Below are 54,467 nucleotides of genomic sequence, written 5' to 3'. Positions count from 1 at the left end.
CTGTTCTCGCGCCGCTTCCTCGGACCGCAGCCGCTGTATGCCCGCGAGCGCTGGCAGACCCCCGACCAGGACTTCATCGACGTCGACCGGCTGGTCTACGCGCGCGAGGCGCCACCGCCCGAGGCGCCCCTGCTGGTGCTCTTCCATGGCCTGGAGGGCTCTTCGCGCAGCCACTATGCCGAGGCCTTTGCGCACTGGGCCGGCCGGCATCGCTGGCACTATGCGGTGCCGCATTTCCGGGGCTGCTCGGGCGAGCTGAACCTGGCACCCCGCGCCTACCACTCCGGCGACCACGAGGAGATCGGCTGGATGCTGGGACGCCTGCGTGCGGCCCATGCGGGGCCGATGCTCGCGGTGGGCGTCTCGCTTGGCGGCAATGCCTTGCTGCGCTGGGCCGAAGAGGCTGGCGAGAGCGCCGCCGGCGTGGTGAAGGCGGTCTGTGCCGTCAGCTCGCCGATCGACCTCGCCGCTGGCGGCGCGGCCATCGGCCGCGGCTTCAACAAGCTGGTCTACAGCCGCATGTTCCTCAAGAGCATGAAGCCCAAGGCGCTGCGCAAGCTCGCACAGCACCCCGGCCTGTTCGATCGCGAGCGGCTGCTTGCGGCGCGCGACCTCTACGAGTTCGACAACATCTTCACCGCGCCCCTGCATGGCTTCCGCGACACCGACGACTACTGGGCGCGCGCGTCCGCCAAGCCGCTGCTGCACCTGATTCGCGTGCCGGCGCTGGTGCTCAATGCCCGCAACGATCCCTTCGTGCCGGCCGAGAGCCTGCCACGACAGCAGGACGTCGGGCCCTGCGTCACGCTGTGGCAGCCGTCGCATGGCGGCCATGTGGGCTTCCCCTCGGGCCGCTGGCCTGGTCACGTCTTGACACTCCCGGAGCAGGTGCTGAACTGGATGCAGCAACAGCTTTGAGCGACGATGCAGGTTTGACGTGATCGGGGGTGTAACGATGGACGAGATCGTCAGGGCTGCCTTGAAGAAGTGGCCCAACGTGCCGGCCTGCCACGGCTGGCTCGCGCTCGACGCGCGTGGCGACTGGTACATGCGCGATGAACGCATCCAGGCGGCCGGCGCCTTTCCGGCCGTCAAGGGCAGCCGCATCACGCACGACAAGCTCAAGGAATTCATCCACCGCAACTACGCGGCCGACGAGCAGGGTGGCTGGTTCTTCCAGAACGGCCCGCAGCGCGTCTATGTCGAGCTGGAAGCCGCACCCTGGGTGTGGCGCCTGCAGGCCGACCCCGCCGGCCCCGTGCTCATCTGCGCGCACACCGGCGCGCCGGCGCGCTTCGCATCGGCCTGGATCGACGAGCACGACCGGCTCTTCCTGGAGACCGACCTCGGCTTCGGCATCGTGCACAGCCTCGACATGGAGGCCGCCGCCCAGGCCGTCGAGGCCGGCGACTGGACGCCGCAGAAGCAGGCCTTCGCCGAGTTCCCGCGTCGCTTCGGCTACCAGCTGAGCCCGCAGCAAGACCGCCACTGACAGGCTGCCGCCGAGGCGCACGCGCCCGGGCCCCTGCCCTGCCGGCGGCGCACCGGCCTGCCGGCCGCCCAGAAACGACAAAGGCCGGTACGGACCGGCCTTTGTTCAGATCGAAGCGATTCCGCTCACTTCGCAGCGTTCACCATGTAGGTGACAACCGCCTTGATGTCGGCATCGGAAGCGCCGGCGGCACCCCCCTTGGGCGGCATCGCGCCCTTGCCCTTGATGGCGCTGGCGGTCAGGCCGTCCACGCCTTGTGCCAGGCGAGGTGCCCAGGCGGCCTTGTCGCCGACCTTCGGCGCACCGGCCACGCCAGCAGCGTGGCAGACCTGGCAGGCCTGGGTATAGAGCGCCGGCACGGCGGCAGCGGCCTGTGCATCGGCGGCGGCTGCAGGTGCAGAAGCCTCGGCTCCCTTGGCGGCCGCGGCCACCGCGGCGGCGGCATTCTGCGCGGCCTGGTTGTCCTGCGGGCTCGGCTCGGTGGCCGACGCTGCAGCCGCGGCAGCAGGAGCCGCCTTCGGTTCTTCCAGCTTGCCGCCTGCCTGATTGGCCATGTAGACCACGGCCCGGCCGATCTCCAGGTCGCTGAAGTCGCCACCGCCCTGCGGGCCCATGGCGCCCTTGCCCTTCAGTGCGGAGGTCAGCAGCGCGTCATAGCCCTTGCCGACACGCGGGCCCCAGGCCTCGGCATCACCCAGCTTGGGAGCACCGGCAGCACCGGTGGCGTGGCAGGCCGCGCACTGGGCCTTGAAGACGTCGACACCCGCCTTCAGCGTGCTCGGGTCCGACACATCCTTCAGGTCCACCGAGCCGATGGGCTGGATGCGGCGGGCCACCGCCTCTTCGCTGAAGGCGTCGCTGCCGACATTGGGCTTCTTGTCGGCCACCACGAAGGTGACGAGCAGGAAGATGCCGACGATGGGAACCAGGAACGAGAAGATGACCGCAACGATCAATTGCTTGGGCGTCTTGATCGGGCCCTCGTGCGGGCCGTCGTGTTCGTCGTGGGCGTTGTGTTTGTCGCTCATGGGCTCAAATCCTCGACTGCGGGAGCGTATGTTGGTGGGGCGGGCATCCGCGCTGCAAAACCTCGGGATTATACGGGCCGCCCTCTGGCAGCCGGATAGGGTGCACCGCCGTCGCGCCCGTGACACGTCGAGGGCGCCGACTTGCCCGTTGCAACGACAAAGTGCGGTTGCGTCATGCACAAACCACTTTAGCGGTTAAGATATGCGTCTTTGCGCCCGTAGCTCAGTGGATAGAGTATTGGCCTCCGAAGCCAAGGGTCGCTGGTTCGATCCCAGCCGGGCGCGCCACCTTCTTGCCAGACGCCCTCGTCGTCTGCACAACGCCGCCCCTGTCGGTTGATCACAGGCGGCCGGCCTGAACGGTGCCGCTTGCCGCGCCCTTCCGCCTTTCCCGCTGTTCGCACGCTGCGCAGCGCCGGCACACCGTCGCCTTGCGCGGCGACGCCCTCGTGTCAGCGCTTGGCCTACAGCCAGCAGCTTGCGCCGGTGGGACACTGCGCCACCTTTTTTGACCTCCCGGCGCTTTCTCGATGGCTTACACGACTCCCCGCAAACGCCTTTTTGGCCGCTGGCTGACCCTGCAGGCCGGCCGCACTGACGGAGTCGGCGCCCTGGCGCAGTTCGCACGCGAGGACCAGTGGTCGTCGGAAGTCGATGACGGCCTGCAGCACTGGATCTGCCATCTGCAGCTGAGCCGCGCACCGCAACACCTGCAGGAAGCTGCCCGGCTCGCGTGGAGCGAATACAGCCGGCGCGGCGGCCTGGACTGAGGCGCCTGCGCCCGGCTGCATCATCACCCGACCCCGCCCGACGGCCGTGGCGCCCAGCGCGCGCCGGCGTCCCGGCCACAGCACAGGTATGTCACTTGCTTTGGTTGCCGGGAAGCAGGCCCACCCGGCCGCCCGGCGCACCGGGCCCCCTAGCCGGCCCTCCAGAGAACCTCCATGCCAGCGGATGCCAACTCCCCTGTCGACCTGAGCGAAATGCTGACCCGCGTGGGCCGCGACCACCTGTCCAGGGCGCTGTCACGCCAGGTGCAGTTCTTCTTCGACTATGAAGGCGACTGGCCCCAGACCGAGGCGGCCGATGCCGCCCTGGTGCAGCGGGTGGCGCACTACCTGGTGGGCCGGGCGATCGACGCGGCGCGGCAGGGCAGCGTGTTCTTCTCTGTGCAGGGCGATCGCCGCGCGCCAGACCGCTTGCGGCTGCAGCTGCAGGTGGCGGCCGCCGGCTCGGGCCTGCAGGCTGACAGCTCGTTCTTCTCCGCCCTGGCAGCGCCCGGCCAGGCGCCTCAAGGGCCGGCCGAGATCGACGGCCTGTGGCAGGTGCGTGAAGCCTGCGACGCCTTGCAGGGGCACCTGCAGGTCGATCGATTGCCCGGCGAAGGCCTGCTGGTCCGTGCCGACTTCCACCTCGACTGCCAGCCCGGGAATGGCCCGCATGAGCCGCGCGACCCGCCCGACGCCCGGGGCGCGGAGGCCTGGCTCATCGGCCAGCCACCGGTCGTCTATGAATCGCTCGCCCGCCGGCTGCAACGGCTGGGCTGGCATGTGCGCGTGCTCGGCACGGTGGATGACGCCTGCGACGCACTGAACGCACCGCAGCCGGAGCCGGCGCCCGCCCTGGCGCTGGGCTGTCCGATGTTCGGCGTGACGGCGGCGGATTTCACCCGCCTGCGTCGCCACCTGGGCCCCGGCACCGCCATGGTGTTTTCGCCGCTGCAGGAAGACACCGATGCGGCTGCGGCGATGCCGGGCGACGTCCTCACCTTGCCACTGCCGCTCAGCCCCGGTCAGCTGGTGGGGCTGACGCGGCATGCCGCACGGCCGGCAGCGCCGGCGCCCCACGAGCGCGCCGGGAGCGGCTCCGCCGAGAGCCGCCCGCGCCTGCTGGTGGCCGACGACAACGAGGTCAACCAGCACCTGTTCTGCGAGATGCTGAAGGTGCTGGGCTACGAGGTCGAGGTGGTGGATGACGGCCAGGCCGCGGTGGACCGTTGCCAGGCATGTCCCCCGGACGGCGTGTTGATGGACGTGATGATGCCCCGTCTCTCGGGCCTGGATGCGACGCGGGAACTGCGGCGCCGCCAGGCCGCTGGCCAGCTGCGGCACTTCCCCATCATTGCCGCCACCGCGCTCGTGACCGAAGCCGACCAGCAGGCCTGCCGCGATGCCGGGATGGACGCCTACCTGAGCAAGCCGATGGACCTCGCCGCGCTGGCGCGGGAGGTCCATCGCCATGTGCCGCTGCCTGGCAGGGAATCGACGTGCTCACCCCCGGCCAGCGTTTGAGCCGGCAGCACCCCGGCGGCGCAGGCGCAGCACCCGGACGAGGTAGGTGAGCAGCAGGACCGCCAACACCGCCTTGGCCACCGGATCGAGCCAGCCGGCAACCGCCTCGAACTGGCTTTCCAGCAGGTAGCCGGCCGCCGTGAGCAGGCTGGTCCAGAGCAGCGAGCCCAGCAGCGACCAGGCCAGGAAGGCCCGACATGGCAGCGCCGCCAGCCCGGCCGGCACCGCCACCAGCGTGCGCACCCCCGGCACCATGCGCCCCAGCACCAGCACCGCCGCGCCATGGCGCTGAAACCATGCCTCGGCCCGGTCCAGGTCCTCGGCGGACACCGCCAGCCAGCGGCCATGGCGCTCGGCCAGGCGCCGCAGGCGCTCGCTGCCCAGGCGGCGGCCGGCCAGGTACCAGGGCAGCGCCCCCAGCAAAGAGCCGAGCGTGCCACTGGCCACCACCCCCGCCAGGCCGAGGTCGCCGCGGGCAGCGGCAAAGCCGGCGAACGGCATGATCAGCTCGGACGGCAGCGGCGGGAACAGGTTCTCGGCGCACATCAGCAGCAGCACCGCCAAGTAGCCATGTTCGGTGATGACCTGGATGATCCACTCAAGCATCGGCGGTCCTCCGTGGCCACGCGGGGCGGCCGCAAGCAGGGCTGGGCACGGTTGCACTCCTTTCCGTTGTTGACCGCCGGCTTGCAGCAGTTGCCGTTCCCAGGGTGCCGGCGCCCCGGACGGGCACTGCCGCTGCTGGCCGTAAAGAAGGTTGCGGAACGTTCGACGGCCGCCCGCACGCCGCCGGCAGCCTGCCTGGCGCACTGCCTCGCGCCACGCCAGGGCGGCCAGGCGGCAATCGTTCACAAGCGCTGACGCGCTGGCCGGGCGGTGGCTGGAATGCGCTGCGCCGGCTCGTTTACGCTCGCGCCATGTCTGATTCGCCTGTTTTCCCGCCGCGCCGGCTGTGCCGGCTCGCCTCCGCACTGGCGGCGGCCACCCTGCTCGCCCTGGTCGGCTGCGCTTCCGGCCCCGGCCCGTCGAAGCGGCCGGCCAGTGCGCCGGGTGCCGACGGCCCCGGCGACAACGTCCCGCCCGGCCTGGCCAACCTGCCGGATGCCGAGCCCCGCGTCGAGCCGCTGGCCCGCGCCGCGAACCGCCCCTACAGCGTGGCCGGACGCGACTATGTCCCGGTGGTCGAGGACCGGCCCTACCGCGAGCGAGGCATCGCCTCCTGGTACGGCCGCAAGTTCCACGGCCGCCGCACCTCCAGCGGCGAGGTCTACGACATGTACGCGATGTCGGCCGCCCACCCGACCTTGCCGATACCCAGCTATGCGCGGGTGCGGCATGTGGCCTCCGGACGCGAGGTGGTGGTCCGCATCAACGACCGCGGCCCCTTCCACAGCAAGCGCATCATCGATGTCAGCTACGCGGCCGCGCTGAAGCTCGGTTTCCTGAAACGTGGCAGTGCCGAAGTGGAGGTGGAGCGCCTCACGCACGGCGAGATCCGTGCCGGCACCTGGCGCCGCGAGGCCCCGCCGGATGCGACCACGGTCGCCCGCAGCGAGCCGGTCGCGGCCGATCCACCGGCGCCTCCCCCGGCGGAGCCGCCCGCGGCCGCTCCGCCCGTAGCGCCCGCGGCCGCACCGGCCCCCCAGGCTGCGGCCGTGGTGGAGAACGCAACGCCCGCCCCCGTGGTGGCGAGTGCCACCACGACGGGCCCGGGACCGGGCGAAGCCGCGCCGACGGGCTTCTGGGTGCAGCTGGGGGTGTTCCGGCAACGCTCGGGTGCCGAGAGCTTCCATCGCCGCGTCAGCGGCGAACTGGACTGGCTCAAGCCGGTCCTGGGCATCTTCGAGGACACCGCGCTGTTCCGGCTGCAAGCCGGCCCGTACCCGACACGCGCCGAAGCCGCCAGCACCGCCCTGCGGCTGCAGGACGCCTTGAAGCTGGTGCCGATGGTGGTCGAGCGGCGTTGAGGCGTCAGCCGCCCTGGCTCAATCGCCCGCCTGCTGGCGCAGCGCCAGCGCGCGCTCGTAGAGGGCATTGCGCGGCGCGCCGGTGAGTTGCGCCGCCAGCGCCACGGCCTGCTTCAGCGGCAAGGCCTCGACCAGCGCGACCAGCACCGGCTCGGCCTGGGCCAGCGCATCGGCGGCCGGCGCATCCTGCGCATGCAGCACCAGCACGAACTCGCCGCGGCGCCGGTTGGCATCCTCGGCGAGCCAGGCGGGCAGTGCGCTGGCGAGCAGGGTATCGACCTGCTCGAACTGCTTGGTCAGCTCGCGGCACACCGTCAGCCGGCGCTCGCCGCAGGCGGCCGCCAGTGCGCGGGCCAGGGCTTCGATGCGGTGCGGCGCCTCGAACAGCACCTGTGCCTCAACACGCCCCGCCACGGCCTGCAGGGCCTGCTCGAGCTCGCGGGCCTTGCTTGGCAGGAAGCCGACGAAGCAGAAGCCGCCCGGCTGCGGGTCGCCGGCCACGCACAGCGCCGCGGTGGCGCTGCTGACGCCGGGCACCGGCACCGCGCGGTAGCCGCCGGCACGCGCGGCTGCGACCAGGCGCGCGCCGGGGTCCGACACGGCCGGCGTGCCGGCGTCGCTGACGTAGGCCACCCGCTCCCCGGCCGCCAGGCGCGCAAGCACCGCCTGGGCCGCCTCGCGTTCGTTGTGCTCATGCACCGCGAGCAGGGGCCGCTCCAGGCCGTAGTGGCGCAGCAGGGCGGCGGTGTGGCGGGTGTCTTCGCAGGCCACCGCATCACACAGGCCTAGCACATGCAGGGCGCGCAGCGTGATGTCGGCCAGGTTGCCGATCGGGGTGGCGACCACGTAGAGCGCGCCGGAGGGATACTGCTGCGCGCCGGCGGCCTGTGCGGCAGCCTGCAGCAACAAGGACGATGAGGCCTCGATGGTCACGACGGATCAACGCTCGGGTGAGAGGGGGGAGGATCGCGCGCTGGCCTTCTTGCAGCGGGCGGGCTTGACGCTGGTGCAGCGCAATTATCGCGTTGCCGGCGGCCCCGGCCGCCCGGCCGGCGAAGTGGACCTGATCCTGCGCAGCGGCGACGGCACGCTGGTGTTCGTCGAGGTGCGGCAGCGGCGCAATGCCCGCCATGGCGGGGCCGCCGCCAGCGTCGGGCCGGCCAAGCAGCGCCGCCTGGTGCTGGCGGCCCGCCATTTCCTGTTGCGGCTGCCGGCGCCACCGCCCTGCCGCTTCGACGTGGTGGCCATCGACGGCGAGCGGCTCCAGTGGTTGCAGGCCGCCTTCATGGCCGAGTGATCCCGCCGCGCCGGAACCGCCGCGCAGCGCGGGAGTCACTCACGGGTGACTTATCATCGGCAGCCATGCTCGAACAACGCATCCAACAACAGTTTTTCGAAAGCGCCGACCTCAAATACCAGTCGGCCGACCTGCTCGCGCGCCCCATCGCGGACGCGACGCAGGCCGTGCTGGGCTGCCTGACCGCCGGCGGCAAGGTGCTGATTTGCGGCAACGGCGGTTCGGCCAGCGATGCACAGCACTTCGCGGCCGAATTCGTCGGGCGCTTCGAGCGGGAGCGGCCCGGCCTGCCGGCCATCGCGCTGACCACCGACACCTCGATCCTGACGGCGGTCGGCAACGACTATGACTTCGGACAGGTGTTCTCCAAGCAGGTGCAGGCCCTCGGCCAGCCCGGCGACGTGCTGTTCGCGCTGTCGACCAGCGGCAATTCCGCCAACGTGCTGGCCGCCGTGCAGGCGGCGCACGACAAGGAGATGACGGTGGTGGCCCTGACCGGCCGCGGCGGCGGCCGCATGAAGGAATTGCTGGCCGAGACCGACGTGCACATCTGCGTGCCGCACGAGCGCACCGCCCGCATCCAGGAAGTCCACATCCTGGCGCTGCACTGTCTGTGCGACGCCATCGACACCCAATTGCTCGGAGAGCAGGACCACGCATGACGATCGATGTTTTCAAGCGGCCCCTTCTGGTCGGCCTGGCCGCGGCCTCCCTGCTGACCGCCCTGCCCGGCTGCGCCCCCCTGCTGGTCGGCGGTGCGATGGTGGGCGGCGTGATGCTGGCGATCGACCGCCGCACCTCGGGCACCCAGATCGAAGACCAGGCGATCGAGCTGAAGGCGGTCAACCGCATCCGCGAGGCGATGGGCGAGCGTGTCCATATCAACGCCAACAGCTACAACCGCATGGTGCTGCTCACCGGCGAGGCGCCCACCGAGCAGGACCGCCAGGCCATCGAGCAGGCGGTCTCCGGCATCGAGAACGTGCGCTCCATCGTCAACGAGATCGCGGTGACCGCCAAGAGCTCGCTCAGCTCGCGCTCCAGCGACGTGATCCTGGCCGGCAAGGTGAAGGCCACCTTCGTTGACGCGCGCGACCTGCAGGCCAATGCCTTCAAGGTGGTGACCGAGCGCGGCACTGTCTACCTGATGGGCCGCGTCACCGAACGCGAAGCCGCCCGCGCCTCCGACCTGGCACGCAGTGTCGGCGGCGTGATGAAGGTGGTGAAGGTCTTCGAGACCATCAGCGAAGACGAGCTGGCCGGCATCGTGAAGCGCACCTCGCCCAACGCCGGCAACGGCTCGACCCAGGGCGGCACCGCGCAATAGGCGGTCGCGCCCAGCGCGGCGCGCCCAAAAAAAAGGCTCCCCCGGGAGCCTTTTTGCCGTCTGGCGGTGCTGCACCGGGGAAGGGGCGGCCGCTGCAGGGGGGTCAGCGCAGGCGCCGGACCAGGCTGGAGGTGTCCCAGCGGCCGCCGCCCTGGGCCTGCACCTCGGCATAGAACTGGTCCACCAGGGCCGTCACCGGCAGGCGCGCGCCGTTGCGGCGGGCCTCGTCCAGGCACAGGCCCAGGTCCTTGCGCATCCAGTCCACCGCAAAGCCGAAGTCGAAGCGGTCCTGCACCATCGTCGGGCCACGATGGTCGAGCTGCCAGCTCTGGGCGGCCCCCTTGCCGATGACGGCCAGCACCGCCTCCATGTCCAGCCCGGCCTTCTGGCCGAAGGCCACCGCCTCGCTCAGGCCCTGCAGCAGGCCGGCGATGCAGATCTGGTTGACCATCTTCGCCAGCTGGCCGGCGCCGCTCTCGCCCAGCAGGGTGACCGCCTTGGCAAAGGCCATCGCGACCGGCTGCATGCGGGCAAAGGCCGCCGCGTCGCCGCCGCACATCACGGTCAGCACGCCGTTGACGGCACCCAGATTGCCGCCGGAGACGGGCGCGTCGATGAACTGCAGGCCACGCGAGACCGCCAGGCCGCTCAGCTCGCGTGCCACGTCGGCGGAGGCGGTGGTGTGGTCGACGAACACCGCTCCCTCCGACATGCCGGCGAAAGCGCCCTGCTCGCCCAGCACGACGCTGCGCAGGTCGTCGTCATTGCCGACGCAGGCAAACACCAGGTCGGCGCCGCGCGCCGCCTCGGCCGGTGTCGCCGCCAGGCGGCCACCGTACTGCTGCACCCATTGCTCGGCCTTGGCCGCGCTGCGGTTGTAGACCGTCACCTGGTGGCCCGCCTGGGCCAGGTGGCCGGCCATCGGGTGGCCCATCACCCCCAGGCCGAGGAAGGCGACACGGTGGGGCGCGATGGGGTCGTAGCTCTTCTTGTTCATGGCAGTCCTTGGAACGAGGGGGCCGGCCCCGGGGCCACCGGGGCCCGGGGTGCGGCGGCGGCAGGGGAAGCGGCCGCTCAGACGATGGTCAGGTGCTCGGTGCCGGCCGCCAGGTCGGAGCTGCGGGCGCGGTTGCTGTTGAGCTTGATCTGCAGGCGCAGGTCGTTGACCGAGTCGGCATTGCGCAGCGCGTCCTCGTAGGTGACGGCATTGCCTTCGTAGAGGTCGAACAGCGACTGGTCGAAGGTCTGCATGCCCAGCTCGCGGCTCTTCTTCATGATCTCCTTGATCTCGGCGACCTCGCCCTTGAAGATCAGCTCGGAGATCAGCGGCGTGTTGAGCATGATCTCGACCGCGGCCACCCGGCCCTTGCCCTCCTGGCGCGGCAGCAGCCGCTGCGAGATCATGGACTTGAGGTTGAGCGACAAGTCCATCAGCAGCTGCGCGCGCCGCTCCTCCGGGAAGAAGTTGATGATGCGGTCGAGCGCCTGGTTGGCGCTGTTGGCGTGCAGCGTGGCCATGCACAGGTGGCCGGTCTCGGCGAAGGCCACCGCGTGCTCCATCGTCTCGCGGTCGCGGATCTCGCCCATCAGGATCACGTCGGGCGCCTGGCGCAGCGTGTTCTTCAGGGCCTGGCCCCAGCCGTCGGTGTCCAGGCCCACCTCGCGCTGGGTGACGATGCAGTTCTTGTGCGGATGCACGAACTCCACCGGGTCCTCGATGGTGATGATGTGGCCGTAGGAGTTCTCGTTGCGGTAGTCCACCATCGCCGCCAGCGTGGTCGACTTGCCCGAGCCGGTGGCGCCCACCAGGATGACCAGGCCGCGCTTGGTCATCGTGATTTCCTTGAGCACCTGGGGCAGGCCCATGGTGTCGATGTCGGGCAGCGTCTGCGGGATCACCCGCATCACCAGGCCCACATGGCCCTGCTGCACGAAGGCGTTGACGCGGAAGCGCCCGATGCCTTGCGGCGCCACCGCGAAGTTGCACTCCTTGGTGCGCTCGAACTCGGCCGCCTGCTTGTCGTTCATGATGGAACGCGCCAGGGCCAGCGTGTGCTGCCCGGTCAGCGGCTGCGGCGACACCTTGGTCACGCGCCCGTCCACCTTGATGGCCGGCGGAAATTCGGCGGTCAGGAAGAGGTCGGACCCGTTGCGGCTGACCATCAGTCGCAGCAGGTCGTTGATGAATTTGGAAGCCTGGTCTCTTTCCATGCGTCGGTCCGGTTGAAGGAGAGCGAGAGCGGAGAGGATCTCGAGAAGAACTGTAAGCGAAGCGCCGCGCTGCTCAGCCGCGCGAAAGCACCGCGCTGAGCCGCGCACTCACCTGCCGCAGGCGCAACGACAGGCGGCGCGCCAGCGAGGCGAGCAGCGCCAGCCCGAGGCGCGGCTCCTGCATGATCATGGCGTCGAGCCCCTGGGCATCGACCACCGCCAGCACGCAGGGCGTCAGCGTGGTGCAGGCCGAGAAGCGCGAGCCGGCGTCCAGCAGCGACATCTCGCCCAGCATGTCGCCCGGGCGCGCCTCGGCCAGCCGCACGCGGCCGCCCCAGGGCTGCACGCGGTCCACGGCCAGGGTGCCGGCCAGCACGATGAGCATGTAGTCGCCCTGCTCGTCCTGGCCGATCACTTCCTGGCCGGCGTCGATCTCGACAAAGTCGAGGTAGGTGCTCATGCGCACCAGCTCCTCGCTGCCGAGGGCGGCGACATAGCGGTCCACCCCCCACAGCGCGGCAAAGCGCTCGGCACCGTCGGTGCGGTCGTGCGCCCGGGCACCGATCTGCTGGGCACGGCTCTGCCAGCTGGTGAGCGCCTGGCTGTCGTCCAGGCGCTCCTGGAAGATGGTGGAGAAGAAGCCGGTGTCCTCGTCGGCCGCCGGCTCCGCGTCCGCGCCGGGTGCCTGCCGTGGCCTGGAGGGGTCGCTGGGTCGGTTCATGGCATGGGCGGGGCTGGGCGGAGGCAGGCCTCAGCCGGGGAAGTTCTCCGGGAACTTCGCCTTGGCGCGGGCCTCGGCCGGGGAGATGATGTTGCGCCGGACCAGGTCTGACAGGTTCTGGTCCAGCGTCTGCATGCCCATGTTGTTGCCGGTCTGGATGGCCGAGTACATCTGGGCGATCTTGTTCTCGCGGATCAGGTTGCGCACCGCGGAAGTGCCGAGCATGACCTCGTGCGCCGCGACGCGGCCGGAGCCGTCCTTCAGCTTGCACAGGGTCTGCGAGATGATGGCGACGACCGATTCCGACAACATCGCGCGCACCATGTCCTTCTCGGCCGCCGGGAAGACGTCGACCACCCGGTCGATGGTCTTGGCGGCGCTCGAGGTGTGCAGGGTGCCGAACACCAGGTGGCCGGTCTCGGCGGCGGTGAGCGCCAGGCGGATGGTTTCCAGGTCGCGCATTTCGCCGACCAGGATGGCGTCCGGATCTTCCCGCAGGGCCGAGCGCAGCGCGTTGCTGAAGCTCAGCGTGTGGGGGCCGACCTCGCGCTGGTTGACCAGGCACTTCTTCGACTCGTGCACGAACTCGATCGGGTCTTCGACCGTCAGCACGTGGCCGTATTCGCTTTCGTTGAGGTGGTTCACCATCGCCGCCAGCGTGGTGGACTTGCCCGAGCCGGTGGGCCCGGTCACCAACACCAGGCCGCGCGGCTTGAGCGCCAGCTCGGCGAAGATCTTGGGCGCGTTGAGCTGCTCCAGCGTCAGGATCTTCGAGGGAATGGTCCGGAACACGGCGCCGGCGCCGCGGTTCTGGTTGAAGGCGTTGACGCGAAAGCGCGCCAGGCCCTGGATCTCGAACGAGAAGTCGCACTCCAGCGTTTCTTCATACGCCTTGCGCTGCGAGTCGTTCATGATGTCGTACACCATGTCGTGCACTTGCTTGTGCTCCAACGGGTCGACATTGATGCGGCGCACATCCCCGTGGACACGGATCATCGGCGGCAGCCCGGCCGACAAGTGCAGGTCGGAGGCTTTGTTCTTGACCGAAAAAGCCAGCAGCTGGGTGATGTCCATGGAGATTCTGAGGGGGGCCCAAAGGGCGTTCGAGGGGTTAAGCTCGCGCCATTATGGCGACGATTGCAGCGAACATACAACAAGTCGAAGACCGCATCCGTGCGGCTTGCAAGCAGGCCGGGCGGGACGTGCAAAGCGTCACGTTGCTGACGGTGAGCAAGACCTTCCCCGCCGAGGCGGTGCGTGAAGCGGTGCACGCCGGGCAGCACCGCTTCGGCGAGAACTACGTCCAGGAAGCCATCGAGAAGATGCAGGCGCTCGCCGACCTGCGTCCGCAGCTGCAGTGGCACCTGATCGGCCCGTTGCAGAGCAACAAGACGCGGGTGGTGGCCGAGCACTTTGACTGGGTGCACTCGGTCGACCGCCTGAAGATCGCCGAGCGCCTGTCGGCACAGCGACCGCCGGGGCTGCCACCGCTGCAGGTCTGCCTGCAGGTCAACATCAGCGGTGAAGCGAGCAAGAGCGGCCTGCTGCCGGACGAGGTGGCCCCGGTCGCCCGGGCGGTGGCGGCCCTGCCGCAGCTTCGCCTGCGCGGCCTGATGGCCATTCCCGAACCCGCCGAGGACCTGGAGCGCCAGCGCCAACCGCACCGGGCGCTGCGGTGCCTGCTGGAGCAGCTGCAGGCCGACGGCCTGGCGCTCGACACGCTCTCGATGGGCATGACGGCCGACCTGGAAGCCGCGGTGCTCGAAGGCGCGACCATGGTGCGCGTGGGCACCGCCATCTTCGGCACGCGGCCGCGGCCGGCGGGCTGAGGGACGGCGCCCTTCCTTCCCGCCCTGCGCTCCCCGCCCCGGGGGCCTGCGGCCTCAGATCGGCAGCAGGTTGGTGTTCTTCACCTCTTCCATCACCGCGTAGGTGTGGGTTTCCCGCACGCCGGGCAGCGACCAGATGACCGAGCCGATCAGCTCCCGGTAGGCCTGCATGTCGGCCACCCGGGTCTTGATGAGGTAGTCGAAGCCGCCGGCCACCAGGTGGCATTCCAGGATCTCGGGGCGGGTCTGCACCGCCGCCTTGAAGGCATTCATCACGTCGGGCGTGGTGCGATCGAGCACCACCTCGACGAACACCATCATGCTGGCGCTGAGCTTGAGCGGATTGAGGCGGGCCTCGTAGCCGAGGATGTAGCCCTCGCGCGTCAGGCGCTTGACGCGTTCGAGCACGGCGGTGGGCGAGAGGTGCACCGCCTCGGCCAGCTTGAGGTTGGCAATGCGGCCGTCCTGCTGCAGCACGCGCAGGATCTTGCGATCGATCTTGTCCAGCTCGTTGAATTCGACCGACCCGTTTTTCATGCTTGATTTTCCTCTGTCGCCCACCTTCTCATTGGCGAAAGATGCTAGGCCGTTGCTCATAACCTAGCAAGTTATGCAAAACCCTGAGGCATAAACGATGTCTACCCCTGCCCGCTTCACTGTTCCCGCCTCCACCATGCGCCTGCCGGCGCCGTACCGACCCGAGGCGGAGGTGGTGAAGTCGCTGCTCAGCCGCCCGCCCGTGATGTGGGATCAGGTGAAAGCCACCGCCGCGCCGTGGGTGCAGGCGGTGCGTGAGCGCCCCGCGCCTTTCTGGGCGATGGAATCGCTGCTCAAGGAATATCCGCTGTCCACCACCGAGGGCCTGGCCCTGATGCGCCTGGCCGAGGCCCTGCTGCGGGTGCCCGATGTCGAGACCGCGATGGCGCTCACCGCCGACCAGCTGGGCCGCGCCGACTTCGACAAGCCGGGCGCCAGCCAGCACCCGATGTTGTCCAACCTGTCGGCCAGCGTGATCGGGCTGACCAAGAAGATCCTGCCCAGCGACGGGCAGAAGCAGCCGGGCATGCTGCAGCGCCTGGGCGCCCAGACGGTGGTGGCCGCCGCCGTGCGGGCATTGCAGCTGCTGGGCCGGCAGTTCGTGCTGGGCCGCAACATCGACGAGGCACAGAAGGAAGCCCAGTCGCAGCGCCGCGAGCAGCCCACGCTGTGCTTCAGCTTCGACATGCTGGGCGAAGGCGCCCGCACCGAGCGCGATGCCGAGCGCTACCTGGCCTCCTACCGCCATGCCATCGAGCAGATCAGCCGGCAGCGCCCCAAGGGCGCCAAGCCCGAGACCAGCGACGGCATCTCGATCAAGCTCAGCGCCCTGTTCTCGCGCTACGAGGAAGCGCAGCGCGAACGGGTCTTCGAGACGCTGCTACCGCGCGTGTGGTCGCTCATCGAGCCGGCCGCGGCGGCCGACCTGAACCTGACCATCGACGCCGAGGAGAGCGACCGCCTGGAGCTGTCGCTCGACATCCTCGACGCACTGGCTGCCCGCATTGCCCAGCACTACCCGCAATGGCAGGGCTTCGGCCTGGCGGTGCAGGCCTATCAGACCCGCTCGCTGGAAGTGGTGCACGAGGTCGCCCGCATCGCCAAGCAGCATGGCCTGCGCTTCATGGTGCGGCTGGTCAAGGGCGCCTACTGGGACGGCGAGATCAAGCGCGCCCAGGAAATGGGCCTGCCCGGCTACCCGGTGTTCACCCACAAGTCGCACACCGACCTGGCCTACCTGGCCTGTGCCCAGGCGCTGCTGGAACATGCGCCGCACATCTACCCGCAGTTCGCGACGCACAACGCCGGCACCATCGCCGCCATCCTCGGCATGGCGCGGGCCCGGCCGGTGCCGTTCGAGATGCAGCGCCTGCACGGCATGGGTGACAGCCTGTACCGCGAGGTGCTCAAGCGCGAGCAGATCACGCTGCGTGTCTACGCGCCGGTGGGCGAGCACCGCGACCTGCTGGCCTACCTGGTGCGCCGCCTGCTCGAGAACGGTGCCAACTCCTCCTTCGTGCACCAGCTGGGCGACGAGAGCGTGAACATCGACGCGCTGCTGCTGTCGCCGCTGCAGCTGCAGACCGCCTCGCCGCTGCCGATGCCGCTGGACCTCTACGGCCCGGCCCGGCCCAACTCGCGCGGTGCCGACCTGGCCGTGCCGACCGAGCGGGCCGCCCTGTTCTCGGCCATTGCCGCCACCCCGGTGCCGCACGTGCCGATGGCCGAGCCGGCGCAGGTCGAGGCGGCCATGCAGCGCCTGCAGGCCGGCTACCCTGGCTGGGACGCGCTGCCGGTGGCCGAACGCGCGGCGGTGCTGCGTCGTGCGGGCGATGCGCTGGAAGCGCGCATGCCCGAGTTCTGCGCCCTGCTGGTCAGCGAGGCCCACAAGGTGATGGCAGACGCCATCTCCGAGGTGCGCGAGGCGGTCGACTTCTGCCGCTACTACGCCATGCAGGCCGAGCAGCGCCTGGCCCCGCTGCCGCTGCCCGGGCCCACCGGCGAGTCCAACGAGCTGCACATGCGCGGCCGCGGCGTGTTCGTCTGCATCAGCCCCTGGAACTTCCCGCTGGCCATCTTCGCCGGCCAGGTGGTGGCGGCCCTGGTGGGCGGCAACACGGTGGCCGCCAAGCCGGCCGAGCAGACGCCGGGCGTGGCCCAGCGCTTCGTCGAGCTGCTGCACGAGGCCGGCGTGCCGCGCGATGCCCTGGTGCTGCTGCACGGGCCCGGCGAGACGGTGGGCGCCGCCCTGGTGGGCGACCCGCGCTGCGCCGGCGTGGCCTTCACCGGCTCGACCCAGGTGGCCAAGCTGATCCAGCGCTCGCTGGCAGCCAAGGACGGCCCCATCGTCCCGCTGATCGCCGAGACCGGCGGCATCAATGCGATGGTGGTCGACTCCACCGCGCTGCCCGAGCAGGTGGTCGACGCGGTGGTGCAGAGCGCCTTCCGCTCGGCCGGCCAGCGGTGCTCGGCGCTGCGCCTGCTGTGCGTGCATGAGCGGGTGGCCGACGGCGTGCTGGAGATGCTCGCCGGTGCGATGCAGGAGCTGACGCTCGGCGACACCGCCCAGTGGCACACCGACGTGGGCCCGGTGATCGACGCCGAGGCGCACGAGAACATCGGCCGGCAGGTGCTGCGCCTGGACCATGAAGCGAAGCTGATCGCGCGCACGCCGGTGCCGGCCGGGCTGGCCGGCCACTTCATCGCGCCGGTGGCGTATGAGCTGCCGCGCATCGCCGATGTGCGCCAGGAGATCTTCGGCCCGGTGCTGCATGTGGTGCGCTGGGGCGATGCCGAGCTGCCGACGGTGGACGCGGTGGTGGCGCAGATCAACGCGCTCGGCTACGGCCTGACGCTCGGCGTGCAGACCCGCATCGACGGCCGGGCCCGCCACATTGCCGAGCGCGCCCATGTGGGCAACGTCTACGTCAACCGCAACATGATCGGCGCGGTGGTGGGCGTGCAACCCTTCGGCGGCGAAGGCCTCAGCGGCACCGGCCCCAAGGCCGGCGGCCCCAACTACCTGCCGCGCTTCTGCGCCGAGCAGACGGTGACCATCAACACCGCGGCCGCAGGCGGCAACGCCTCGCTGCTGGCCGGCGGCCACTGAGGCCGGCCGCACCGGCCCGCGGCGCCCCGGGGCCGCGGGCCGGTGCGCATCCTTTCCGTACACTGCGGGCATGAACCGAACCGACAAGATCGCCTTCATCGGCGGCGGCAACATGGCCTCCGCCATCATCGGGGGCCTGCGCAGCAGCGGCCATCCGGCCGATGCCCTGATCGTGGTGGAGCCCCATGCCGAGCAGCGCCAGCGCCTGGGCGCCGAGCACGGCGTGAGCGCGCTGGCCGCGCCCGGCCCGGCGCTGGCGCAGGCCACCACCGTGGTGTGGGCCGTCAAGCCACAGCTGTTCAAGGAAGCCGCCGCGCCCTGCCGCGCGCATGTCGCCGGCGCGCTGCAGCTCAGCGTGATGGCCGGCATCCGCAGCGACGCGATCGCCGCGGCCAGCGGCAGCGAGCGTGTCGTGCGCGCCATGCCCAACACGCCGGCGCTGATCGGCCGCGGCATCTCGGGCCTCTATGCCCGAGACAGCGTGACGCCAGCCGAGCGCGATGCGGTGGACCACCTGCTGGCCCCCACCGGCCGCACCCTGTGGGTGGACGCCGAGGCCGACCTGGACGCCGTGACCGCGCTGTCCGGCTCGGGCCCGGCCTACGTGTTCTATTTCATCGAGGCGATGATGGCGGCCGCCCAGGCCATGGGCCTGCGTGCCGAGCAAGGCCGGCAGCTGGCGCTGGCCACCTTCGGTGGCGCCACCGAGCTGGCACTGCGCTCGGACGACCCGCCCGAGGTGCTGCGCGAGCGGGTCACCTCCAAGGGCGGCACCACCCATGCCGCGATCACCGCGATGGAGCAGGCCGGCCTGCAGGCGGCCTTCGTGCAGGCCATGCAGGCCGCGCAGCAACGCGCCCGCGAGCTGGGCGACGAGTTCGGCCGCTGACGGGCCGGCCTGCCGCCATGCCCCGCGAGCCAGGGGCGGCCCGCCAAGAGCGGCGCGCCCGGCCCCCGCTTGGCGTCGGGGGCAAGGCGAGCCGGCAGCACCGGGGGGTGCCGCATGACAGCGTTATGTGATCGATTCTTTCAGTCCGAGCCGGGCTCGCAGCGCCTGGACAGCACCAGCACCATCAACAGCCCGGCCAACAGCAGGGCAAAGGTCTCAGGCTCCGGCACGCTGGAGACGGCGGCCCACAGGCCGCCCACACCGACTGTCGTGCCCGCCAGCTTGAGCACGGGTTGCCACATCATGTTGCGCTCCTGAATCGGGTTGAGGCCCGGGGCTTACCGCAAGGGCCGGGCCAGCTTTTTCTCCCCAAAGAGAAGCGGATTGCTGGCAGGCGACGATCAAAAGCAGCCGGTGAGCAGCCGCTGACGAGGCACCGATGGCAATGATGGCCGGCGGCCCTGCGGATTCGAGCCACCGCCCTGGTGCAAACGCCACATCGAAGTGCAGTGTTTCAACCCCAGGCCAGGCCCGCCGCGATGCCAGCCGCCACCGCCAGGCCCAGCCAGTGGTTCTCGCGGAAGGCGCGGAAGCAGCCCTCGCGGCCGCGGTCGCGGATCAGCGTGTAGTGCCAGGCCACCTGCACCGCGGCGGCCGCCAGGCCGAGCGCACAGGGCCAGCCGAGGCCCAGCTGCCAGCCCACGCCGCCCCACACCGCCAGGTAGGCCGCGTAAAGCGCCATCACGGCGGCCACGTCGTGGCGGCCGAAGGTGATGGCCGAGGTGCGGATGCCGATCTTCAGGTCGTCGTCGCGGTCCACCATCGCGTATTCGGTGTCGTAGGCCACCACCCAGCAGAGGTTGCCCAGCAGCAGCAGCCAGGCGAGCGCCGGCACCTCGCCCTGCACCGCCGCGAAGGCCATCGGGATGCCGAAGCTGAAGGCCACCCCCAGCACCGCCTGCGGCATCGAGAAGAAGCGCTTCGTGTAGGGATAGAGCAGCGTCACGCCCAGTGCGGCGAACGACCACAGCACCGTGGCGCGGTTGGTCGTCAGTACCAGCAGGAAGGCCAGCAGCGCGAGCGCGGCGCCAAAGGCCAGCGCCTCGGTGCTGCGCAGCGCGCCGCTGGTGACCGGGCGCTGCGCGGTGCGCTTCACATGCCGGTCGAACTCGCGGTCGGCCACGTCGTTGACGGCACAGCCGGCCGAGCGCATCAGGAAGGTGCCGAGGGTGAACACCGCCAGCAGGTGCCAGCCCGGGAAGCCGCCGGCGGCGATCCACAGCGCTGCCAGGGTGGGCCACAGCAGCAGCAGGGTGCCGACCGGCTTGTCCCAGCGGATCAGCTGCAGGTAGAGCGGAAGCTTGAGGCGAAGGGCTGTCATGGCGAGAGTGTAGAGAGAAGCCGGGTGCCGTCCTCAGCGGTTCCAGTCGATGCGCTCGTACAGCCGGGCCAGGCGCGCGGCCTTGGCGGCATTGAGCTGGGTGGCCCAGCCCAGTCGGCCCTGCAGGTGCTCGCGCAGCGTGCTGCCCGCCGGCAGCGCCAGCTGCACCGCGGACGGCCCGCTCACCATGCAGCGGTGCAGCACCGCCTTGAGGCGGTCGAATTCCTCGCGCGGCAGGTTGCACCGCTGGTTGACGACGATGCCGCAGACCCGCTGCTGCCGGTGTGCCGGCGCTACATGCGTCTTGCGGTGGTTGAGGCGGAAGCCCTGCTCCAGCGCGATGGCAGCCACCCGGGCCTCGATGCGGCGGGCGTGCTTCAGCAAGGCCGGCGGGCCGGACAGCACCAGGTCGTCGGCATAGCGGGTGTAGCGGGCGCCGAAAGCCTCGGCCAGCGCGGCCAGCCGCAGGTCGAGGCCGAAGGCGCAGAGGTTGGCCAGCGCCGGCGAGGTCGGCGCGCCCTGCGGCAAGTGGGCGTCGCGCAGGCGCTGCGCCTGCGGCCAGCCCAGGCCACCCTCCTCGCGCAGGCGCTGCAGCACCGGCTCCGGGGTGGCCACCGTGCACAGGGCGGTCAGGGCGCGGGCCACCGGCAGCGGATGGCCCAGCGTGGACCACAGCGCATGCACCCGCGAGGCGCTCACGCTGGTGAAGAAGTCCTGCAGGTCGAAGCGCAGCAGCACCGCCTGGCCCCGGTGGGCCTCGGCATGGCTGCGCGCCGAACGGCCGGCCACGTAGCCGTGCACCGCTTCGTGCACCGGCACGCGGGCCAGCAGGCCGTCCAGCAGGCGACGCTGCACGGCTTTCAGGTGGGGATGCGGGGCCTCGATCAGGCGCATCCCGCCGCTGGCCTTCTCGCAAGGGGCGAAGCGGTAGTGCTGCTCGCCCAGCGGCCGCCGGCGCTGCCAGGCGGCGGGCAGGCAGAGCCGCCACAGCCCGGCGCGCGACAGCTCCAGCCAGGCAGCCAGCTCACCGGGCGTGGCCAGGGCCGGCAGGCCGAGCCCGTCCAGGCCCAGCGGCGCCGGCCGCCCCGCATACACCGGTCGCAGCAGGTAGCGCCGCACGAAGGGCGGGTGCCGATCGCCCTGTACCGACAGGAAGACGGCGTCCTGCCGCAGCCAGGCCGCCAGCGTGTCGAGGTCGTGCCGCTGCCAGCGGCCGGGCGTCCAGCCGCCCAGTTGCTGCGACAGTGCGTCCAGCCAGGCCGGCGGAGCGTCGATGCAGGCCGCCAGGCGGGCGCGCAAGGACGGCGCCTGCCGCTCGCCGGCAAGCGCGGTGCGCGCCACGGCGCGGGCCAGGAGGTCGATGGGGCGTCGCTTCACGGGACTCGGGGAATCAGGTGCGTACCGCCCGCCAACCTGCCGGTGATGCGTGAGCCGTGCGGCACCTGCGCCGTCCCGCTCACGCCCCGGAGAGACAAGTTCTGGAATGACCGCGGGGAGGCCCCGCGGCGCGAGGTCGGTCTGCACCTTCCGCGCTGGCACCCTTGGCGGGCGGCCGCGGCGGCATCATAGCGGCGCGGGCCGGCCGCGGCTCACTCTTCGAGCAGGCTGCGCAGCATCCAGGCGGTCTTCTCGTGCACGTCCAGGCGCTGGGTCAGCAGGTCGGCCGAGGGCTCGTCGGAGGCCTTCTCCACCAGCGGGTAGAGGCCGCGCGCGGTGCGCGCCACGCCTTCGTGGCCCTGCACCAGGATGCGGATCATCTCGTCGGCCTTGGGCGGCTGGCTCGGCGCGTCGCCCAGCGAGCTGAGCGCCTCGTAGTCCTTGTAGGAGCCGGCCGCGGTGTGGCCCAGTGCGCGGATGCGCTCGGCGATCGGGTCGACCGCGTTCCACAGCTCGGTGTACTGCTCCATGAACATGGTGTGCAGGGTGTTGAACATCGGGCCGGTGACGTTCCAGTGGAAGTTGTGGGTCGTCAGGTAGAGCGTGAAGGTGTCGGCCAGCAGCTTGTTCAGGCCGTCGGCGATCGCCGCGCGGTCTTCCTCGCCGATGCCGATGTTGACCGGCAGCACGGAGGACGGGGTCTTGCTTTTAAGCTTGTTTTTTGCCATGGGTCGGATCTCCGGTTGGGAAGGAACGGACTTGAAGGAGCGGCCGGCACGGCCCACCGCTCAGGACAGTTTCTGCACACCCCTGAGTTCGCAGGCGTAGATCGCATTGCGCAGTGCGGCGATGGCCTCGTAGCGGGTGAAGGTGCGGCGCCAGGCCAGCACCACCCGGCGGGTGGGCACGGGATCGCGGAAGGGGACGTAGGCGACATGGGCCTGCGGCTCACTCGGCACGCTCAGCTGTGGCACCACGGTGATGCCCATGCCCGAGGCCACCATGTGCTTGATGGTTTCCAGCGAGGAACCTTCGAAGCTCTTGCGGATGCCTTCGGCATCACTGGAGAAGCGGGCGAACTCGGGGCAGACCTCCAGCACATGGTCACGGAAGCAATGGCCGGTACCCAGCAGCAACATGGTCTCGCGCTTGACCTCCTCGGAGGACACGCTCTCGCGCTTGGCCAGCGCGTGCTGGCGCGGCACCGCCACCATGAAGGGCTCGTCGTACAGCGGGGCGATGGCCAGGCCGGTGTCGGGGAAGGGCTCGGCCATCACCGCGCAGTCGAGCTCGCCGGTGCGCAGCATCTCCAGCAGCTTGACGGTGAAGTTCTCCTGCAGCATGAGCGGCATCTGGGGCACCTGCTCGATGGTCTGCTTCACCAGGTCGGGCAGCAGGTAGGGACCGATCGTGTAGATGATGCCCAGCCGCAGCGGCCCGGCCAGCGGGTCCTTGCCGCGCTTGGCGATCTCCTTGATCGCGGCGGCCTCGTCGAGCACCGCCTGGGCCTGGCGCACGATGTCCTCGCCCAGGGCGGTCACGCTGACCTCGCTGGCGCCGCGCTCGAAGATCTTCACGTCCAGCTCGTCTTCGAGCTTCTTGATGGCGACGCTGAGGGTGGGCTGGGAGACGAAGCAGGCCTCGGCGGCGCGGCCGAAATGTCTCTCTCGGGCCACCGCCACGATGTAGCGCAGTTCGGTCAGTGTCATCGAAGGTCTCCGGTACAGCCACCCATCGGGGTCACCAAGCAAAAAACTATCGCAACCATAACCTGATTGTGCGCCTGATGTGTGCCCGTCAGGGTCGGCCCGGCTTGCGGGACGGTATTACCCGCGGTATCCGCCGGTATTGCCGGCCGACACCGGTGCAGGCCGGCCTTGCCGTGGCGGGCTGGCGGCCGGCACAGTGGGCCTGCGGCATGTGCCGCCTACCGAGAGAACCGCATGTCTGAACATTCGCTGCCGGCGCGCATGGCCCGCCGTCTCCCGGGCGCCCTGGCGGCCCTGGGCCTGACGGCGACCCTGGCCGGCTGCTACGTGGTGCCCATCGATCCCCGCACCGGCCAGCCGGTGCCCACCCCGGCCGGCCGCGACGGCGGCCCGACGGCCGCCCCCACGGTTGCGCAGCAGCCGCCGGTGCCCGCCGTGCTGCAGGCCCGGCTCTACCCGATCAACCCGCAGGCCAGCCGCGCCGGGATGCTGGTGGCCACCGTGGTGGACCAGCACGGTGGCCGCGGCAGCCTGAGCGTCAGCTACCAGGGCGACCTGCTGCAGGGCGACGCGACGCGCGTCGGCGCCAGCTACCCCGCCTTCGGCCAGTTGCACGACGAGGTGCTCGGCAGCAGTGCCCAGCGCAGCTACAGCGGGCAGCGCGGCATCGCCAACGTCTATGGCGCCAAGGGCGTGAGCGCGCGCTGCGAATACCTGATGACCGCCGCCGAACGCGGCACCGGTGTCTGCCTGTTCAGCGACGGCGCGAAGTACCAGATGCACTTCGGGTCCTGACGCCCTCGCCGGGGCGTCGCACCCGGCCTGCCGCCGCCCGTGGCACGACGCCGCTGGCCGGCGCCCCGGCCCGCTAGCGCCGCGGCCTGCTTCAGGCCTTGAGGTATTCCGCCTTCCCGCCCAGCCAGCGGGCCACATGCGCAGCCGCGGCCTCGGGATGGCGGTCCAGCATCAGCCCGGCGGCGTGCCGCGCCTGGCGGACCAGCGCGATGTCTTCCTCGAGGTTGGCGAAGCGCAGCAGCGGTGCGCCCGACTGGCGGGCGCCCATGAATTCGCCGGGGCCGCGGATCTCGAGGTCGCGCCGGGCGATCTCGAAGCCGTCGTTGGTCTCGGCCATGGCCTTCAGCCGCGACTTGCCGGTGTCCGACAGCGGCGAGGTGTAGAGCAGCACGCAGACGCTGGCCACCGCGCCGCGCCCGACCCGTCCGCGCAGCTGGTGCAGCTGGCTCAGGCCGAAGCGCTCGGCATGCTCGATCACCATCAGGCTGGCGTTGGGCACGTCCACGCCCACCTCGATGACGGTGGTTGCGACCAGCACCGCCATCTGCCCGCCCGAGAAAAGCGACATCACCGCCGCCTTCTCGGCCGCCGGCATGCGTCCATGCAGCAGGCCCACCATGTGGCCGGCCAGCGCCTCGCTGAGCTGCTCGTGGGTGGCGGTGGCGTTCTGCAGGTCGAGCTTCTCCGACTCCTCGATCAGCGGGCAGACCCAGTAGACCTGCCGGCCCTGGGCGACTTCGTCGCGGATGCGCTCGACCACCGCCTCGCGCTTGGCGTCCGAGAACACCTTGGTGACGATGGGCGTGCGCCCGGGCGGCAGCTCGTCGATGGTGGAGACCTCCAGGTCGGCGTAGTAGGTCATGGCCAGCGTGCGCGGGATGGGCGTGGCGCTCATCATCAGCAGGTGTGGCTCCAGCGGCCCGCCCTCGTCCTCGATGCGCCGTGCCTCCGCCTGCATCTTGCTGCGCAGCGCCAACCGCTGCGCCACGCCGAAGCGGTGCTGCTCGTCGATGACGGCCAGCGCGAGCCGGTGGAACTCCACCTGCTCCTGGATCACCGCATGGGTGCCCACCACCAGCTGCGCCTCGCCGCTGGCCACGCGGGCCAGCATCTCCTTGCGTGCCTTGCCCTTCTGGCTGCCGGTGAGCCAGGCCACCTCGATGCCCAGCGGCTGCAGCCAGCCCACCAGCTTGCGAAAGTGCTGCTCGGCCAGGATCTCGGTGGGCGCCATCAGCGCGCACTGCCAGCCCGCGCCCATGGCGACCGCCGCCGCCATGGCGGCGACCACCGTCTTGCCCGAGCCGACGTCGCCCTGCAGCAGGCGGTGCATGGGCTGCGGCCGCTGCAGGTCGAGCGCGATCTCCTCCACCACGCGGCGCTGCGCGTCGGTGAGGCGAAACGGCAGGGCCGCCAGCAGCTGCTCGTGCAGCCCGCCCTGCGCCAGCGGCAGCGCCGGCGCCCGCAGCAGCGCGCGCTCGCGCTGGGCCTGCAGCTGCGACAGCTGCTGGGCCAGCAGTTCCTCGAACTTCAGCCGCTGCCAGGCCGGATGGCTGCGATCTTCCAGCGTCAGCACCGAGGTGGACGGCGGCGGGTGGTGCAGGAAGTGCAGCGCCTGCTGCAGCGAGGGCAGGCCGTCAGGCAGCAGCTCGGCAGGCAGGATCTCGTCGAGCCGCGCGCGGGCCAGGCCCGAGGCCACCGCCTTGCGCAGGTAGGCCTGCGGCAGGTTGGCCGAGGCGGGGTAGACCGGCGTCAGCGATGCCGCCAGCGGCGTGTCCTCGGTCACCGCCTTGAAGGTGGGGTGCACCATCTCACGGCCCAGGAAGCCGCCGCGCAGCTCGCCGCGCACGCGCACGCGCTGGCCGGCAGCCAGCGTCTTCTGGTGCGAGGGATAGAAGCTGAAGAAGCGCAGGTTGACCGTGTCGGTGCCATCGTCCAGCACCACCACCAGCTGGCGGCGCGGGCGCAGGCTGATCTGGCTGTCGACCACCACCCCCTCCACCTGCACCGTCTGCCCGTGGCGGGCCTCGCGCAGCGGGGTCAGGCGGGTCTCGTCCTCGTAGCGCAGCGGCAGGTGCAGCGCGAGGTCGATGTCGCGCTCCAGGCCCATCTTCTCCATCGCCTTCTGCGGCATGGACTTCTCGCGCCTGGCGGGGGCGGAGGGGGGGGCGGAGGCGGGGGAAGCGGCGGCCGTCGGCATGGGGGACAATTCTGCCCTTGCTTTCAACCGGCACGGGTCTGTCCGGCCCTCGTTTCTCCATGTCTCGCGCTTTCACCCTGAGCGACTTCGACTTCGCTCTGCCGCCCGAACTGATCGCCCAGCATCCTGCCGCCGAACGCAGCGCCTCGCGCCTGCTGGACGGCCGCCAGGAACCGCCCGCCGACCGCGTGTTCCGCGACCTGCCCGGGCTGCTGCAGCCCGGCGACCTGCTGGTCTTCAACGACACCCGCGTCATCAAGGCCCGGCTGCTCGGCCGCAAGGCCAGCGGCGGCAGCGTCGAGGCGTTGGTGGAGCGGGTGCTGCCCGGCCACGAGGTGCTGGCCCACCTGCGCGCCAGCAAGTCGCCCAAGCCAGGCAGCACCGTGCGCTTTGCCGACGCCTTCGATGCCGAGGTGCTGGGCCGCGGCGGCCCGGACGGTGGCCTGTTCCACCTGCGCCTGCCAGGCGATCCGCTGGCCCTGCTGGCGGCCCATGGCCATGTGCCCTTGCCGCCCTACATCACCCACTCCGATTCGGCCGAGGACGAGCGACGCTACCAGACCGTGTTCGCCGACAAGCCCGGCGCGGTCGCCGCCCCCACCGCGGCGCTGCATTTCGATGCAGGCGTGCTCCAGGCACTGCGCGAGCGCGGCGTGGGCACCGCGAGCGTGACGCTGCATGTCGGCGCCGGCACCTTCCAGCCGGTGCGCACCGAGAACCTGGCCGAGCACAAGATGCACAGCGAGTGGTTCGAGGTGCCGGCCGCCACGGTGGCCGCCATCGAGCAGGTGCGCCGCGACGGCGCGCGGGTGGTCGCGGTCGGCACCACCACGCTGCGGGCGCTGGAGTCGGCCGCGCTGGGCGGCAGCCTGGCGGCGGGCGCCCGCGAGACCGACATCTTCATCACCCCCGGCTTCGAGTTCCGGGTGGTGGACCGGCTGCTCACCAACTTCCACCTGCCCAAGAGCACGCTGATGATGCTGGTGAGCGCCTTCGCCGGCTACGAGCGGGTGATGTCGCTCTACCGGCATGCCATTGCCGGGCACTACCGGTTCTTCAGCTATGGCGATGCGATGCTGCTGGAGCGTACGGGCTGAGGGCGGCTGGGCAACGCCGGCCCACCGCATGTCACGGTGCCGCCGCACGCAGGCCGAAGGCCGTTGCGCGATCAGCGGGCCAGCGGGCGCAGCACGGCATGGCGCCGCTTCATGATCTGGCGCGCGGCATCCATCTGCGCGTTGAAGGCCGCGGAGCGGGACGACGCGCCCCGGCCGTCCAGGCTGCGGGAGCGATCCGCCGACCCGCCCTGCTCCCTGCGGGCCTGCGCGTCCTGCGGCAGGATCGCAGCCACCGCGGTGCCGATGTGAGTGCGCTTCAGCGTGGTCACGAGGTGTCCTTCCCGCTTCCTTCCATCCACATAGCGAAAGTTACACTAGCCGGCCTCCTGCCCCGCGGCAAGGCCATCCTGCCTTCTTTCACCCGATCCCCATGCCACAGACCTCCGCTGCCCCCCTTTCCCGCGGCCTGCACTTCGAAGTTCTCAAGACCGAGGGCCTGGCGCGCCGCGGCCGCCTGACGCTCAACCGTGGCGTGGTCGAGACGCCGATCTTCATGCCGGTGGGCACCTATGGCACCGTCAAGGGCGTGATGCCGCGCTCGCTGGAGGAGATGGGCGCGCAGATCATCCTGGGCAACACCTTCCACCTGTGGCTGCGCCCGGGGCTGGACGTGATGCGCCAGTTCGGCGGGCTGCACCGCTTCGAGGGCTGGAACAAGCCCATCCTGACCGACAGCGGCGGCTTCCAGGTCTGGAGCCTGGGCGACATGCGCAAGATCTCTGAGGAAGGCGTGAAGTTCGCCTCGCCGGTCAACGGCGACAAGCTGTTCCTCACGCCCGAGGTGAGCATGCAGATCCAGCGCGTGCTCGACAGCGACATCGTCATGCAGTTCGACGAGTGCACGCCCTACATCATGGGCGACAAGGCCAGCGGCCACCTCACCACCGAGAAGGAAGCCCGCTTCTCCATGGAGCTGAGCCTGCGCTGGGCCAAGCGCTGCCAGGTGGAGTTCGAGAAGCTGGCCAACCCGAACGCGCTGTTCGGCATCGTGCAGGGCGGCATGTACACCCACCTGCGCGACGAGTCGCTGGCCGGGCTGGAGGCGCTCGACTTCCCCGGCCTGGCCGTGGGCGGCCTGAGCGTCGGCGAGCCGAAGGCCGAGATGATGCGGGTGCTGGAACACATCGGCCCGCGCCTGCCGGCGCACAAGCCGCACTACCTGATGGGCGTGGGCACGCCCGAGGACCTGATCGACGGCGTGGCCAACGGCATCGACATGTTCGACTGCGTGATGCCCACCCGCAACGCGCGCAACGGCCACCTCTTCACCCGCTACGGTGACCTGCGGCTGCGCAATGCCCGCTACAAGACCGACGAGCGCCCGGTGGACGAGAGCTGCAGCTGCCATACCTGCGCCAACTTCAGCCGCGCCTACCTGCACCACCTGGACCGCTGCGGCGAGATGCTCGGGCCGATGCTGACCAGCATCCACAACCTGCACTTCTACCTGAACCTGATGCGCGAGGTGCGCGAGGCCCTGGACGCCGGGCGCTTCGACGCCTACCGCCGGCAGTTCGCCGCCGATCGCGCACGCGGGGTGTAAAGCGCCGCCAAGGACCGGGCAGGGCCGATCGCCCCGGCCCGAAAGCCGCCGAGGACCGCACGCGCGGCTTGGGAAACAGGCGGGCCCGCCCGGCCAGGGCCGCTCAGGCGGGCAGGTGCTCCAGCAGGAAGTTGGCGCCGTCGTACTGGGCCAGCGCCTCGGTCAGCCAGGGCAGCACGTCGCGCAGCTGGTCGTGCAGCACCCAGGGCGGGTTGATCACGAACATGCCGCTGCCCAGCAGGCCGAAGCCGCGTTCGTCCGGTTGCTGCACCGTCATGCGCACATGCAGCCAGCCCTTGGGCGCGATGGACTTCAGCCGTTGCGGCAGTTGCTGCGAGTCCAGCCGCGGCAGGTGCGGGTACCACACCATCAGCACGCACTCGGCAAAGCGCTTGAGCGCGTCGCGCACCGTGTTCACCACCAGGCCGTAGTCCGCCTTCATCTCGTAGGGCGGGTCCATCAGCACCGCGCCTCGGCGGGAGGGCGGCGGCAGTTGCGACTTCAGGCCGCCGAAGCCGTCGCCGTGGTGCACCTCGGTGTGCGGCTGGCGGCCGAAGTGCTGGGCCAGTAGCTTGATGTCGGTGGGGTGCAGCTCCCACAGGCGCAGCCGGTCCTGCGGCCGCAGCAGCTGCAGCGCCAGCGCCGGCGAGCCGGGATAGTGCTTGAGCGTGCCGCTGGCATTGTGCTGGCGCACCAGCTCGACGTAGTCGGCCACCACCGGCGGCAGGTCGTCGCGCTCCCACAGCCGGGCGATGCCGTTCTCGTACTCGGCGTTCTGCTGCGCATGGCGGCTTTGCAGCTTGTAGGCGCCGGCGCCGGCATGGGTGTCGATCAGCCAGTAAGGCTTGTCCTTTTCGCCCAGGTAGCGCAGGACCTGCACCATCACCAGGTGCTTGAGGACGTCGGCATGGTTGCCCGCGTGGAAGGCATGTCGGTAGGCGAGCATGTTCAGCAAAGTTCAGCGTGCGGCGGCGCCGCACCAAGACCGGACTGTAGCGCCACTCGCCGGCCGTGCCGGTTTTCCCGCGGCAAGCGCCCCCTGGCGTGACGTAGTACCTCAAGCGCCGGCGCCAGCCGGCCGAAAACGGAGTACGTCATCCCAGAACGCCTGCCCTGCCATGCATGCCCGCCAGACCCTGCCCGCCGCTGTGATCACCGCGCCGGCAGCACGCGCTCCCCGTACCAGCTTCCTGCCGTGGAACCGCTGGTCCATCAAGACCCGCCTGAGCGCGGCGGCCAGCGCCTGCGCGGTGGCCAGCCTCGTCATCACCTGCGCGGTCATCGGCGTGCGTGCCAGCGACATGGCCGAGCGCGACGCCGCCGAGCTGGCGCGCCGCGCGGCGCGCAGCGTGGCCCAGCAGGTGGAGGGTGAACTGAACACCACCTACACGGTGATCGAGGCCCTCGCCCAGGCCCAGAAGGACGCGAAGGAGCACGGCCCTGCGCTGAGCCGCGAACAGATCGACAACATGTCGCGCGCCACGCTGGAGGCCAAGCCGAGCTGGCTCGGCACCTACTCCACCTGGGAGCCCAATGCGCTCGACGGCCGCGACGCCGAATACGCCAATGCACCGGCCCACGACGCCACCGGCCGCTATATCGCCTACTGGACGCGCGGCTCCGGCACCATCGCGGCCGAGCCGGGCGGCGACACCGAGACCGCCGGCATCAACGACTGGTACGACATTCCCCGCCGCACCAAGAAGAACGCGCTGATCGAGCCCTATCTCTACAAGGTCGGCGGCAAGGACGAATTGCTCACCTCGCTGGTGACGCCCATCCTGGTCAACGGGAAGTTCGTGGGCGTGGTGGGGGCCGACTACCTGCTCAAGGGCCTGTCCGAGCGCCTCGGCAAGATGCCGTCGGTGCCGGACGGCCGCATCAGCCTGGTCTCCAACGGCGGCCTGTACGTCAGCCACACCGACCTGCCACGAATCGGCAAGAAGGCCGAGGACATGCCGGCCGACGCGATGCAGGCGGTACAACAGGGCCGCGACCATGAATGGATCGACAGCACCGGTTGGGTCCACGTGCTGGTGCCGGTGCGCGCCTCGGCCGATGTGCCGGCCTGGAGCCTGCAGGTGTCCTACCCGCTGGCCACCGCCCGGGCCGGCGCACGCGCCCTGCTGGCCACCACTGCCGCCATTGCCGCGGTGTGCGCCTTGATCACCGGTGTGCTGCTGGTCGGCCTGATCGCCCGCATGCTGAGGCCGCTGTCGCGCCTCACCGCTGCAGTGGAAGACCTGGCCAGCGGCAACAGCAACCTGCGCGTGGAGCTGCCGGTGCGCGGGCATGACGAGCTGGCCCGCATCTCGCGCGCCTTCAATGCCTTCGTGGCCAAGCTGCGCGTTGCCTTCGGCGAGGTGCACGACGCCGCCGGCGGCGTGGAGCTGGCGGCACGCGAGATTGCCTCCGGCAACGCCGACCTGTCGCACCGCACCGAAGAACAGGCTGCCAACCTGCAGAGCGTGGCTTCGTCGATGGATGAGCTCACCGCCGCCGTGCGGGCCAATGCCGACACCGCCAACGAGGCCACCCGGCTGACCTCCGGCGCCGCCGTCTGCGCGCAGCGCAGCGAGCAGGTGATGGGCCAGGCAGTGGCCAGCATGGAAGGCCTCAGCGCGGCCAGCCGGCGCATTGCCGACATCACCGCGGTGATCGACTCCATCGCCTTCCAGACCAACATCCTCGCGCTCAACGCCGCCGTCGAAGCGGCCCGGGCCGGCGAGCAGGGCCGCGGCTTCGCGGTGGTGGCCTCGGAGGTGCGGACGCTGGCACAGCGTTCGGCCACCGCCGCCAAGGACATCAAGCACCTGATCGACGACTCGGTGCAGCGCGTCGGCGAAGGCAGCCAGCTGATCCGGGACACCGGCAGCTCGGTGGCCGAGCTGGTGCAGGCGGTGAACAACGTCAGCACCTTGATCCGCGACATCAGCCTGTCGGGCCAGGAGCAGTCGGCCGGCATCGCGCAGGTCGACAGCTCGGTGGCCGACATCGACCGCATGACGCAGCAGAACGCCGCGCTGGTGGAGGAAGCGGCCGCCGCCGCGGACGCCCTTCGGCAGCAGGCCCAGCGCCTCACGGCGACGGTGGGCGGCTTCCTCTGAGCGCCAGCCCGGCGCCCGACGCTCGCCCCCCCGTCCCGACGGCCTCGTCCCTTGCAGCGAGCGTTCGCCCCCGGCGCCAGCGCTCGCCCCTCTTCGCCCTCTTTGCTTCCGCAGGAACCACTGCCATGAACCGCCCCTTCACCTCCCGCCTTGGCCTGGCCCTGCTGGGCTGCATCGCCACCGCGGGCGCTGTCGCCCAGGAGGCCGCACCGGCCTCGCCGTTCAGCGCCAACCTCGCCTTCACCACCAACTACGTCTCGCGCGGCTTCACGCAGAGCTGGTCGCGTCCGGCGCTGCAGGGCGGCGTGGACTACGTGCATGCCAGCGGCATCTACCTGGGCACCTGGCTCTCGACGCTGAGCGACAGGGAATTCCGCGACGGCCACCTGGAGTGGGACCTCTACGGCGGCTACAACGGCACCGTGGGGGCGCTCGGCTACACCGCCGGCCTGGCGTACTACGCCTATCCCGGCAGCTCCTCCCCGCTGGTGGACGGCAAGCGCTACGACTATGCCGAGCTCAAGCTGGGCCTGAACCACGGCAGCCTGTCGGCCACCTACTACCGCACCCTCACCCAGCGCTGGTTCGGCACCTTCGACGATGCGCGCGGCTCGGGCTATGTCGACCTGTCCTTCAACCCGCAGTTTGGCGATGGCTACACCCTGCAGCTGCATGCGGGCATGGGCCGGGTGAGCCACCATCGCGAAGCCAACTGGCACGACGTGAAGCTGGGCGTGAGCAAGGCGCTGCCGCAGGGCTGGTCGGTCGGCGGCGCGGTGACGCGCGCCTGGGACCGCGACGCCTACTGGACCGGCGCCGACTTCGACGCCGACCCGCAGGGCACCGTCTACACCAAGCGCCTGGGCAAGACAGCGCTGGCGCTGACCGTCAGCAAGACCTTCTGAGCGACGGCCGCCGAACGGCGGCTCACCAGAAGGCCCACTGGCCGGTGCGCACCACCCACACGCCGAGCACGCCGTTGGTGACGGCATGCGAGATCACCGGCACCCACAGCTTGCCGGTGTGGCGGTACAGCCAGGCATAGGCCAGGCCGGCGACGATGGCGGCCAGCCACAGCGTGTGGGCCAGCGCGAACACGCCGGTGGACAGCGCGATGGCCTTCAGCCCGACGCGCCGCGGGTCCACGCCCTCGAACTGCGGCTGTTCGACCCAGCGCATCAGGAAGGCGCGCCAGAACAGCTCCTCCATCACCGGCACCAGCAGCGCCGCGCCGATCCAGCGTACCGTGATCAGCGGCCAGTCCAGCCGGCCCTCGGCATCCACCGGGATGAAGGAGGCGGTCGGCTCGCCCACCACCATCCACGGCAGGTCCATGTGGATCCACAGCCCGAACACCGCCAGGCCGACGGCGATGGCGAGCAGCCATTCCTTCAGGCCGGGCCAGCTGCCGCGCGCCAGCTCGGTGTATTCGCGGCGGAAATACAGCAGCAGCCCGCCGACCGCGGCCACGCCGACGCCATAGATCCAGCGGCCGTCGATCGCCCCGCCCTCCGGCACGGCACCGCGCGCCACCAGCAAGGCCATGAACAAGGCAAACGGCGCAATGCGCGCGAGCGCGGCGCGGGACAACTGCAACGGCATCGGTATCCCCTGGGACAAGCGTGTCAAATGGGCGCAAGGATGCCGCAGCTTGATGGGGATGAACTTGTCAATTCGTATCAGTGGTGTCCCAAGCGGTACACAGCTGAGGCAAGTACTTCAGGCCGCGAGCAGGTCGACATAAGCGCCGGCGAGCAGCGCGGCGGGCGGGATGCCGAGCGCCGCGAGCAGGTCGCGGGCACAGGCTTCGCCGTCGGCCTCGGCCTCGCCGTCGGCCAGCACCACCTCCAGCTCCAGGAAGCTGCCCAGGCCCTCCACCTCGTCCAGGTGCACCCGGGTGCGGCCGATCAGGTAGAGCGTGCGGCGCTTGCGCACCCGTCCCGTCACGCCGAGCGCCTGCGCGAGCACCTCGCGCAGGCGGGCCGGCTCGGCGCTGCGGGTGATCTCGTAGTGCGAGCATTTGGGGCCGGCCTGGTCGGCACGGCGGTAGAAGATCAGCTCGCCCTGGCCGTCGGCAAATTCGCGCAGCTTGAGGCGGCCGGCCTCGTTGCGGAAGAAGGTGTCGTCCTGCTGCAGTTGCACCGGCCCCTGGTCGGCCAGCGGGCGCACTCGCTGCTCCAGGGCCGCCAGGTCGGCCACCCGGGCCTTGATCTCGACATTACGCGCCATCGCCGGCCTCAGCGCGCCAGCAGTGCAGCCACCCGCTCGCGCAGCAGCGCCGGGCTCATCTCGGCAGCGGCGATCGGCTCGCCGGCCACCACGCCGACCGCGCTGAACATGCCACGCCGGAACGGCCGCACCATGGCCTGGCCGCGCTCCACCCGGGAGAAATAGGAGCCCCACAGGTTCTGCAGTGCGACCGGCACCACCGGCGCAGGCTGCGCGGCCAGGATCTTCATGATGCCGCCCTTGAACTCCTGGAGCTCACCGTCCCGTGTGATGGCGCCTTCCGGGAAGATGCCCAGCAGGTCGCCTTCGCGCAGCACGCGCTCGGCCTCGGCGAAGGCACGCTCGTAGGTGGCCGGGTCTTCCTTCTGCGGCGCGATCGGGATGGCACGCGCCAGCTTGAAGAGCCAGCCCAGCACCGGGATCCTGAAGATGCGGTGATCCATGATGAAGACGATGGGCCGCGGGCTGGCCGCCATCAGCAGGATGGCATCGACGAAGCTCACATGGTTGGCTGCCACGATGGCCGCGCCCTGGGACGGGATGTGCTCGTCGCCGCTCACCCGGAAGCGGTAGATGCAGCGCGACAGCACGAAGGCGACGAAGCGCAGCAGGTATTCCGGCACCAGCATGAAGATGTAGAAGCTCACCACCGCGTTGAGCAGGCCGGTGACCAGGAACACCTGCGGGATGGTGTAGCCCGCCTTCAGCAGCCCGCCAGCCATCACCGCGCTGGCGATCATGAACAGCGCATTCAGGATGTTGTTGGCCGCGATGATGCGGGCCCGGTGGCTCGGCTGGGCACGCAGCTGGATGAGGGCGTACATCGGCACGCTGTACAGGCCGGCGCACAGGCTCAGCAGCAACAGGTCGGCCAGCACGCGCCAGTGGCCCGGCTGCGCGACGAAGCTCGCCAGCGTGTGCGTGCTGCCGCCGGCCAGGCCGCGCGAGGCGAAGTACAGGTCGATGGAGAACAGGCTCATGCCCAGCGCGCCGACCGGCACCAGGCCGATCTCGACATGCCGGCGCGACAGTGTCTCGCACAGCAGCGAGCCGGCGCCGATGCCCACCGAGAACACCACCAGCAGCAGCGAAGCCACCTGCTCGTTGCCATGCAGCACCTCCTTGGCGAAGGAGGGGAACTGCGACAGGAAGACCGCACCGAAGAACCACATCCACGAGATGCCGAGGATGGAGCGGAACACCGCCACCTCGCGGCGTGCCAGCGCGAGGTTGCGCCAGGTCTCGGTGAACGGGTTCCACTGGATGCGCAGCGCCGGATCGGTGGCCGGCGACGCGGGCACCTGCTGCGCGGTGAGGCGGCCCAGCACCGCCAGCCCGAAGCAGGTGGCCGCCACATACTGCGGGCCGGTCCCCGGCACCGCGATCAGCAGGCCGCCGGCCACGTTGCCAAGCAGGATGGCCACGAAGGTGCCCATCTCCACCAGGCCGTTGCCGCCCGTCAGCTCGCGCTCGCCCAGGTGTTGCGGCAGGTAAGCGTACTTCACCGGCCCGAACAGGGTCGAGTGCAGGCCCATCAGGAACACGCAGCCCAGCAGCACCGCCACCTGTTGCGCGATGAAGCCCCAGCCGGCCAGCGCCATGATGGCGATCTCCAGCCACTTGACGAAGCGGATGAGGCGCGCCTTGTCGTGCTTGTCGGCGAGCTGCCCGCTGGTGGCCGAGAACAGCAGGAAGGGCAGGATGAACAAGGCGCCGATGGCCAGCCCGGCGAGGTCGGCCGGCAGCCACGCCACCTGTAGCTGGTAGGTCACCAGCACGGTGAAGGCGAACTTGAAGAGGTTGTCGTTGCCGGCGCCGAGGAACTGCGTCCAGAAGAAGGGGGCGAAGCGGCGTTGGGACAGCAGGGCGAACTGGCTGGGATGCTCGGTGCTCATGGCTCGAAGTCGGATGGCGGCGGGCGGCTCAGGCCGGCCGGGGCGCGGGGGCGTCGCCGCCGGCCGCATGGCGTCGCTGCGATTTGACCAGCACCAGGGCCCAGATGTACTGGCTGAGTACAAATACGGGCAGCGCCAGCCAATAAAACCACAGCCAGCCATAGCCACGCTGGGTCGTCTCGAAGCCCACCGGTGCCTGCACCAGCAGCCGCACCGGTTCGCCCTGCAGCGACGGCGCCACCGAACGGACGGTGACTTGCACCCGGCTGAGGCCCGGGGGCAGCCGCAGCGTGGCGCCGGGCGGCTGCGGCAGCGCCACCCAGTGGTGGTCCTCGCGATGGCGGGCCGATACCTCCACCTGCACCGCCCCGGCATGGCTTTGCAGCCGCAGGCCAGCGTCGCCACCGGCCCCCTCGCCCGCCGCCGGCTCCAGCGGCAGGTGGCGTGGCGCCAGGCCGAACTGCACGCCCATCGCCAGGGTGTGGCCGAAGACGCTCCTGACGTCGACCGACACTGCCTGGCCCGGCTGCAGCCGCAGCGGCACCGACACCGGGCTGGAGGCCAGCTGCCCGGCCCCGTAGTAGGCGGCCATCAGCACGCTGACCAGGCCCCAGGCCAGCCAGGCCCACAGCAGCGGCCGGCGGCACGCGGCCGCGGCGCCTTGCCTGCGCTCGTCTTGCATCACGGTCTCCCGGTCAACGGCGCGGTGGCTCAGGCGGCGTCGGTCGGGGACGCCGCGCCGCGTGCGGCCAGCTCGTGCAGGCGGGCCTGCGCGAGATCGGCCTCGTGGTTGTCGCGCAGTGTCTTGGCCAGCGTGAACACGCTGGAGATCAGGAACACCCAGCAGACCGCCAGGCAGGCCTTGTAGGTGGCATCCACCTGCATGCGCCAGAGGCCCCAGCCGGTCAGCCCCATCGCCAGCACGAAGCCACCCCACACCACGAGCTTCCACAACGGGGTGTCGGTGCGGCGCGTCTCGTTGTCGCGCACGAACTTCGACAAGGCAAAGGCGGTGGACAGGCAGAACACATAACCCATCACCATGAACGCGCGGTGGATGTCCTGGCCGGGCAACCAGGCCAGGCCGAAGGCACACAGCGTCACCGCGGTGCCGAAGGAGATCCACACCTGGGCCTTCCAGGCCGGGGTGTCGCGACGGATGGCAGGGGAGTTGCGCATGCAAGCCTCAAGGCTGTTGAACATGGCGCGCATCGTGCCGGGCCAGCCGGCAACGAGCAATGAAACGATACGTCGTCGCCAACATCGCGCCCACAGGTATCTTCAGGAGATACTTCAGGCTGGAGAGGAATCAAGCACATGAGCACCACCCTGGACCTGATCAGCGCGCTCAAGGCCGAACTCAAGGCCGCCGGCATCACCTACGCCGAGCTGGCTCCGCAGCTCGGCATGGCGGAGTCGAGCGTGAAGCGCATCTTCGCCAAGGGCGACATGCCGCTGTCGCGCATCGACGAGATCTGCCGCGTGCTGAAGATCGACTTCGCCGACCTGGCCCGCCGCGTGGCCGATGCACAGCCGCTGCGCCGCGAGCTGACGCTGGAGCAGGAGAAGGCGGTGATCGCCGACCGCCGGCTGCTGCTGGTGGCCATCTGCTGCCTGAGCCAGTGGACCTTCGAGCAGATCATCTCGACCTACACCCTGAGCGAGGCCGACACGGTGAAGTACCTGGCCCAGCTTGACCGCATCGGCATCATCGAACTCAAGCCGATGAACCGCTACCGCTTGAAGGTGGCCAAGGGTTTCCGCTGGCGGCCGCACGGGCCGGTGATGAGCTACTTCCGCCAGGACGTGGTGGACGACTACTACAGCGGCGGCTTCGACGGCGAAGGCGAAATGCTGACGCTGGTGCACGGATCGATCGGCAAGAGCCTGGCCAACCTGTTCAACGAGCGGCTGCAGCGGGTGGCGCAGGACTTCGCCCAGCAGCACCTGGCCGACCAGAAGCTGCCGGCCTCGCAACGGGCCCCCTACACGCTGGTGATCGGCATGCGGTCCTGGCTGTTCGCTGCCTTCCGCGACTTGAAGCGCAGCCAGAACGCCTAGCAGTGACGCGGCAGCGGCACTCGCCATGAGCTGCGCCAGGAGCCGGAACCAAGCGGCCGTGCCGACTCCGTGCCGCGGCTGCGCCGCGCCCGAAGGCCCGCCTCAGGACGAAGCGGCTGGCGCTGAGGCTGGGGCCGGCATGCCACGCTGCTTGAGCGCGGCACAGTGGTCGACCGGCGGTGCCGGCAGCGCCGGGCGCCGCTCGTCGAAGCCCGCCGCGGCGGCAGCCGCCTCGTCCTCGTTGGAGGTGAAGGCAATGCTGCGCACCCGCAAGCCGGGCGCCACGGCCGGCAGCTGCAGCGGCACCCCGGTCTCGCGCGAGGCATGCACCGAGCCGCTGAGCATCAGCACCACCGCATCGGCCTCGCCGCCGGCCGCCGCCTGCGCCAGCGCCTCGGCCAGGCTGCGGTCGCGCGCCAGCTGCATGCGCACCATGGGCTGCAGCTGGGCCTCGGGCAGCAGGCCGCAATGGCCGTCGCGCACCGCCTCGCGCAGGCGGTCCTGGGCCGCGGCCGGCACGGCGTGGTCCCAGCGTGCCTGCAGCATGGCGTCGCGCATCTGATGGCGTGGCAGGTTGCCGCCCAGCACCGGCCGGCCGGCCCGCACCGCCTGCATCACCACCTCGCGGTAGCGGGCCCAGGGCCAGGCCTGCTCGTTCCAGGCCAATGCCCGGCGCACCTCGGCCTCGCCAGCCTGGGCGGGCAGCCCGGTGGTGGCCCGCCCGCGTTCGGCCATCTCCAGCACCACCGCCTGCAGCCGGCCGGCGGCGGCCAGCCGCCGGACCTCTGCGGCGGCCTGGCGCTGGTGGTCCTCGTGGTCATGGCGCTCCCCCAACAGCCAGGCTGAGGGGGCCGCAGCCGCAGCCGGCGGCAAGCCGGTGAACAGCAGGCTCAGCAGCAGGCTGGGAAGCAGCGAGCGGCAGGCAGGTGGCAATGAAGGCATGTCGTGATGCTAGCGCCCCGGCGCGCCCGCGGCCGCCAGCTGGGGCCACAGGCGGCTGCCGCGCAGTCCCTGCAGGTAGGCCTGCAGTGCGGCAATGGCATGCCGCACCTTGGCGGGCTGGGTGTCGCGTTGGGGCGTGACGGCATACATCGGCAGCGACGCCGGCCGCCAGTCGGGCAGCAGGATCACCAGCGCCCCGCTTTGCAGGGCCGGCTCGATGTCCTGCAAGGCCAGCACCGCCAGGCCCAGGCCCGCCTCGCACAGCTGTTGCAGCGACAGCTGGTTGTTGCTGGTGGCACGCGCCCGCACGCGCAGCCGCTCGGTGCTGCCATGCGGGCCGATCAACTCCAGCGCCGGCGCCGGGCCCCGTCCGTCCAGGCGCAGCCAGTCGTGCGCAGCCAGTTCCTGCGGCGTGGCAGGCACGCCGCGCTGGGCCAGGTAGCCGGGCGACGCGCAGATCATGGTGTCGAGCTCGATCAGGCGCTGGGCCACCCAGCTCGAATCTGGCAAGCGGCCGAAGCGGATGGCCAGGTCGATGCGCGCATCCACCAGGTCGATCAGTGCGTCGTCCACCTGCAGGTGCAGCGTGAGCCCCGCGTTGCCAGCCAGCAGCGGCGCCAGTGCCGGCCCCAGGTGCCGGGCAAAGCCGACCGGCGAGGCCACCCGCAGTTCGCCGAGCGGCGCGTCGCGCATCTGGGCCAGCTGCTGGCCGGCGCTGCGGGCGGCGGCCAGCATCGCGGCGCAGCCGGCATGGAAGCGCTCGCCCGCCTCGGTGAGCTGCAGCTTGCGGCTGGACCGGTGCAGCAGCGTCACGCCCATTTCGCGCTCCAGCTGGCGCACCTGCTGGCTCACGGCCGAGGTGGTGGTGCCCAGCGCCCGGGCCGCGGCGCTCATCGAGCCGTGCTCCACCACGCTGGCCAGCACGGCCATGCGCTTGAGCTGTTCGATCATGAAGATTTTCTAAACCAGGAATGGCGATTGCGCAGACTAGTGTAGGACCGCTTCAGGTCTTATCGTTCTGCACATCCCAACCACACAGGACATCTCTGATGAAAGTCGCTCTGATCGGTGCTACCGGTTTTGTCGGTTCCGCCCTGCTGGAGGAAGCGCTGCAGCGCGGCCACCATGTGACCGCGCTGAGCCGCGATCCCTCCCGGCTGGCGCCGCAGGACCACTTGAGCGCGGTGCAGGCCGACGTGCTCGATGCCGCCCAGGTGGCTCGCGCCGTGGCGGGCCACGACATCGTGCTCAGCGCCTACAACGCCGGCTGGAAGAACCCGGACCTGCACGACGAGTTCCTGCGCGGCACACGCGCCATCATCGAAGGCGTGAAGCAGGCGGGCGTGAAGCGCTTGCTGGTCGTCGGTGGCGCGGGCAGCCTGTATGTCGCCCCGGGCGTGCAGTTGGTCGACACACCCGACTTCCCGGCCGAATGGAAACAAGGGGCCCTGGCCGCCCGCGAGGCGCTGGAGATGGTGCGCCGCGAGGCCGAGCTGGAATGGACCTTCGTCTCGCCGGCCATCCTGCTGGAGCCCGGGCCGCGCCGCGGTGGCTTTCGCCTGGGGGGCGACGACGTGCTGATGGACGGCGACCAGCCGGGCCGCCTGAGCGTGGCCGACCTGGCGGTGGCCATCGTCGACGAGGTGGAGCATCCGCAGCATGTGCGCCGTCGCTTCACCGCGGCCTATTGAGCGCACGGCGCGCCGCGCCCGTTGCCAGGAAGAAAGGGGCCCGCGGGCCCCTTTGTGTTTGGTGTGTGGCTGCAGCGGCCGCCGCGTCACTGGTCGGCGAAGGCCCGCTCGATCACGTAGTCGCCCGGCGTGTGGGTGTTGCCTTCGTGGAAGCCCCGCTCGTCGAGCAGGGTCTTCAGGTCCTTCAGCATCTGCGGGCTGCCGCAGATCATCACCCGGTCGTGCTCGCGGTCGAGCGCGGGCAGGCCCAGGTCGGAGAACAGCTTGCCGTTCTCGATCAGCGTCGTGATGCGGCCCTGGTTGCGGAACGGCTCGCGCGTGACCGTCGGGTAGTACAGCAGCTGCCGCGAGGCCAGCTCGCCAAGGAACTCGTGGCCCGGCAGTTCCTGGGTGATCAGGTCCTGGTAGGCCAGCTCGTTGACCTGGCGGCAACCGTGCACCAGCACCACCTGCTCGAAGCGCTCATAGGTGTGCGGGTCGCGGATCACGCTCAGGAACGGTGCCAGCCCGGTGCCGGTGGCCAGCATGTACAGCCGCTTGCCGGGCAGCAGGTAGTCCAGCAGCAGCGTGCCGGTGGGCTTGCGCCCGACCAGGATCGTGTCGCCTTCCTTCAGGTGCTGCAGCCGCGAGGTGAGCGGGCCGTCGGGCACCTTGATGCTGAAGAACTCCAGGTGCTCTTCATAGTTGGCGCTGGCCACGCTGTAGGCGCGCAGCAGCGGCTTGCCGTTGACCTTCAGCCCGATCATCGTGAAATGGCCGTTCTGGAAGCGGAAGGCCTGGTCGCGGGTGGTCGTGAAGCTGAACAACCGATCGGTCCAGTGACGGACGCTCAACACACGTTCTTCGTTGAAGGCACTCATGGCGTTGGGAAGGCAGGCGGAAAACGAGGAAGATCCTGAGGGAATCGATGATACAGACGAATCCGAAATGGATCACCCATACAGAAATTACTTCTTGATCTAAGTAAGGGGTCCGTCACGAACTCGCCGGATTCCGGTCAGAAGTCGATCTGGGCGCTGGCGCGCACGGTGCGCGGCGCGCCCTGGGTCAGGATGAAGCCCCAGCTGCCTTGCCAGTAGGCCCGGTCGGTCACGTTGTCCACGTTCAGGCGGAAGGTGGTGTCGTGGCCGCCCAGGCGGGTCTGGTAGCGGGCACCGAGGTCAAGCAGGGCATAGCTGTCCAGCATCACCGTGTTGGCCGAATCCAGGGCGCGGCTGCCGTGGTACTGGGCACCGGCGTTCAGGCTCAGGCCGGGCAGCGCCGCCACGGCGTACTCGGCATAGACGCTGGCCTGCGTGCGCGGGGCGCCTTCGGCCCGCTTGCCGTCGACGCCCGCGGCCGCCTTGGTGTTCTTGGCGTCCAGCCACATCAGCCCACCGGTCACCGTCCAGGCGGGGGTCAGGCGCGCCTTGGCCGACAGCTCCAGGCCCTGGTAGCGGGCCAGGCCGTCCTGGGTGAAGCGGCGGTCTTCCGGGCGAATGTAGTGCAGGCCACGGTCGAGTCGGAACAGCGCGGCCGAGGCGCCCCAGTCGGCATGGTCGGTCTTCACGCCGATCTCGTACTGCTTGCTCTTGAGCGGCGGCATCGTCTCGTTGGGATTCGAGGCGCTGCCGTCGGACGGTGCCGACTGGCCCTGCTCCAGCGATTCGACATAGCTGCCGTAGACCGTGACCGGCTCGACCGGCTTGAACAGCACCGCAACAGTCGGCGTCAGCACGGTCTCGTGATAGGGCTCGGAGGAGCGGCTGCCGTCCCGGTTGTAGGCGGCCTGGCGGAAGTCGGTATAGCGCAAGCCCACGATGGCCGACCAGCGCGGGTCGAAGGTGATGGTGTCGCTCGCGAACAAGGCTTGCTGGCGCACCATGCCGTCGCGCAGCATCGCGCCCGTGCCGGGCAGGGGCACCGGCTCGAAGCGGGCGCCGCTGCCGAGCCGACCCATGCCCAGCAGGACGCCGTCGAAGCCCGTGCCGCCGGACGGCCGCTCACCGCTGGAAGCGCCGAGCACCAGGGCGTGCTGCAGCGTGCCGGTGGACAGTCGGCCGTTCAGCAAGGCCTGCCATTCACGCCCGCGGAAGCGCCCCCGGCTGTCGTACTGGAACTCGGCGTAGTCGCCATCCGGCTCGGTGAAGAGCACGCTGTTGCGATTGATGCGCTCCTGGCGCGTCTGCCGGAAAGACAGGCGCAGGTCCCAGTCCGACGACAAGCGCCAGTTGAGCTCGCTGCCGAACAGCTCGTACCGGGTGCCATACCAGGAGAACGGCGATGCCAGGCGGCGGCTGCCATCGATCACCGGCAGCTCCACCGGCGTGTAGCCCACGCCCACCACGCCGTAATAGGCGCCGTTGACCTTGCGGTCCTGGTACAGCGTGTCCACCGACCACACGATGTCCGGCGTGAGGCGCCAGTCCAGCGCCAGCGAGGCGGAGTCGCGCTGGATCTGGCCGCCGTCGTCCACGTAGGTGTCGCCCTCTTCGTGCACCACGTTCAGCCGCCAGCCAAAGCGATCACCCTCGCCGAAGCGTCCCCCAGGTCGCCATGCAGCTTGCCGGCACCCGCACTGGTCACGCCGGCCGTCAGGCTGCCCTTGAAGCCGCTGGCCGGCGCGCGCTTCGTCACGAAGTTGGCCGCGCCGCCCGGCGTGCCGAAGCCGTACAGGAAGCCACCCGCGCCCTTGAGCAGCTCCACCCGCTCAAAGTGCTCCAGCGGCAGTTCGCTGCCCCAGTTGGGAATGCCCAGGCCGTCGATCTTGTAGCCGTTGTGCAGATCGATCTGCAGGCCACGCACCGAGATGCCGGCGGCCTCGCCGGAGATGCCGTTGTTGATGGCAGTGACCGCGGCATCGCCCTTCAGCGCCTCGGCGATCGAGGTCGCCTGCTTGTTGCGCACCAGCTCCTGGGTCACCACCTCGACGGTGAACGGCGTGTCCTGCAGCGACTTGTCCCCCAGCGCCCCCGCGCTGTTGCTGCGCGCGCGATAGGCGGGCGCGCTGCGGGATCCACTGACCTTCACCTCGGGCAGGCTCTGGTCGGACTGCGCCATGGCAGGGGCAGCGCACAGCAGCGGCCAGACCGCTGCCAGCGCCAGGACCAACGGGCGCGCCGCCCAAGGGGAAGACACCGGGAACGAGGCGATTCGAATGCTCATGGCCAAGGTAAGGAAAGAAGCGAACAGGGAAGGAAGGCAGGAAGATGAGGGAGGCGCTGGAAGGCTTTCAGCTCACCGGCCGCAGCACGCCGAACGCGCCCGTGTCTCGCCACCCAACCGGGCGGCGACATACGGCGCATCCACGTCACCCGGCGGGCGCGGTTGCCCAATCGCAGCCCCGACAAGGCGGGCACGGCGGCGCGGCCCCTCCCGCCGCGCAGCGGCAGGCGCGTGCCCGGCGAAGTGCGCCAAGCCGGCGCTGCAGGAAGCCGGGCGGCGGGCAGGATCGGCAGCGGTGGCAACGGGCAAGGGCATGGCAGGCGCTCCAGCGAACGCAGGTCGGAGTGCCTTGCCTGGGCTGGACCGACGCATGGCGCGTCCACCGCCTGGGTAATGGCAGGGGAAACAGGCGGCGCCCGGCTCGGCCACCGGCGCCAGGGGGCGCCACAGGGCACCTTTGGCACGGTCTAGACCGCAGCGTGCCGCCTGCACCCGCTCAGCGAGACCCGGGCGCAGGCCGGCAGCGCAGCCTACTTCTGCTCGGGCTCGCTGATAAAGCCGATCTTGCTCAGCCCGGCCTTGGAGGCATCGGCCAGCGTCTCGGCCACGTAGCGGTAGGGCACGCTCTCATCGGCGCGCAGGTGCACTTCAGGTTGCGGCTGCTTCTGCCCTTCGGCAGCGAAGCGCTTGGCAGCCTCCTCCCGGCTGATGACCTCGCCGTTCCAGAAGCGGGTGCCCGAAGCGTCGATCGCGAATTCCAGCTTGTCCGGCTTGAGCTGGTTTGCTTCGGCGGTCGCCTTGGGCAGGTCGAGCTTGACCGCGTGGGTCAGCAACGGCGCGGTGACGATGAAGATCACCAGCAGCACCAGCATCACGTCGATGAGCGGCACCATGTTGATCTCGGCCATCGGCGCGCCGGAGGACTTGTTGTCGAAACTGGCGAAAGCCATCTCAGCATCTCCTCAAGATCAGGCGGCTTGCGCCGGATTCGGCTTGCCGAGGTTGAGCGGGCGCACGTTCTCGCTCTTGAGCGACTGCCCCATCGACAGGAAGGTGAACAGCTCGAAGGCGAAGGCGTCCAGCTTGGCCGCCAGCACACGGTTGCTGCGCGTCAGCCAGTTGTAGCCCATCACCGCCGGGATGGCGACGGCCAGGCCGATGCCGGTCATGATCAGCGCCTCGCCCACCGGGCCGGCCACCTTGTCCAGCGTGCCGGCGCCGCTCATGCCGATGGCCACCAGCGCGTGGTACACGCCCCACACGGTGCCGAACAGGCCGACGAAAGGCGCCGTGGCGCCCACCGTGGCGAGCACGGTCAGGCCGTTTTCCAGGCGCATCGTCTCCTCGTCCAGCGTCTTCTTGATGGTACGGGTCAGGAAATCCTGCGCACTGCCGGCTTCTTCCAGCTTGGCGGCGCCGTACTTGGCATGGTGGGCCTGTGCATGCATCGCGTGGGCGGTCAGGTGCGAGAACGGGTCATGCACGCCATGGGTGGAGATCTCGTTCTGCACCGCTTCCAGCGAGCTGGCATTCCAGAAAAAGCTCAGGAACTGCTCGCTGCGCTTCTTGCGCACGAACTGCGTGATGCCTTTCATGATGATCAGGTACCACGAGACGGCCGACATCAGCAGCAGCATCACGAGCAGTCCCTTGCCGACCACGTCGGCCTGCGCGATGAAGTGGCCGAAGCCGAGGGAGGTGGAGGGGTTCACGGTCAATTCTCCAGTTCAGGAATCAGTTCGGTTCAATCAATCGAGTTCGTAGACGAAGGGCACCTCTGCCCAGACGCTTTCCGGCTGTCCGTCGCGGGTGACCGGCCGGAAGCGGGCCGCGCGCATGCCGTTGACGGCTGCGTCGTCCAGCCTCGGGAAGCCCGAGGACTTCTTCACCTGCACCTGCACCGGCCGCCCGGTGGTGTCGATCAGGACCCGCAGCAGCACGCGGCCGCTCTCGCCCAGCCGCTGCGACTGCACCGGATACATGCGGGACGCCGGCACCAGGTACTGCAGGTCGCTTTCGGTGACGGTACGCGGCGGCGGCGGGGGCGCGGGCGGTGCCGGGGGAGCCGGGGGCGCAGGAGGGGTCTCGGCGACGGCCGGCGACGGTGGCGGCGGCTCGATCGGCGGCGGCGGTGCGACAAAGGGTGCCGGGGCCGGCGTGGGCGGCGCCGTCACGATCGGTCGCGGCGCGGGCGGTGCCTTCGGCTGCGGTTTGGGGGGTTGAGGCGGCGGCGGGGGCGGCGGCGGCACCGGGGCCGGCGGCGCAGGGTGGATGAAGTCGACGAAGATGGGGGCGGCTTCGCCCACCGCTTCGCGCACCGCATCGATCTGCATCAGTCCCCAGGCTGCGGCCAGGTGCGCCACGACCACGGCGCCGATGGCGGCCACCCGCTCGGCGCCCGAGGGAGCGGTCCCGTAGCCGCCAGCCAGCCGACCGGGGTCGAGATCCGGGGCTCGGACAGGAGCAGGCGCGGAGGTTTTCATCGAAGTCACGTGAACGGCCATAAATGCGAACGATTCGCATTGTAGTTCCAAGGTGTGAACACCGGCCTTGACGATGTGCATGTTTCGCACACATTGCTCCGGGATATGGCATTCCCGGAGCGCTCCGGCAGGCGCTACCCGGGACCTTGCAGCACTCGCCTCCTCAGGCCGCAGGCCGGCCAGGCCAGCGGCACTTCAGCAGGACGATGGCCCTTGCCGCGCAGGCCCTCCACGGACGACAGGCGACGTGCTGGCACCCCAGGCTGTCACCGGCCGCCGCCCGGCCCCGGTCCCTGCAAGCTCCGGCCGCGCCAGCGGCAGCCCTCCTCTTCGTCACTTGCCGTTTCGCTCCGTCACCTCTGATACCTTTTTCCCTGATTCCGGGGGTGCACAAGCGAGGGCCGGGCGCCGCACCATCCGCACCTGAAAAACAGCTCAACAGCCCAGGAGGGTTCATGACCAGACGCTCTTCGAGCCTGGCGCTCGGCGCCATCCTCGCCCTGGCCGCTTCGGCCAGCGTGGCGGTGCCGCTCGCGCCGCAGGACTACCGCTATGTCGAATTGCCCGGCACTCCGGGCGCGGCACGCGCTGGCCAGCTGCTGGAGGACGAGACGGTGCGCTTCGACTACGCGCACTTCAAGGACGCCCAGCACCAGGACCTGCCGATGGGCGGCACCATCCGTTCGCAGGTGGTGCGGGCGGCCGACGGCACGGTCGACTTCCTGTGGCACATCACGACCGACACCAACGCCTCCGGCAGCGACGACATCTTCCGGCTGAGCAACTTCTACGACGCACGCTACAGCTACAACGTCGACTACCTGGCCGACGGCCCGGGTTCGGTGGCGCCTCACCATGTGCTGATGCTCGGCGAGGAAACCGCGGCCTGGGAGACCACCCTCTGGGGCCGTGAGCGCAAGCCGGGCGACATGGACTTCTTCTTCGCGTCGGAGCTGTCCGAAGGACGCTCGTCCTATGTCTTCTTCATCGACACGAACGCCACCTCCTACGCCCGCGTCGCGACGATGAGCCTCAATCCGGCTGAAGCCTTCATGGCCGGCTCCGGCGACTATGCGGTGTTCGCTCCGGTGCCCGAGCCCGCCTCGCTGGCCTTGACGGCCGTCGGCCTCGGCTGGCTGGGCATCAGCGCCTCCCGCCGCCAGCGCCGCCGCTGACCACAGCCGCAGCCGCAGCCGCATCATCCCGCAAGGCGGGAGCGCCCGCCAAAGAAATGGCCTGCCCGTCACCGCAGGGTGAAGGGCAGGCCGGCAAGGCAACCACTGCAAAGTTGGCAGGGCAGTCTACTGTATTTTCATACAGTGTCTCAAGCTCGAATCAGGCGATGTGCGCGGCTATCGCCCCTGGATGCTCGTCACTCGCCAGCCGCTCATCATCGCCGGCTTGCGCTGCCGGCCTGTCCTCGCCGCATGCGCCGAGCCAGCGCCTGACCCCGCGTCCATGGCACGGGTGCTGGGCTGCCCGTGCGATGGGGCTCCGCCGGCGGCCGCCCGGGGGCCATGCAGGCGGGCGCCCTCCGGCCGGCTTCGGTGCAGACGCTCCCGCGCTGCGCCAGCCTGGCGCCGCAGGGTTGGAAACGCCCCTTGGTAGTTCTTACATACGCGCCCCATCGGGCGGTTGATACACTGGCTTTTGCCACTGGCGCCCGGGTGCCGCATGTGCTGGTGTCGTCGCCCCGCCCGCCTTCGATCGATTGCGCCGCCTGTGCCTGGCCTTGAGCCGGCTTTCGGTGTTGCGGGTTGCCTGCCCCTTCCCAGCAACCGGCACCGGCGGCCTGTTGCAAGGAACGCGCAATGGTGATGAAAATCCGAGCCCCTCTTGCCTCGCATGCCGTGGCAAGCCTGCGCCCCGGCGCCCCACCTCTCGCGGTAAGGTCACGATGAGCAGCTTCACCCCGCTTGCCTCGCACTTCGGCGCTGCCGACGTCTGGCTGCTCGATGCCCTGCAGACGCACGACCAGAACCTGCGTGCCGTGTTGTGCACGCTGACCCGCCACGGCGTGGCCTTCCGCCAGATGCAGCCCGACCGCTCGGCCGGCTGGCTGGACACGCTGAACGTGCACCCGCTGTACAAGGGCGCGCAATTCCTGTTCGACGTGCTCGAATGGGAGGACTACATCCTCGACGGCCCGCAGCCCGCGCCGCTGGACCGCAAGGCCCTGCTTGCCGCGCTGGAGCGCCTGCCGGCCGGTCTGCGGCAGTTGAAGCCGGGCACCCACCTGGCGGCAGCCGCCCTGCCCCGGGCCCCCGCAATCACACCGCCCGACCCGCTGCCCGAGATCGAGCCGGGCTTCCACCTTTTTCGCGATCTCGCGCTCGGGCTGCTGTCCATCGTGCTCGCCGAATACGACCGCCTGCACCGCTAGCGGCAACGGCCCGGCTCACACCGGGCCGCCGGCGACTCACCCTCCCGCCGAAGACAGCAGGCGCAGCACCTCCGGCGGCACCCGGCCGAGCCGGCTGCGCTGCGGATAGGCGCCCACCCGCACCCGCAGCACCTCCCGCGCACCGGCGTATTCGATCACCGAGACAGTGCCGTCCTTGCTGTTGGAGACGAAGCAATGGCGGCCGTCGGCGCTGCTCGTCGCCCAGTACGGCAGATTGCCGGAGGGCAGGATGCGGTCGGTGGTCATGGCCGGCACCGACACGATGGCAATGTAGTTGTCGATCGTGCCGGCCAGGCACAGCTTGCTCTCGTCGCCCGACATCGCCAGGCCATGGTGGGCCGAGTTCTGTGGATAGCCGTCCTCGTCGGGGAAGTGCTGCCGGGCCCAGTCGCTCAGCGGCAGCTCGACTTGCTGCAGCACCTGGCCGGTGTGCATGTCGACCTTGGCATAGCCGTTCAGGTAGGACAGCTGCGTGTACAGCAGCCGGCCGTCGCGCGTCACCACGTTCGGTCGGATGCCGAAGGGCAGCGTGAAGCTGCGCACCACCTGCAGGGACTGCGCATCCACCACCGTCATCTGCTTGCGGCCCTTGAGGAAGTTCAGGTCGCGCGGCAGCAGGACGTTGCCGATGCTGGTGTTGTAGATCAGCCGCCCATCCGGTGAATAGTCGTTCTGGTGTGGAAAGTCGCCGGTGGCGAAGCGCCCCGCAAGCGCCCCGGTGCGGGTGTCGATCACGAAGGCCTGGTTCTCGCTGGAGGCCGACACCACGATGCGCCCGCCATCCGGCGAGATGCCCATGTGGTCCGCATTGATGCCAGGCAGCGCATGCCGCCACAACAACGGATGGCCCGGCTGGGTCAGGTCCAGCGCCACCACGTCCACCAGGTTGGATCGTGAGACATACAGGGTGCGACCGTCGGGCGAGAGGGCGAGGTCATCGACGAACCGGTCGCCCCCCTTCTGCAGCTTCACCACCTCGTAGACCGCGCGTCGCAACGGGTCCATCTCCAGCAGGCGCTGTCGCAGGTCGGGAATGACGTTGACGGAGCCCAGGTTGTCGAAGCCGCTGCCGTCGATGAAGCTGACGGTGCCGGCCTCCGAGTTGCCCACCATCAGCACCGCGCGCTCCTCCTGCGCGGCCGCTGGCCAGGGCACCAGCAGCGCCGCCAGTGTCGCCACCCAGCCTGCCGCGCGATGCCGTCGCGTCGGCCGGGCATCAGCACTCCTCCATCCCCATGCGCGCACGAGGCGCCGGCACCAGGAACTGCATGACATGTCGTCTCCTTCGCCGTGCCCGGCGGCTCACCCCCCGCCTGCGGGGGCGTCACCTATATAGGCGACACGCCGGGCCGTGCCGCTCGTCTACAGTGGCGCCACGCAGGCCCCGGGCCGGCGTGGCGTCGCCGTTTTATCCGCTGGCCCACCGGCCTCGGCAATGACGGCGCAGCGCCCGCCGCGGGCCCTGCCGTCGCAGGGATCACCCCCCGCATGGGGGATGCCGGCCGAGGGTCGGCCCGATGGTTCGGTCCGGTGATCGCGCGACAATGAGCGCCCGTTTCAGGCCAGGCGTTTGCGCCACACGCGCCCGACCTGAAGCTGCCTTGGCAAGAGAATCGCAATGACTTCGGCCCCTGAAGACGACGAGCGCACCATCATCGGGACCTCGGCTCGCCCCCCCGCCCGCCCTCAGGAGCCGGCCGTCGACTTGCCGATGAGCCACACCCTGCCTGCCGGGACCCGGCTCGGCGAGTTCGAGATCGTCGGCCTCATCGGCGAAGGCGGCTTCGGCATCGTCTACCTGGCCTACGACCCGTCGCTGCAGCGCCAGGTGGCCTTGAAGGAGTACATGCCGTCGGCACTGGCCTCGCGCTCCGTGCTCACCGCCACCGTGGCGCCGAAGTCGGAGCGCCACCTCGAGACCTTCAACATCGGCCTGCGCAGCTTCGTCAATGAAGCCCGCCTGCTGGCCCGCTTCGACCATCCTGCGTTGGTCAAGGTGCACCGCTTCTGGGAGGCCAACGGCACCGCCTACATGGTGATGCCCTACTACAAGGGCCCGACCCTCAAGCGCGCGCTGGCCGAGCGCCGCCAGGCCCCGGACGAAGCCACCCTGCGCGGCTGGCTGCAGCCGCTGCTCGACGCGCTGGCGGTGATGCATGCCGAGCAGTGCTTCCACCGCGACATCGCGCCCGACAACATCCTGTTGACCGACAGCGGCCCGCTGTTGCTCGACTTCGGCGCGGCCCGCCGCGTGGTGGGCGACATGACCCATGCCCTCACCGTGGTGCTCAAGCCGGGCTACGCGCCGATCGAGCAATACGGCGAGGTGCCTTCGATGACACAAGGCGCCTGGACCGACCTCTATGCCCTGGCCTGCGTCGTCTACTACGCCATCACCGGCAAGACGCCCATGTCCTCGGTGGAGCGCCTGATCGCCGACCGGCTCGAGCCGCTCAGCCGCATTGCGGCCGGCCGCTACAGCGATCGCTTCCTGCACGCCATCGACGCGGCGCTGGCCGTAAAGCCGCAGGACCGGCCACAGGACGTGGCAAGCTTCCGCGCGCTGCTGGGTGCCCCACCGGCCCCTGCGGCAGCCGCCGCTGCGCCGGCCGCCGCGGTGCCGGCTGGCGGCTCGGCACGCCGGCTGGGAGCCCCGCTCCTCGGCGGCGGCCTGCTGCTGCTGGCGGTGGCCGGCGGGGGGTGGTTCCTGACCGGCCAAAGGGCGGCCCGGGCGCCGGCTCCCGCCCCCGTTGAAGCGACCGCGATCCCCCCCCGCCTGCCGGCCGCGGAGCCGGCACCGGCCGCGCCCGCCGTGCCGGCCGCCGCCCCGACGCAAGCGGCTGCAGCGCCGCCCTCGCCGCAGGCGCTGCCGTCGGCTGCCCCGCCGCAGGGCCCCCAAGCTGCAGCGCCCGCCGCCGTGGACACACCGCCAGCGCCGGCCCGGTCCGACATTGGTGCGGCACCGGTCGCCGCACGCCCGTCGCCGCCCCCACCAGGCCAAGCGAAGGCCGAGGCGTCCGGGCGCGCGAACGAACCCGCGGTGCCGCGGACCCAGGCCGCCGCCCTGTCGCCCCGGCCCGACTCCACGCTGTCCGCCCGTCCAAAGCCGCGCGCCGAGGCGCCTCCCGCGAACGATGTCGAAGCCCGCGCCCCTCGGAGCGCGGCCGTGCAGACCCGTTGCAGCGACATTCTCCAGAAGGCCTCACTGGAGGCCCTGACCGACGAAGAAACCGTGTTCCTGAAAAGGCAGTGCAAATGAAGCAACCCGCAAGCACCAGGCAGGCCTCGCGCCTGCTCTCCTTCCTGACCGCCGTGGTGGCGGTGGCCCTGGCCGGCTGCGCTGCCCCGCAGGCGACCTCGCTGACCCACGAGCAACCGTTCGAGCAGGCGGTGGCCGAGGCCACCGATGGCCTGGTCTCGCAGACGCAGAAGCTGCCGGCCTTCCTCGCCAAGGTGGAGTCCAAGATCGCCAAGCGGGCGGTCGTGCTCGACCCCATGCTGGATGCCGGCAGTGGCCAGCAGACCATCGCCACCGAGCTGTTCGAGAAGCGCGTCACCGAACGCCTGACCACCAAGTTCGACCAGTTCGAGGTGCTGCCTTTCCAGTCGAGCAGCCTGAGCAAGGCCCAGTACCTCCTCACCGGCACGATGACCCGGGCGCCACGCACCAGCGGCAAGGGCAGCGCCATCAACCTGAACCTGGCCCTGACCGACCTGCGCAGCGGCAATGTGGTGGCCCAGTCCTCGGCCATCGCCCGTGACCAGGGCCTGGACCACAACCCGCTGCCCTATTACCGCGACAGCCCGGTGGTGGTGAAGGACAAGGTCATCGAGGGATACGTGCGCACCACCACCACCACCCCCGGCCAGCGGGGTGACGCCTTCTACCTCGAGCGCGTGGCCGCAGCCACCGTCATCAACGAAGCCACCGACCTCTACAACTCCGGCCGCTACCAGGACGCACTGGGCCGCTACCGCAGTGCGCTCGCCACGCCCGCCGGTGAGCAGCTGCGAGTGCTCAACGGCATCTACCTCAGCAACGTCAAGCTGGGCCGCCAGACCGAGGCCGAGCAGGCCTTCGCACGGGTGGTGGCCATGGGCATCGCCTACAACGAGCTGGGCGTGAAGTTCCTGTTCAATCCGGGCAGCACCGAGTTCTGGTCCGACAGCAAGATCAGCGGCGCCTACGGCATGTGGCTGCGCCAGATCGCCCGCGAAAGCAGTGCCGCCAAGACCTGCATGGACATCGTCGGCCACACCAGCCGCACCGGTTCCGACCAGGTCAACGACAGCCTCTCCCTGCAGCGCGCCAGCTACATCCGCCAGCGCCTGAGCAGCGAAGTACCGGAGCTGGCCGCCCGCACCAAGGCGGTCGGCATGGGCTCGCGCGAGAACATCGTCGGCAGCGGCACCGACAACGCGGTCGACGCGCTCGACCGGCGGGTGGGCTTCAAGATCGTCGCCTGCCCCTGATCCTGCGTCACGGCGCCGGCCTGCCGGCCCCGTGACGGCTGCAAGGCCGCACGCGCTGCCGCGGCCCTTGCCCCCTTTGCCCCTGCTTCCGGCCCGGGCCCCGCCTGCCGGCCTTCCACCCTCCTGCACCGCCACTTCCGATGTTCGCTTTCCCGCTCCGCCTGCTGCGCAGCGCGCGCCTGCCGGCGCTCATGCTGCTGATTGCTGCCGCCGCGACCGGCTGCGCCACCCGCATCGAGCAAACCACCGCGACGACCGAGGGCGAAGCCGAAGCCCGGCCCGGCCTGCGCATCCGCTTCCAGGACCGCAGCCTCTCGCCGGACAACGGCGGGCAGCGGGTCCCGGTGTCGGCCTTGCGGCCGGGCGACATCGTGCTGACGGCAAAGAACGGCCTCGCCTCGCTGGGCATCCGCCTGGCCACCCTGTCGCCCGTGAGCCATGCCGCGCTCTATCTGGGTGACGGTCAAATCGTCGAGGCGGTGGGCGACGGCGTGCGCCTGCGCCACATCGACGCCCTGATGGACGAGGAAGCGATGGTGGTGGCCTTCCGCCATCCGGGCACCACCGCCCAGACGGTCGCCGGGCTGCGCGAGTTCGCACAGCAGAAGGTCGGCAGCCGCTACGGCTATGTGGGGGTGCTGCTGCACGCGCCCTTCTCGATCGAGCGGCGGGTCTGCGAGCTGCCCCTGGTGCCGGGGCTGGTGCGTGAGTTCTGCATGCGCGGCGTTGCCCTGGTGCAACTGGGCAGCGGCAGCAACGACCGCTTCTTCTGCTCCCAGCTGGTGCTGGAAGCCTACCGCCATGCCGGCCTGCCGCTGACCTCGGCCCACCCCCGCTGGATCAGCCCGGCCGACATCCTGCACATGCGCGCCGGCGACGTGCCGTCGATGCAGGTGACCCAGCCGCTCGACTATGTCGGTCACCTGAAGTACCCCGTGGCCGGCGAGCGGGTGGCGTCCGAATAAGCGCAACGGAACGCGCCAGGCGAACGCGCCGCGGTTCGCGCCAACGCTCACCGCACCCCACCGCCGCAAGCGAGCGCGGTGCGGGTTCGAGCATCAGTTGTGCAGCGGAGCTTGCTGGACGGCCGCAGGGCGCGGGCCTCGACCCCCGCCCGCACTCGACGACGTCTCTGGCCACTCCAGGGCGGGCAACCGCGACCCAGCCGACCACGCCAGCAAGAGCCGGCAGGCGGCCAGCGCCTCGACGATGACCGTTGC

53 protein-coding genes and 1 tRNA gene (1 of these 54 only partly in view) are annotated in these 54,467 nt (G+C 70.3%); 24 read left to right on the top strand and 30 right to left on the bottom strand.

Annotated elements, in window-relative coordinates; translation table 11 throughout:
- Nucleotides 1-918 carry the 3' portion of a YheT family hydrolase gene (locus N7L95_RS16320; protein ID WP_301256313.1) on the top strand. It extends 78 nt beyond the left edge of the window, so the window shows 918 of its 996 coding nt (coding positions 79-996); the start codon falls outside the window, past its left edge; the stop codon is at nt 916-918.
- A 37-nt stretch (nt 919-955) separates the two neighbouring features.
- Nucleotides 956-1,492 carry a DUF2946 family protein gene (locus N7L95_RS16315; RefSeq protein ID WP_301256312.1) on the top strand — a complete coding sequence of 179 codons (537 nt, stop codon included), beginning with the start codon at nt 956-958 and terminating at the stop codon, nt 1,490-1,492.
- A gap of 125 nt (nt 1,493-1,617) precedes the next feature.
- On the opposite strand, the gene N7L95_RS16310 is transcribed toward N7L95_RS16315, so the two are convergent.
- A complete protein-coding gene (locus N7L95_RS16310) occupies nt 1,618-2,520 on the bottom strand; it encodes a c-type cytochrome (RefSeq protein ID WP_301256311.1) in 903 nt (300 codons plus the stop codon).
- Nucleotides 2,521-2,732: 212 nt separating this feature from the next.
- On the opposite strand from N7L95_RS16310, the gene N7L95_RS16305 reads away from it, so the two are divergent.
- The 3 genes from N7L95_RS16305 (at nt 2,733) to N7L95_RS16295 (ending at nt 4,811) form a co-directional block, all read left to right on the top strand.
- Nucleotides 2,733-2,808 (top strand) — tRNA-Arg (locus tag N7L95_RS16305).
- A gap of 242 nt (nt 2,809-3,050) precedes the next feature.
- Nucleotides 3,051-3,290, top strand: coding sequence for a hypothetical protein (locus N7L95_RS16300; RefSeq protein ID WP_301256310.1), 240 nt, complete (start codon nt 3,051-3,053; stop codon nt 3,288-3,290).
- Between the two features lie 174 nt (nt 3,291-3,464).
- Nucleotides 3,465-4,811 carry a response regulator gene (locus N7L95_RS16295; protein WP_301256309.1) on the top strand — a complete coding sequence of 449 codons (1,347 nt, stop codon included), beginning with the start codon at nt 3,465-3,467 and terminating at the stop codon, nt 4,809-4,811.
- Here N7L95_RS16295 and N7L95_RS16290 read toward each other — a convergent pair.
- A complete protein-coding gene (locus N7L95_RS16290; RefSeq protein ID WP_301256308.1) occupies nt 4,791-5,417 on the bottom strand; it encodes a DedA family protein in 627 nt (208 codons plus the stop codon). The genes N7L95_RS16295 and N7L95_RS16290 overlap by 21 nt on opposite strands.
- A 311-nt stretch (nt 5,418-5,728) precedes the next feature.
- Between N7L95_RS16290 and N7L95_RS16285 the strand changes: the two genes are divergently transcribed.
- Complete coding sequence (locus tag N7L95_RS16285; RefSeq protein ID WP_301256307.1) at nt 5,729-6,778, top strand: septal ring lytic transglycosylase RlpA family protein; 1,050 nt, start codon at nt 5,729-5,731, stop codon at nt 6,776-6,778.
- Between the two features lie 18 nt (nt 6,779-6,796).
- Here the strand turns inward: N7L95_RS16285 and rsmI are convergent, their stop codons facing one another.
- Nucleotides 6,797-7,705: a 16S rRNA (cytidine(1402)-2'-O)-methyltransferase gene (gene rsmI, locus N7L95_RS16280; protein WP_301260167.1), complete on the bottom strand. Its 909-nt coding sequence runs from the start codon at nt 7,703-7,705 to the stop codon at nt 6,797-6,799.
- On the opposite strand from rsmI, the gene N7L95_RS16275 reads away from it, so the two are divergent.
- The 3 genes from N7L95_RS16275 to N7L95_RS16265 all read left to right on the top strand — a co-directional run bounded on the left by N7L95_RS16275 (nt 7,704) and on the right by N7L95_RS16265 (nt 9,402).
- Nucleotides 7,704-8,075 carry a YraN family protein gene (locus tag N7L95_RS16275; RefSeq protein WP_301256306.1) on the top strand — a complete coding sequence of 124 codons (372 nt, stop codon included), beginning with the start codon at nt 7,704-7,706 and terminating at the stop codon, nt 8,073-8,075. The genes rsmI and N7L95_RS16275 overlap by 2 nt on opposite strands.
- A gap of 65 nt (nt 8,076-8,140) precedes the next feature.
- On the top strand, nt 8,141-8,737 hold the full coding sequence (locus tag N7L95_RS16270) for a phosphoheptose isomerase (RefSeq protein ID WP_301260166.1): 597 nt from the start codon (nt 8,141-8,143) through the stop codon (nt 8,735-8,737).
- Nucleotides 8,734-9,402: a BON domain-containing protein gene (locus tag N7L95_RS16265; protein WP_301256305.1), complete on the top strand. Its 669-nt coding sequence runs from the start codon at nt 8,734-8,736 to the stop codon at nt 9,400-9,402. The genes N7L95_RS16270 and N7L95_RS16265 overlap by 4 nt, the downstream gene beginning before the upstream one ends.
- A gap of 103 nt (nt 9,403-9,505) precedes the next feature.
- Here the strand turns inward: N7L95_RS16265 and N7L95_RS16260 are convergent, their stop codons facing one another.
- The 4 genes from N7L95_RS16260 to N7L95_RS16245 form a co-directional block, all read right to left on the bottom strand.
- Nucleotides 9,506-10,399 carry an NAD(P)-dependent oxidoreductase gene (locus N7L95_RS16260; protein ID WP_301256304.1) on the bottom strand — a complete coding sequence of 298 codons (894 nt, stop codon included), beginning with the start codon at nt 10,397-10,399 and terminating at the stop codon, nt 9,506-9,508.
- Between the two features lie 77 nt (nt 10,400-10,476).
- On the bottom strand, nt 10,477-11,613 hold the full coding sequence (locus N7L95_RS16255) for a PilT/PilU family type 4a pilus ATPase (protein ID WP_301256303.1): 1,137 nt from the start codon (nt 11,611-11,613) through the stop codon (nt 10,477-10,479).
- A 73-nt stretch (nt 11,614-11,686) separates the two neighbouring features.
- Nucleotides 11,687-12,334 (bottom strand): cyclic nucleotide-binding domain-containing protein, encoded by a 648-nt coding sequence (locus tag N7L95_RS16250; RefSeq protein WP_301256302.1) that lies wholly within the window; start codon nt 12,332-12,334, stop codon nt 11,687-11,689.
- 30 nt (nt 12,335-12,364) lie between these two features.
- Nucleotides 12,365-13,408, bottom strand: coding sequence for a type IV pilus twitching motility protein PilT (locus N7L95_RS16245; protein ID WP_301256301.1), 1,044 nt, complete (start codon nt 13,406-13,408; stop codon nt 12,365-12,367).
- A gap of 53 nt (nt 13,409-13,461) precedes the next feature.
- Here N7L95_RS16245 and N7L95_RS16240 point away from each other — a divergent pair, with 53 nt between their 5' ends.
- Nucleotides 13,462-14,163: a YggS family pyridoxal phosphate-dependent enzyme gene (locus N7L95_RS16240; protein WP_301256300.1), complete on the top strand. Its 702-nt coding sequence runs from the start codon at nt 13,462-13,464 to the stop codon at nt 14,161-14,163.
- 54 nt (nt 14,164-14,217) lie between these two features.
- On the opposite strand, the gene N7L95_RS16235 is transcribed toward N7L95_RS16240, so the two are convergent.
- Nucleotides 14,218-14,700, bottom strand: coding sequence for an Lrp/AsnC ligand binding domain-containing protein (locus N7L95_RS16235; protein WP_301256299.1), 483 nt, complete (start codon nt 14,698-14,700; stop codon nt 14,218-14,220).
- Nucleotides 14,701-14,797: 97 nt separating this feature from the next.
- On the opposite strand from N7L95_RS16235, the gene N7L95_RS16230 reads away from it, so the two are divergent.
- Together N7L95_RS16230 and proC are read left to right on the top strand one after the other, a co-directional pair.
- Nucleotides 14,798-17,809 (top strand): L-glutamate gamma-semialdehyde dehydrogenase, encoded by a 3,012-nt coding sequence (locus tag N7L95_RS16230; RefSeq protein WP_301256298.1) that lies wholly within the window; start codon nt 14,798-14,800, stop codon nt 17,807-17,809.
- 70 nt (nt 17,810-17,879) lie between these two features.
- Nucleotides 17,880-18,698, top strand: a complete 819-nt coding sequence (gene proC / locus N7L95_RS16225) for a pyrroline-5-carboxylate reductase (RefSeq protein WP_301256297.1) — start codon at nt 17,880-17,882, stop codon at nt 18,696-18,698.
- 140 nt (nt 18,699-18,838) lie between these two features.
- Here the strand turns inward: proC and N7L95_RS16220 are convergent, their stop codons facing one another.
- From N7L95_RS16220 to N7L95_RS16200, 5 genes are all read right to left on the bottom strand, one after another.
- Entirely contained in the window at nt 18,839-19,003 is a 165-nt protein-coding gene (locus N7L95_RS16220; RefSeq protein ID WP_301256296.1) for a PEP-CTERM sorting domain-containing protein, read from the bottom strand.
- Nucleotides 19,004-19,212: 209 nt separating this feature from the next.
- Nucleotides 19,213-20,079 carry a 4-hydroxybenzoate octaprenyltransferase gene (gene ubiA / locus N7L95_RS16215; RefSeq protein ID WP_301256295.1) on the bottom strand — a complete coding sequence of 289 codons (867 nt, stop codon included), beginning with the start codon at nt 20,077-20,079 and terminating at the stop codon, nt 19,213-19,215.
- Between the two features lie 33 nt (nt 20,080-20,112).
- Nucleotides 20,113-21,456: a reverse transcriptase family protein gene (locus tag N7L95_RS16210; protein WP_301256294.1), complete on the bottom strand. Its 1,344-nt coding sequence runs from the start codon at nt 21,454-21,456 to the stop codon at nt 20,113-20,115.
- Between the two features lie 212 nt (nt 21,457-21,668).
- On the bottom strand, nt 21,669-22,184 hold the full coding sequence (locus tag N7L95_RS16205) for a Dps family protein (protein ID WP_301256293.1): 516 nt from the start codon (nt 22,182-22,184) through the stop codon (nt 21,669-21,671).
- A 60-nt stretch (nt 22,185-22,244) separates the two neighbouring features.
- Nucleotides 22,245-23,165: a LysR substrate-binding domain-containing protein gene (locus N7L95_RS16200; RefSeq protein WP_301256292.1), complete on the bottom strand. Its 921-nt coding sequence runs from the start codon at nt 23,163-23,165 to the stop codon at nt 22,245-22,247.
- Nucleotides 23,166-23,399: 234 nt separating this feature from the next.
- On the opposite strand from N7L95_RS16200, the gene N7L95_RS16195 reads away from it, so the two are divergent.
- Nucleotides 23,400-23,960 carry a hypothetical protein gene (locus N7L95_RS16195; protein WP_301256291.1) on the top strand — a complete coding sequence of 187 codons (561 nt, stop codon included), beginning with the start codon at nt 23,400-23,402 and terminating at the stop codon, nt 23,958-23,960.
- Nucleotides 23,961-24,051: 91 nt separating this feature from the next.
- Here N7L95_RS16195 and recG read toward each other — a convergent pair whose 3' ends face one another.
- Nucleotides 24,052-26,157, bottom strand: a complete 2,106-nt coding sequence (gene recG, locus N7L95_RS16190) for an ATP-dependent DNA helicase RecG (RefSeq protein WP_301256290.1) — start codon at nt 26,155-26,157, stop codon at nt 24,052-24,054.
- A 59-nt stretch (nt 26,158-26,216) separates the two neighbouring features.
- On the opposite strand from recG, the gene queA reads away from it, so the two are divergent.
- Nucleotides 26,217-27,254, top strand: coding sequence for a tRNA preQ1(34) S-adenosylmethionine ribosyltransferase-isomerase QueA (gene queA / locus N7L95_RS16185; RefSeq protein WP_301256289.1), 1,038 nt, complete (start codon nt 26,217-26,219; stop codon nt 27,252-27,254).
- 71 nt (nt 27,255-27,325) lie between these two features.
- Here queA and N7L95_RS16180 read toward each other — a convergent pair whose 3' ends face one another.
- Entirely contained in the window at nt 27,326-27,544 is a 219-nt protein-coding gene (locus tag N7L95_RS16180; protein ID WP_301256288.1) for an AbrB/MazE/SpoVT family DNA-binding domain-containing protein, read from the bottom strand.
- Between the two features lie 101 nt (nt 27,545-27,645).
- Between N7L95_RS16180 and tgt the strand changes: the two genes are divergently transcribed.
- The gene (gene tgt / locus N7L95_RS16175) at nt 27,646-28,818 is read left to right on the top strand and encodes a tRNA guanosine(34) transglycosylase Tgt (protein WP_301256287.1); all 1,173 of its coding nucleotides are present in this window, start codon (nt 27,646-27,648) and stop codon (nt 28,816-28,818) included.
- 103 nt (nt 28,819-28,921) lie between these two features.
- Here the strand turns inward: tgt and N7L95_RS16170 are convergent, their stop codons facing one another.
- On the bottom strand, nt 28,922-29,764 hold the full coding sequence (locus N7L95_RS16170; protein WP_301256286.1) for a 23S rRNA (adenine(2030)-N(6))-methyltransferase RlmJ: 843 nt from the start codon (nt 29,762-29,764) through the stop codon (nt 28,922-28,924).
- Nucleotides 29,765-29,936: 172 nt separating this feature from the next.
- On the opposite strand from N7L95_RS16170, the gene N7L95_RS16165 reads away from it, so the two are divergent.
- Together N7L95_RS16165 and N7L95_RS16160 are read left to right on the top strand one after the other, a co-directional pair.
- A complete protein-coding gene (locus N7L95_RS16165) occupies nt 29,937-31,925 on the top strand; it encodes a methyl-accepting chemotaxis protein (protein WP_301256285.1) in 1,989 nt (662 codons plus the stop codon).
- 125 nt (nt 31,926-32,050) lie between these two features.
- On the top strand, nt 32,051-32,830 hold the full coding sequence (locus N7L95_RS16160) for a TorF family putative porin (RefSeq protein ID WP_301256284.1): 780 nt from the start codon (nt 32,051-32,053) through the stop codon (nt 32,828-32,830).
- A gap of 22 nt (nt 32,831-32,852) precedes the next feature.
- Here N7L95_RS16160 and N7L95_RS16155 read toward each other — a convergent pair whose 3' ends face one another.
- From N7L95_RS16155 to N7L95_RS16135, 5 genes are all read right to left on the bottom strand, one after another.
- On the bottom strand, nt 32,853-33,527 hold the full coding sequence (locus N7L95_RS16155; protein ID WP_301256283.1) for a CAAX prenyl protease-related protein: 675 nt from the start codon (nt 33,525-33,527) through the stop codon (nt 32,853-32,855).
- Nucleotides 33,528-33,644: 117 nt separating this feature from the next.
- Nucleotides 33,645-34,154, bottom strand: coding sequence for a class IV adenylate cyclase (locus N7L95_RS16150; RefSeq protein WP_301256282.1), 510 nt, complete (start codon nt 34,152-34,154; stop codon nt 33,645-33,647).
- 8 nt (nt 34,155-34,162) lie between these two features.
- Nucleotides 34,163-36,049 carry an MFS transporter gene (locus N7L95_RS16145; protein ID WP_301256281.1) on the bottom strand — a complete coding sequence of 629 codons (1,887 nt, stop codon included), beginning with the start codon at nt 36,047-36,049 and terminating at the stop codon, nt 34,163-34,165.
- Nucleotides 36,050-36,077: 28 nt separating this feature from the next.
- Nucleotides 36,078-36,731: a hypothetical protein gene (locus N7L95_RS16140; protein ID WP_301256280.1), complete on the bottom strand. Its 654-nt coding sequence runs from the start codon at nt 36,729-36,731 to the stop codon at nt 36,078-36,080.
- A gap of 29 nt (nt 36,732-36,760) precedes the next feature.
- Entirely contained in the window at nt 36,761-37,228 is a 468-nt protein-coding gene (locus tag N7L95_RS16135; RefSeq protein ID WP_301256279.1) for a YiaA/YiaB family inner membrane protein, read from the bottom strand.
- Between the two features lie 138 nt (nt 37,229-37,366).
- Here N7L95_RS16135 and N7L95_RS16130 point away from each other — a divergent pair, with 138 nt between their 5' ends.
- Nucleotides 37,367-38,110 (top strand): helix-turn-helix domain-containing protein, encoded by a 744-nt coding sequence (locus N7L95_RS16130; protein ID WP_301256278.1) that lies wholly within the window; start codon nt 37,367-37,369, stop codon nt 38,108-38,110.
- Between the two features lie 102 nt (nt 38,111-38,212).
- Here N7L95_RS16130 and N7L95_RS16125 read toward each other — a convergent pair whose 3' ends face one another.
- Together N7L95_RS16125 and N7L95_RS16120 are read right to left on the bottom strand one after the other, a co-directional pair.
- The gene (locus N7L95_RS16125) at nt 38,213-39,052 is read right to left on the bottom strand and encodes a ChaN family lipoprotein (RefSeq protein WP_301256277.1); all 840 of its coding nucleotides are present in this window, start codon (nt 39,050-39,052) and stop codon (nt 38,213-38,215) included.
- Between the two features lie 9 nt (nt 39,053-39,061).
- Nucleotides 39,062-40,000 carry a LysR family transcriptional regulator gene (locus tag N7L95_RS16120; RefSeq protein WP_301260165.1) on the bottom strand — a complete coding sequence of 313 codons (939 nt, stop codon included), beginning with the start codon at nt 39,998-40,000 and terminating at the stop codon, nt 39,062-39,064.
- Nucleotides 40,001-40,101: 101 nt separating this feature from the next.
- Here N7L95_RS16120 and N7L95_RS16115 point away from each other — a divergent pair, with 101 nt between their 5' ends.
- Nucleotides 40,102-40,743 (top strand): NAD(P)-dependent oxidoreductase, encoded by a 642-nt coding sequence (locus tag N7L95_RS16115; RefSeq protein WP_301256275.1) that lies wholly within the window; start codon nt 40,102-40,104, stop codon nt 40,741-40,743.
- An 86-nt stretch (nt 40,744-40,829) separates the two neighbouring features.
- On the opposite strand, the gene N7L95_RS16110 is transcribed toward N7L95_RS16115, so the two are convergent.
- The 6 genes from N7L95_RS16110 to N7L95_RS16085 form a co-directional block, all read right to left on the bottom strand.
- Nucleotides 40,830-41,603, bottom strand: a complete 774-nt coding sequence (locus N7L95_RS16110) for a ferredoxin--NADP reductase (RefSeq protein ID WP_301256274.1) — start codon at nt 41,601-41,603, stop codon at nt 40,830-40,832.
- Between the two features lie 137 nt (nt 41,604-41,740).
- A complete protein-coding gene (locus N7L95_RS16105) occupies nt 41,741-43,225 on the bottom strand; it encodes a TonB-dependent siderophore receptor (protein WP_301256273.1) in 1,485 nt (494 codons plus the stop codon).
- A gap of 2 nt (nt 43,226-43,227) precedes the next feature.
- Nucleotides 43,228-43,887: a TonB-dependent receptor plug domain-containing protein gene (locus N7L95_RS16100; RefSeq protein WP_301256272.1), complete on the bottom strand. Its 660-nt coding sequence runs from the start codon at nt 43,885-43,887 to the stop codon at nt 43,228-43,230.
- A gap of 530 nt (nt 43,888-44,417) precedes the next feature.
- Nucleotides 44,418-44,837: an ExbD/TolR family protein gene (locus N7L95_RS16095; RefSeq protein ID WP_301256271.1), complete on the bottom strand. Its 420-nt coding sequence runs from the start codon at nt 44,835-44,837 to the stop codon at nt 44,418-44,420.
- An 18-nt stretch (nt 44,838-44,855) separates the two neighbouring features.
- Nucleotides 44,856-45,605, bottom strand: a complete 750-nt coding sequence (locus N7L95_RS16090) for a MotA/TolQ/ExbB proton channel family protein (protein ID WP_435870023.1) — start codon at nt 45,603-45,605, stop codon at nt 44,856-44,858.
- 30 nt (nt 45,606-45,635) lie between these two features.
- Nucleotides 45,636-46,370 carry an energy transducer TonB gene (locus N7L95_RS16085; protein WP_301256269.1) on the bottom strand — a complete coding sequence of 245 codons (735 nt, stop codon included), beginning with the start codon at nt 46,368-46,370 and terminating at the stop codon, nt 45,636-45,638.
- A gap of 455 nt (nt 46,371-46,825) precedes the next feature.
- Between N7L95_RS16085 and N7L95_RS16080 the strand changes: the two genes are divergently transcribed.
- Nucleotides 46,826-47,545, top strand: coding sequence for a PEP-CTERM sorting domain-containing protein (locus N7L95_RS16080; RefSeq protein WP_301256268.1), 720 nt, complete (start codon nt 46,826-46,828; stop codon nt 47,543-47,545).
- 722 nt (nt 47,546-48,267) lie between these two features.
- Nucleotides 48,268-48,753, top strand: coding sequence for a hypothetical protein (locus N7L95_RS16075; RefSeq protein WP_301256267.1), 486 nt, complete (start codon nt 48,268-48,270; stop codon nt 48,751-48,753).
- Between the two features lie 36 nt (nt 48,754-48,789).
- On the opposite strand, the gene N7L95_RS16070 is transcribed toward N7L95_RS16075, so the two are convergent.
- Complete coding sequence (locus N7L95_RS16070; RefSeq protein WP_301256266.1) at nt 48,790-49,953, bottom strand: YncE family protein; 1,164 nt, start codon at nt 49,951-49,953, stop codon at nt 48,790-48,792.
- 439 nt (nt 49,954-50,392) lie between these two features.
- On the opposite strand from N7L95_RS16070, the gene N7L95_RS16065 reads away from it, so the two are divergent.
- From N7L95_RS16065 to N7L95_RS16055, 3 genes are all read left to right on the top strand, one after another.
- Nucleotides 50,393-52,033 (top strand): serine/threonine protein kinase, encoded by a 1,641-nt coding sequence (locus N7L95_RS16065; RefSeq protein WP_301256265.1) that lies wholly within the window; start codon nt 50,393-50,395, stop codon nt 52,031-52,033.
- A complete protein-coding gene (locus tag N7L95_RS16060) occupies nt 52,030-53,247 on the top strand; it encodes an OmpA family protein (protein ID WP_301256264.1) in 1,218 nt (405 codons plus the stop codon). The genes N7L95_RS16065 and N7L95_RS16060 overlap by 4 nt, the downstream gene beginning before the upstream one ends.
- A 140-nt stretch (nt 53,248-53,387) precedes the next feature.
- A complete protein-coding gene (locus N7L95_RS16055) occupies nt 53,388-54,212 on the top strand; it encodes a YaeF family permuted papain-like enzyme (protein ID WP_301256263.1) in 825 nt (274 codons plus the stop codon).
- Nucleotides 54,213-54,467: the final 255 nt, after the last annotated feature.

It is taken from the genome of Eleftheria terrae (assembly GCF_030419005.1).
Lineage (GTDB): Bacteria > Pseudomonadota > Gammaproteobacteria > Burkholderiales > Burkholderiaceae_C > Caldimonas > Caldimonas terrae.
Note: the sequence above shows the minus strand (reverse complement) of the source record. Positions and strands in the feature narration are given on the sequence as shown.

What these genes read in the sequence shown, in the direction of transcription:
- N7L95_RS16240 (WP_301256300.1), top strand. Translation starts at nt 13,462, where the DNA reads ATGGCGACGATTGCAGCGAACATACAACAAGTCGAAGACCGCATCCGT.
- N7L95_RS16295 (WP_301256309.1), top strand. Translation starts at nt 3,465, where the DNA reads ATGCCAGCGGATGCCAACTCCCCTGTCGACCTGAGCGAAATGCTGACC.
- N7L95_RS16065 (WP_301256265.1), top strand. Translation starts at nt 50,393, where the DNA reads ATGACTTCGGCCCCTGAAGACGACGAGCGCACCATCATCGGGACCTCG.
- N7L95_RS16275 (WP_301256306.1), top strand. Translation starts at nt 7,704, where the DNA reads ATGGTCACGACGGATCAACGCTCGGGTGAGAGGGGGGAGGATCGCGCG.
- N7L95_RS16265 (WP_301256305.1), top strand. Translation starts at nt 8,734, where the DNA reads ATGACGATCGATGTTTTCAAGCGGCCCCTTCTGGTCGGCCTGGCCGCG.
- queA (WP_301256289.1), top strand. Translation starts at nt 26,217, where the DNA reads ATGTCTCGCGCTTTCACCCTGAGCGACTTCGACTTCGCTCTGCCGCCC.
- ubiA (WP_301256295.1), bottom strand. Translation starts at nt 20,079, where the DNA reads ATGACAGCCCTTCGCCTCAAGCTTCCGCTCTACCTGCAGCTGATCCGC.
- N7L95_RS16110 (WP_301256274.1), bottom strand. Translation starts at nt 41,603, where the DNA reads ATGAGTGCCTTCAACGAAGAACGTGTGTTGAGCGTCCGTCACTGGACC.
- N7L95_RS16145 (WP_301256281.1), bottom strand. Translation starts at nt 36,049, where the DNA reads ATGAGCACCGAGCATCCCAGCCAGTTCGCCCTGCTGTCCCAACGCCGC.
- tgt (WP_301256287.1), top strand. Translation starts at nt 27,646, where the DNA reads ATGCCACAGACCTCCGCTGCCCCCCTTTCCCGCGGCCTGCACTTCGAA.
- N7L95_RS16155 (WP_301256283.1), bottom strand. Translation starts at nt 33,527, where the DNA reads ATGCCGTTGCAGTTGTCCCGCGCCGCGCTCGCGCGCATTGCGCCGTTT.
- N7L95_RS16055 (WP_301256263.1), top strand. Translation starts at nt 53,388, where the DNA reads ATGTTCGCTTTCCCGCTCCGCCTGCTGCGCAGCGCGCGCCTGCCGGCG.
- N7L95_RS16160 (WP_301256284.1), top strand. Translation starts at nt 32,051, where the DNA reads ATGAACCGCCCCTTCACCTCCCGCCTTGGCCTGGCCCTGCTGGGCTGC.
- N7L95_RS16220 (WP_301256296.1), bottom strand. Translation starts at nt 19,003, where the DNA reads ATGATGTGGCAACCCGTGCTCAAGCTGGCGGGCACGACAGTCGGTGTG.
- N7L95_RS16150 (WP_301256282.1), bottom strand. Translation starts at nt 34,154, where the DNA reads ATGGCGCGTAATGTCGAGATCAAGGCCCGGGTGGCCGACCTGGCGGCC.
- N7L95_RS16165 (WP_301256285.1), top strand. Translation starts at nt 29,937, where the DNA reads ATGCATGCCCGCCAGACCCTGCCCGCCGCTGTGATCACCGCGCCGGCA.
- N7L95_RS16245 (WP_301256301.1), bottom strand. Translation starts at nt 13,408, where the DNA reads ATGGACATCACCCAGCTGCTGGCTTTTTCGGTCAAGAACAAAGCCTCC.
- N7L95_RS16285 (WP_301256307.1), top strand. Translation starts at nt 5,729, where the DNA reads ATGTCTGATTCGCCTGTTTTCCCGCCGCGCCGGCTGTGCCGGCTCGCC.
- N7L95_RS16235 (WP_301256299.1), bottom strand. Translation starts at nt 14,700, where the DNA reads ATGAAAAACGGGTCGGTCGAATTCAACGAGCTGGACAAGATCGATCGC.
- N7L95_RS16310 (WP_301256311.1), bottom strand. Translation starts at nt 2,520, where the DNA reads ATGAGCGACAAACACAACGCCCACGACGAACACGACGGCCCGCACGAG.
- N7L95_RS16075 (WP_301256267.1), top strand. Translation starts at nt 48,268, where the DNA reads ATGAGCAGCTTCACCCCGCTTGCCTCGCACTTCGGCGCTGCCGACGTC.
- N7L95_RS16080 (WP_301256268.1), top strand. Translation starts at nt 46,826, where the DNA reads ATGACCAGACGCTCTTCGAGCCTGGCGCTCGGCGCCATCCTCGCCCTG.
- N7L95_RS16140 (WP_301256280.1), bottom strand. Translation starts at nt 36,731, where the DNA reads ATGCAAGACGAGCGCAGGCAAGGCGCCGCGGCCGCGTGCCGCCGGCCG.
- N7L95_RS16250 (WP_301256302.1), bottom strand. Translation starts at nt 12,334, where the DNA reads ATGAACCGACCCAGCGACCCCTCCAGGCCACGGCAGGCACCCGGCGCG.
- N7L95_RS16170 (WP_301256286.1), bottom strand. Translation starts at nt 29,764, where the DNA reads ATGCTCGCCTACCGACATGCCTTCCACGCGGGCAACCATGCCGACGTC.
- N7L95_RS16270 (WP_301260166.1), top strand. Translation starts at nt 8,141, where the DNA reads ATGCTCGAACAACGCATCCAACAACAGTTTTTCGAAAGCGCCGACCTC.
- proC (WP_301256297.1), top strand. Translation starts at nt 17,880, where the DNA reads ATGAACCGAACCGACAAGATCGCCTTCATCGGCGGCGGCAACATGGCC.
- N7L95_RS16135 (WP_301256279.1), bottom strand. Translation starts at nt 37,228, where the DNA reads ATGCGCAACTCCCCTGCCATCCGTCGCGACACCCCGGCCTGGAAGGCC.
- N7L95_RS16100 (WP_301256272.1), bottom strand. Translation starts at nt 43,887, where the DNA reads ATGAGCATTCGAATCGCCTCGTTCCCGGTGTCTTCCCCTTGGGCGGCG.
- N7L95_RS16260 (WP_301256304.1), bottom strand. Translation starts at nt 10,399, where the DNA reads ATGAACAAGAAGAGCTACGACCCCATCGCGCCCCACCGTGTCGCCTTC.
- N7L95_RS16085 (WP_301256269.1), bottom strand. Translation starts at nt 46,370, where the DNA reads ATGAAAACCTCCGCGCCTGCTCCTGTCCGAGCCCCGGATCTCGACCCC.
- N7L95_RS16060 (WP_301256264.1), top strand. Translation starts at nt 52,030, where the DNA reads ATGAAGCAACCCGCAAGCACCAGGCAGGCCTCGCGCCTGCTCTCCTTC.
- N7L95_RS16095 (WP_301256271.1), bottom strand. Translation starts at nt 44,837, where the DNA reads ATGGCTTTCGCCAGTTTCGACAACAAGTCCTCCGGCGCGCCGATGGCC.
- N7L95_RS16205 (WP_301256293.1), bottom strand. Translation starts at nt 22,184, where the DNA reads ATGGCAAAAAACAAGCTTAAAAGCAAGACCCCGTCCTCCGTGCTGCCG.
- N7L95_RS16125 (WP_301256277.1), bottom strand. Translation starts at nt 39,052, where the DNA reads ATGCCTTCATTGCCACCTGCCTGCCGCTCGCTGCTTCCCAGCCTGCTG.
- N7L95_RS16230 (WP_301256298.1), top strand. Translation starts at nt 14,798, where the DNA reads ATGTCTACCCCTGCCCGCTTCACTGTTCCCGCCTCCACCATGCGCCTG.
- N7L95_RS16195 (WP_301256291.1), top strand. Translation starts at nt 23,400, where the DNA reads ATGTCTGAACATTCGCTGCCGGCGCGCATGGCCCGCCGTCTCCCGGGC.
- N7L95_RS16300 (WP_301256310.1), top strand. Translation starts at nt 3,051, where the DNA reads ATGGCTTACACGACTCCCCGCAAACGCCTTTTTGGCCGCTGGCTGACC.
- N7L95_RS16290 (WP_301256308.1), bottom strand. Translation starts at nt 5,417, where the DNA reads ATGCTTGAGTGGATCATCCAGGTCATCACCGAACATGGCTACTTGGCG.
- N7L95_RS16115 (WP_301256275.1), top strand. Translation starts at nt 40,102, where the DNA reads ATGAAAGTCGCTCTGATCGGTGCTACCGGTTTTGTCGGTTCCGCCCTG.
- N7L95_RS16130 (WP_301256278.1), top strand. Translation starts at nt 37,367, where the DNA reads ATGAGCACCACCCTGGACCTGATCAGCGCGCTCAAGGCCGAACTCAAG.
- N7L95_RS16200 (WP_301256292.1), bottom strand. Translation starts at nt 23,165, where the DNA reads ATGACACTGACCGAACTGCGCTACATCGTGGCGGTGGCCCGAGAGAGA.
- N7L95_RS16315 (WP_301256312.1), top strand. Translation starts at nt 956, where the DNA reads ATGGACGAGATCGTCAGGGCTGCCTTGAAGAAGTGGCCCAACGTGCCG.
- N7L95_RS16255 (WP_301256303.1), bottom strand. Translation starts at nt 11,613, where the DNA reads ATGGAAAGAGACCAGGCTTCCAAATTCATCAACGACCTGCTGCGACTG.
- recG (WP_301256290.1), bottom strand. Translation starts at nt 26,157, where the DNA reads ATGCCGACGGCCGCCGCTTCCCCCGCCTCCGCCCCCCCCTCCGCCCCC.